Genomic DNA, 57,671 nt, shown 5'->3' on the forward strand with positions numbered 1-57,671 from the left:
CGGGAATGGGCTCGGCGGCGGGGGCGGGGACGGCCTCGGGCTGGCCCGCCACCTCCAGCTCCACCTGCTCCACCCGGTAGGTGAGGGACAGACTGCGCTCAATGGTGCGGCGCAGCTCCTCCCCCGGCTGGGTGGGGCACTCCACGCTGGCCCGGATGGACCGGGTATGCTTGTCGATCACCGCCCGGGTCACCAGGTAGCCCGACACCAGGCCGGCCAGCTCCTCCCCCGGCTTCCAGGCGGAAAACAATTTTAGAAATGGGATCTTTTGTGCTTCTGGCATATGACACGCTCCTGCTTACAGTTGGTCCACGAGGGCAAACAGCTCATCCACCAGTTGGTCCTGGGGCACCTTTTTCACGATCTCCCCCTTGCGAAACAGCAGGCCATCCCCGTTGCCTCCGGCAATGCCCACATCGGCGGCGGCGGCCTCGCCGGGGCCGTTGACCACGCACCCCATCACCGCCACGGTGATGGGCTTTTCCACGGCTTTCAGCCGCTCCTCCACCTCATTGGCCAAGGCGATGAGGTCGATGCGGGTGCGGCCGCAGGTGGGGCAGGAGATCAGGTCGGCCCCCTCCCGTCGCAGGCCGGCGGCCTTCAGGATGTCCCGGGCCGCCAGCACCTCCTCCACCGGATCGGCGGACAGGGACACCCGCATGGTGTCCCCGATACCCAGGGCCAGCAGGCCCCCGATGCCGATGGCCGACTTCAGGGTGCCCATGCGGATGGTGCCCGTCTCGGTGACGCCCAGATGTAAGGGGTAGTCGCTCTGTTCGCTCATCAGCCTGTAGGCCGCCATGGTCACCGGCACGCTGGAGGACTTGAGGGACACGCAGATGTCGTGGAAGTCGTACTGCTCCAGCAGGGCGATATGTCCGAAGGCGGACTCCACCAGGGCCTCCGGGGTGACCCCGCCGTACTTGGCCAGCAGGGGCTTTTCCAGAGAGCCTCCGTTGACCCCGATGCGGATGGGGATTTTTTTCGCCTTACAGGCCTCCGCCACCGCCTTCACCCGGTCGGCTCCGCCGATGTTGCCCGGATTGATGCGCACCGCGTCGCACCCGGCCTCCACGCAGGCCAGGGCCAGCTTGTAGTCAAAGTGGATATCCACCACCAGAGGAATGTGGATCTGCGCCTTGATGGCCCCCACCGCCTTGGCGGCGGCCATATCGGGCACCGCCACCCGGATGATCTGACAGCCGGCGGTCTCCAGCCGCCGGATCTGCGCCACGGTGGCGGTCACATCGTCGGTGGGGGTATTGGTCATGGACTGTATGGTAACAGGGGCGCCCCCGCCGACGGGGACGCCTCCTACAAAAATCTGTCTGGTCACGAAATTGCCTCCTACAGGATGAACCTGTTTACATCATTGATGGCCACCAGAATCATCAGGGCAATCAGGCAGATAAAGCCCGCCGCGTTGACGTAGCCCAGATATTTCTGGTCGATATACTTTTTGCTGAACAGGTGGTAGACCCCGTTGACGAGGAGCAGGAAGATCTGCCCGCCGTCCAGGGCGGGGATGGGCAGCAGGTTCATCACCGCCAGGTTGATGGCGATGAGGGCGGTGAAGTCCAGCAGGTTGATCACCGCGCCGAACAGGCCCGCCGCCTCGGCTCCCGCCTGGCCCACCTCGCCGGCCACGGCGGTGATACCGATGACCCCGGACATGTCCTTGAGGCCCACCGCGCCGGTAAAGATATCTCCCAGGCCCATCCACACCATGCGCACGTAGTCAATGGCCTGATACCAGCTGTTCTGCAGACGGGTAAATACCGTGTCCTCCAGGAACTCTCCCACGTAGATGCCCCGCTTTTCCACCTGCTGGCCGTTCTCATCGGTGAGCGGGCGGTAAGGCAGGGAGATTACGCCCAGGTCCACCTTCTCCCCGTCCCGGACCACCGTAACGTCCACGTCCCCTCCCGCCCGCTGCAGGTAGATCATGGCGTCGCTCTGGAAGTAGATGCGGTGGCCGTCGATGGTGTAGAACCGGTCGCCGGGGTGCAGGCCGGTGTCCAGCACCTCCTCCGCCCCCTCCATCACACCGGTGAACACCGGGGCGGCGGGACTGCCCGCCAGGAAGAAGATCACCAGAATGATGACCAGGCCCGCCACAAAGTTCATAAAGGCCCCGGCCACCAGGATGATGAACTTTTTCCAAAAGGGCTTGTTGTGGAAGGAGCGGGGGTCGTCGGAGGACTCCTCCTCCCCCTCCATGGCGCAGAAGCCGCCGATGGGAAACAGCCGGAGGGAGTAGGTGGTCTCCCCCTTCTGCCGGGACAGGAGGGCGGGTCCCATGCCGATGGCAAACTCGTTCACCCGCACCCCCAGGCTCTTGGCGGCCACAAAGTGGCCAAACTCATGGATGGCAATGAGCAGGCCGAAAAACAGGATGATGAGTACAATGGAAAAGATGGTCATAGGCACCTCAATGCGTCAAAGGGTTTCCGCCGCCCGGCGGGCGGCCTGATCAGCGGCCAGCACGTCCTCCAGTTCCGGCCTTTGAGCCACCGGCACCGTGGCCAGGGCGTGCTCCACCCGTTGGGCGATCTCTCCGAAGGAGATCTTTCCCGCCAGGAACAGGGCCACCGCCGCCTCATTGGCCCCGTTGAGGGCCGCGGTGGCGGTGCCGCCGGTACGGGCGGCCGCCAGCGCCAGGGACAGGCAGGGGAAGGCGTCGTAGTCCGGGGCGTGGAAGGTAAGGGGCGGACAGGTCAGCAGGTCCAGGGGCTTTGCCACCGCCGCCGTCCGGGCGGGCCAGGTGAGGGCGTACTGGATGGGCAGGCGCATGTCCGGCACCCCCAGCTGGGCCAGGATGGCGTTGTCACAGTATTCCACCAGAGAGTGTACAATACTCTCCCGGTGAACCACAATGGAAATCTTCTCCGGGGGCAGGCGGTAGAGCCGCATAGCCTCGATAAACTCCAGGCCCTTGTTCATCAGGCTGGCCGAGTCCACGGTGATCTTGGCCCCCATGGACCAGTTGGGGTGCTTCAGAGCCTGCTCCACCGTGGCGGAGGCAATCTTTTCCTTCTCCCAGCCCCAGAAGGGGCCGCCGGAGGCAGTGAGGATCAGGCGCTTCACCTCGCGCCGGTCCCGGCTGCCCTGGAGACACTGGAAAATGGCGGAGTGCTCGGAATCCACCGGCACGATCTCCGCGCCGTGGGCGTCGGCGGCCTCCATCACCAGCTCCCCGGCGCAAACCAGGGTCTCCTTGTTGGCCAAAGCGATCCGCTTGCCCTGACGGATGGCGGCCAGGGTGGGCCGCAGGCCCACCATACCCACCACGGCGGTGAGCACGGTGTCCGCCCTCTCCAGGGTGGCCGCCTCAATGAGGCCCTCCATCCCCGAACTCACCCGGATGGGGGTGTCGGCCAGCCGGGTCCGCAGGTCGGCCGCGGCGGCGGGGTCCATCATCACCGCCAGCTCCGGCCGGAACTGGCGGCACTGCTCCTCCAGCCGCTTCACGTCCCGGTTGGCGGTGAGGGCGGCCACAGTCATGCCACAGGCGGCAATCACCTCCAGTGACTGCCGCCCGATGGACCCTGTGGAACCCAACAGAGAAATACATTTGCTCATAGTCAGCCTCCCACAGCGGGCAGGATGTGAAGCAGCAGCTCCACCAGGGGGGCGCAGAAGATCACGCTGTCAAAGCGGTCCAGCACCCCGCCGTGGCCGGGAAAGATGTTGCCGAAATCCTTGATCCCGTACTCCCGCTTGATATAGGAAAAGGACAGGTCCCCCAGCTGGGACACCACGCTGCCCAGGGCCCCGTACAGGGCCAGCAGGAGGTAATGCACCTTCAGGTCAAACCCGAACTGGAGAACGGCGCCATAGAGCACCGTACACACCACCGCCCCAAAAAAGCCGCCTACCGCCCCCTCCACCGTCTTTTTGGGGGAGAGCTCGGGGGCCAGCTTGTGCTTGCCGAAGGCCATGCCGGCAAACAGGGCGAAGGCGTCGCTGACAAAGGCGATGACCAGGGGCAGGATCACCAGCGCCCGCCACTGGTCCATCAGCCGGATGCGCAGGAAGGAGGAGAGGAAAAAGGGGATGACCACGGTGAGGAAAAAGGCCCCTCCCATCTTCTCCAGGCCGATGCGCTTGTGGCTGGCAATGGCCTCGCAGAACAGCAGCACCACGTAGATAAACAGCCCGCACAGGATGGGCAGGGATGCGCCGCTGTAGTACACCCAGAAGGGGAGCAGGCCCGCCATAATGATGGAATAGCCGGAAATGCGGGGATGCTTGAGAAAGCTGGTGGACCACAGGGCCTCATGCACCGCGATCATGGACAGGCCGGAGATGATCACCGGCAGGATCATGGGGTACATCGGAGATACCCAGTAGATCGCCAGAAGCAGCAGCGGAATGAAGATCACCGCCACCATAACTCGCTTGACCACTCACACACCTCCAAAGCGGCGGGAACGGCCCTGATAGGCCGCCAGCGCCTTGTGCAGTTCTTCCTTGGAAAAATCGGGCCACAGCACGTCGGTGTAGTAGAACTCGGCGTAGGCCGACTGCCACAGCAGGAAGTTGGAAATCCGTATTTCCCCACTGGGCCGGATCACCAGGTCCGGGTCGGGCACCCCGGCGGAGTAGAGGTATTGGGAAAAGCCCTCCTCCGTCAGCTGCTCCGGCGTGGTATTCCCCGCCGCGCAGTCGGCGGCAAAGGCCCGGGCCGCCCGCACGATCTCGTCCCGGCCCCCGTAGTTGAGGCACACGTTGACCTGCATGCCGTCGTACCGCTGGGAGATGGCGTCGGTGCGGCCGCACATCTCCCGCAGCTCGGCGGGCAGCGGGGACAGATCCCCGAAAAAGTGGAGCCTGATCTGATCCCGCTCCATCTTCTCAATGGACTCCAGCAGGTATTTCTTCAGCAGGCCCATGATGGCGGAGACCTCCTCCAGAGGCCGTTTCCAGTTCTCCGTGGAGAAGGCGTACACCGTCAAATAGTCCAGCCCGATGTTCTTGCAGTAGGTGGCGATGGTACGGAAGGTTTCCGCGCCGGCGGCGTGGCCCGCCGTCCGGGGCAGTCCCCGCCGCTTGGCCCACCGGCCGTTGCCGTCCATGATGATGGCCACATGGCGGGGCAGATGGTCAAAATCCACCTGGGCCGCCGTGTCCTCCTTTGGTTTTAAAAAAGCCATAGCTTGTATCCTATCCGATCCTTGTTCCAATTAAGATGCCGGTGCGGGACACCAGGAGGCGCCCCGCACCGTAACAGGTGGTTGCCTTGCGGCTTACACCGCCATCAGTTCGCTTTCCTTCTTGGCGGTGAGCTCGTCGATCTGCTTGCAGCGCTTCTCGGTGATGTCCTGAAGCTCCTTTTCGTAGTCCTTCCGGTCGTCCTCGGTAATCTCCGACTTCTTCTCCATGGCCTTGAACTTCTCCATGGCGTCCCGGCGGATGTTGCGGATGGCCACCTTGCCGTTCTCCCCGTATTTGCGCACCTGCTTGGTGAGCTCCTTACGGCGCTCTTCGGTGAGCTGGGGGAAGGACAGGCGGATCACCCGGCCGTCGTTCTGGGGGTTGATGCCCAGATCAGAGGTCTGGATGGCCTTCTCAATGGCCTTGAGCAGGGTGCCGTCCCAGGGCTGGATCATCAGGGAGCGGGGGTCGGGAGAGGAGATGGCGGCCACCTGATTCAGGGGGGTGGGGGCGCCGTAGTAGTCCACCGTAATCTTATCCAGCACCGCGGCGTTGGCACGTCCGGCCCGGACGCTGGCGAAATCGCTCATGACCACATCAATGGTTTTCTGCATCTTTGCATCGAATTCCTTGTTGACTTCTTTCATTTCACGGTTCCTCCTTGACGATGGTTCCTATTTTTTCGCCCATAACCACCCGCAGGATGTTCTCCGGGTCCTTGAGGGCGAACAGGATCACAGGAATTTTGTTGTCCATGGACAGGGACGTGGCGGTGGAGTCCATCACCTCCAGATGCCGGGCCAGGATATCGTCGTAGGTGATGGTATCGAACTTCACCGCATTGGGGTCCTTCCTGGGATCGGCGGAGTACACCCCGTCGATATTCTTGGCCAGCAGAATGGCGTCGGCGTCGATCTCAGCCGCCCGGAGGACCGCCGCGGTATCGGTGGAAAAGAAGGGATTGCCGGTGCCGCAGCCGAAGATCACCACCCGGCCCTTCTCCATGTGCCGGATGGCCTTGGAGCGGATATAGGGCTCCGCCACGGAGCGCATCTCAATGGCGGTCTGCACCCGCACGTCCACGCCCTTCTGCTCCAGCACGTCGGCCACAGCCAGGGCGTTGATGGTGGTGGCCAGCATCCCCATATGGTCGGCCCGGGTGCGCTCCATCCGGTCGCCGCCGTCCTTCAGGCCCCGCCAGAAATTGCCGCCGCCCACCACGATGCCTACCTGCACGCCCTGCTCCACGCATTTCTTGATCACGTCGCAGACGCTTCCGATTACGTCAAAGTCCAGCCCGCGGCTGGCCGCGCCTGCCAGCGCCTCGCCGCTGAGCTTCAGCAGCACCCGTTTGTACTGCGCCTGACTCATAATTCCAACCCCTTCATATGGTATTTCAGTCCACCTCATTTTAATATAGTTTTCCACATTTGCCTAGTAGTTAGGCCAAAGTTTTTACAAATTATTCGGATTCTTCCCCACACGCAAAAAAGGAGCGGGAAAACCCGCTCCTTTTTTGCACTGGGTTACTTCATCTGCTCATACATCCGCAGGGTAGTCATCATACACTGCTCCCTGGTGTAGGGCTGCTGGGGGGAGAAGGTGTTGCCGCCGATACCGTCCATGATACCAGCCCCCTTCACCTGGCCCACCGCGTCGAAGGCCCAGCTGGAGATAGCGTCGTTATCGGCAAAGGTGGGGGCGGAGGCGGTCAGCGGTTTGCCGATCACCTCTGCCAGCCGGGCCAGCATGGTGGCCGCCTGCTCCCGGGTCAGCTGGCCGTCTGGGTTGAACTTGCCGTTGCCAATGCCGTTGACCACGCCCAGAGCAGCCATTTTCTGCACGTTCACGTCGTAAGTGTCGGAGAAGGTGGCCCGCTCGGTAATCTCGGCCCCCTTGACCGTCTCGTACAGCTCCACCGCCAGGGCGCAGAACTCCGCCCGGGTAGCAGTCTTGGTGTACTGGGTCTGGAGATTATCGGGCACCAGCCCGGCGTCCACCGCTTGGCTCACCTGCTTCACCGCCCAGGAGGAGGGCCCGGCGCCCACGCCAAAGACCGGCTTGAAGGTGTGATTTTCCCGGACGTTCTGGAAGGTATAGCTGTCCACCGGGCCCAGGCATGTATCGTCCACGTAGACGTTGAGCAGGTGATAGCCCGGATTGGCTACAAACTTCAGGGTGGCGCTGCCCCCCTCCTTCACCTCCATGGTCTTGACCTTCTGGCCGTCCGGCCCAATGGTGGAGCCATAGACAGTTCCGCTGTTCAGGTTTTTGACCAGATAGCCGCCATTGCTGAGGAATTTGACCGACAGATCCACGGTCTGGCTCTTCTCCACATCCTGGCTCTGCCCGATATCACCCGCCAGATAGGTCGCGGTGACCCTGAGCTTGCCTGTTACGGTGCCGGGCGTTTTTGTGCTGCCTCCCAGCCCGACCTTGATGGTGTCGCTCTCCCCGGGTTCAAGGCGCCACCCTTCTCTGCACCAGAAGATATCTGTGGCGGTTTCCCCGTCCGTTCCGTCCCCGTCCTCGATCTGGCAATCCAGCCGGAAGGGGAATTTGCCCGTGTTGGTAATCGTAATCGTCTTCTCCACATCCCAGCGATTCGCCTCGCTGTTCTGGGTGCCAAAGTCCAGGCTGCCGGTGCTGAGGCTGAAGCCCTCGCTGCCCGAGTCCGCGAAGCCCTCCACATTGTAGCGCACGGTAAAGGCATCGGTCAGGGTGAAGTAATCCCCCGCCGGCCCTATGCCAATTCCACCGCTTCCGATCCAAATGCCGGTGTAGGGATCCAGAATGATCATCAGGTTGACCGAGGCGGTGCCGGAGCACACCTGGTTGGTACGCAGATGCGCCGAGACCCGAATAGAGTCACCGGGACGCACGATGTCGGTGGAGGCGGAAGCGGAGATCACGCCCTCTACCGACTCCGGGATGACGTCCGTGTCCCAGACCAGGATGGGCACACTGCTGTTATTGGTGAGGGTGACATACTGCGACGGCACCTCTGACTTCAGGTAGCTGGTGCCAAAATCAACCGACGTGGCGCTCAGGGAAATGCCGTATCTGGACTGAGCCTCGCTGCGGCTGATGTTGCCCAGGTTCTGGCTGCTACCCGTGTTGTGCGTGGGGGTAGGCGTGGGGGTAGGCGTCGCAGTCGGAGTAGGCGTAGGCGTCACAGCCGGAGTGGGCGTAGGCGTCACAGTCGGAGTGGGCGTAGGCGTCACGGTCGGAGTGGGCGTAGGCGTCACAGTCGGGGTTGGCGTAGGTGTCACAGTCGGAGTGGGCGTAGGTGTCACGGTCGGAGTGGGCGTAGGTGTCACAGTCGGAGTGGGCGTGACCTCCTGAGAAGGCGTTTCGGTCGTAGTCTGGAGTTCGTCCCCTCCGCCAGTCACATCCCCGGTTTCCTCCGCCAGGGCAATCACCGGCAGCAGGACCACGGCCAGGACAAGGGCCAGGAGCATCGTAAGCAGTTTTTGTTTCATCTCGTCTCAACCTCACTTTATCAGTTCTCACAGGGTAGCTGTCTAAAAGAGGGTTTTTTCCCCCGCCGCTGTCAGGGCCTCGTTGATCTCGGCCAAGGTCTTTCCGTGGACCAGGCCGTGGCTGATGACGGCGTCCCGCCGGAGCCGGGGATACAGCTGGGCATAGGCGGTCCGCAGCAGCAGCTGCTGGGTCTCCTCCAGGGTGGTCCCCATGGCGATGCACAGGCAGAGCAGCCGGTCCCGGGAGGGTACCCGCCGGCCGGAGAACACCTGATGGAGATACACCTCGCTCATACCCGCCTGCCGGGCCAGGGCCGCCTTGGAGATATGCCGCCTGCGGTAGATCTCCGCCAGCAGCTGGGGAAGCTGGCCGTCAAAAAAGTAGGGCCGGTTCTTCTTCAGGTAGGTATTCAGATCCGGCTCCTCCATCAGTCCCTGCTGCAGATCTCCCGTGCTTTTTTCCACCACAGCCGCCGCCCCCTCTCCTGGGTCAATACAGGGTTTTTTCATTTTCCACAAAGAGCTTGTCGTTGATCTCGTTCAGACTGAGCCCGTGGAGAATGCCGTGGGTCACAATGGCGTCCCGCCGGAGCTTGGGGTACAGGGGGGCGCAGGCGGCCCGCTTGAGCATCCGCTGGGTCTCCTCCAGGTTGAGACCCATGCCCACGCACAGGCAGAGCAGCCGGTCCCGGGAGGGCTTGCGCCGTCCGGAAAATACCTGATGAAGATATACCTCGCTCATACCCGCCTTCCGGGCCAGGGCCGCCTTGGACTGGTTCCCCCGCTCGAAATAGGCGGCCAGCTGGCCGGTAATGTCGTCCTGCACAAAGCTGGCCTGGTTTTCTTTCAGATAGGTATCCAGATCCGGCCGCTCCATCAGCTCCTGGCGCAGATCGTCGGTGGATTTCTCCTGCATGAAAAACTTCCTTTCTTTTCCTGTGTCCTTCCTGCCCTTTACTTTTTTAGTGATTTTGTATATAATAAATCTACATCATTTGCCATCTTATTGCAATATGCCCGCTGCATAGGGTTTTCGGTTTTTTCTGGGAGGGAGATCGACATTTATACCTGGTTTGAACGCGCGCTGCGCCAGGAATTTGACCAGGTGCGGCTGATCAAGGAGAGTTCCCGGGGGAGCGTGCGGGTGGTCCGCCACAAAACCACCGGCCGGGACTTCATCCTCCGGCAGTTCACCGGCAACCCGGAGGTCTATCAAAAGCTGCTGGACTACACCTGCCCCAACCTGCCCACCGTATATGAGGTGGCCTGTCAGGGAGACCAAAATCTGGTTCTGGAAGAGCTGATCCAGGGGGACACCCTGGGTTTTTTGCTGCAGGACGCCCTGTTCACCCCGGAGGAGACCCGGAAAATCGTCATCCAGGTGTGCCGGGCCCTGTGGGTGCTCCACTCCATCGGGGCGGTCCACCGGGATGTGAAGCCGGAAAACATCATCCTCCGGGGGTCTGAGGCGGTGCTCATCGACTTTGACGCCGCCCGGCTCCACAAGCCGGAGCACGAGATGGACACCCAGATTCTGGGCACCACCGGCTTCGCCGCCCCGGAGCAGTACGGCCTGTCCCAGTCCGACCTGCGCACCGACATCTACTCGGTGGGTATCCTCATCAACGTGATGCTCACCGGAGAGCACCCCTCCAAAAAGCTGGCGGAGGGGAAAATGGGCCACATCGTGGACCGGTGTACCCATGTCAACCCCCAGCGGCGGTACAAAAACGTGCTGCGGCTGATGGAGGCCCTGTAGCATGACCGGCAAGACCAGACCCTGCCCCCACTGCGGCGTCTCCCTGCCGGATGACGCCGCTTTTTGTCCCTTCTGCGCCGAACATATCCGGCCCCGGCAGACGGTGAAGGTCCCCTCCCACCTGTGGCGGAAGGGGCTGGGATACGCCGCTGTTCTGGTGGCGCTGGTGCTGCTGGCGGCTGCCATATACAGCTATGTGACCCCCAATGTGTATGACGCCTGGGGCGAACTGACCTATCCTTTGGACGGAAACGACTACCATCTGGCGGTCACCTTCCGCAACGACGGCGCCCCGGAGGCGGAGTATACCGTGCAGACGGAGGCGGAGGGCCGCTATGACCGGGCGGCCAAGCTGTTCATCACCCATGTGGACTCCGGGATGGACGCGGGACAAATGTTCAATCAGCAGATCGACTCTGCCTACGTCCAGGTGACCCAGCCGGAGGACTCCCCCTCCCCTGTCACCTGGCTCCAGCCGGAGTTTCAGAATGATCCCGCCACCGAGGGGCTGCTCCTCTCCGTACTCAACTTCACCGGCCAAAGCCGGGGTCCGGCGGAGATTGCGTGGACCATTCACATGAAAAACGGGGATACCATTATCCTGCGGCAGAGGATGAATCTCGCGCCGGTGGACTCCCTCCACTACTACCCGGAGGACTGGCCCATGGACACCATTGAGGAGCTCCAGGCCCTGGTGGAGCAGATCCAGGCGGAGGTCCCTCTGCCCACGGTGGTGCATCTCCATCTGCCCCCGGTGGCCTATGAGGGGGGCCTCACCATCGACGGGCGCACCATCAACCTTTACGGCTCCCTGGGTGAGCACAATATGCGCACCACCTTCCTGGGCCCGGTGGTGTACAAGCCTGAAAAGGACCCCCAGGGGTTCATTCAGTACATCGACTTCCAGGGAAGCGGCACCGGCACGGGCCTCACGGTGGAGGCCGACTGTCACGTGGAGGACTGCGGCTTCTCCGGCTGGGATACCGGCCTTCTCATCGGCGGAGAGGACTGGGCAGACCCGGTGGGCTGCCTCTTTGAGCATAACAAGGTGGGTTTCCGCTTTGACAGCGGCGGCAGCTATGTCAATGCCAGCCGCTTTGAGGGCAACGCCTTCCTGGACAACGGCACCGCCGTGGAGCTGCTCCGGGTGCCGGGCGACAAGACCCTCTATTTCGACGGCTGCCGGTTTGCAGGCAACGACGCGGATCTCTCCAACCCCGCCGGCCACCCCGTCAACATCTCCTATGCAACCTTTGAATGAAAGGGACGAGCTCTATGGAACACAACTGTCCTCATTGCGGCGCGCCTCTGCCCGAGGACGCCTCCTTCTGTCCCCGCTGCACCCAGAGCATCCGGGACCGCCAGCCGGTAAAAATCCCCTCCCACCTGTGGCGGAAGGGGCTGAAATGGGCGCTGGTACTGGTGCTTATCCTGGCTGTGGCCGGAGGCCTTTACGCCCGGTTCGGGCGGGAAACTCCCTCTGCCGGCCTCCCCGCCGGAGACACCACGGCGGTGATCCTGGAGGAGGATGAGAGCGGTATGGTTACCGTCACCCCCGACCTGCTGCGGGAGTATTTCCCCCTGCTGGCCGGCCTCAACTTCTCCACCACCTCCACCACCAGCGACGACATCGACGACTATCTTATGGAAAATTTCCAGCTGGCCAACTTAGTGGCCTCCCGGGGGGCCGCCGGTACCGACGAGGAGCGGGGCAGTTTCTACGCCCGCAGCTCCGGCACCCGGATCTGCCTCCTCCTCTTTGACCGCAACACCCACCTGATGGGTTACTTCATCGGGGAGCCCGTCCAGATCGAGGAGAGGAAATGGCAGATCGACGTGGTATCCTGCGACTACGACTTCACGGAACTCTATGAGGAACAGCTGGCCGCCTTCGAGGGCAACTGGGAGGCGGACTTTTCCACCTACATCCCGCCGGAGGAGATCGAAAGTTCCGGAGCAGTATGGTTTCTGAGCGGCTACAACACCGGAAAGGGCCCGGTGCTCCGGGAGGACGACGCCCAGATTTACCACCTGTGGGCTCTGCTCCACTCCCCGGAGCCGGAGCGCCAGTGCCGGGAAATCGAACGGCTGGAGGAATTTCTGCCTAATGAAGGCCGGTGGCGGTGCTATCTGCTGCTGGACAAGGACTATAACCTGCTGGGCTACACCATGCTGGACTATCAGGGCAATGGAGGATAACAGATGGAGCACAAGTGCCCGTGGTGCGGCGAGGATCTGCCGGAGAACGCCTCCTTCTGTCCCCACTGCGCCCAGTTTACACGTCCCCGCAAGGAAGCGGCAGCGCCCATCCCCCTGCGGAAAAAGGCCCTGCTGGGCCTGCTGCTTCTGGCGGTGCTCACCGCCGTGGGCGCAGGACTGTGGCTGAGCCTTTCCCCCAAAAGCTATGACGGCTATGGGGAGGTGCGCTACAGGGACTACCAGCTTCTGCTGAGCCAGTTCTCCGACCGATACGTCCCCTCCCCCACGGTCTCGGTTCAGGGGGAGCCGGAGGGCCAGTACCGGATGCCCGCCCGGCTGTTTATCAACAACAGCGACGGACAGGACGCCTCCCAGGCTTTTCTGGAAGAAGTGGAGACGGTATCGGCGGCCTTTGTGGGCCAGGAGGACAGCCCCTCCCCCATGACGTGCTCCCAGCCCGCCTACAATCCCGGCGTACCGGAGTGTCCCCTCATTTCCCTCATTGACTACACCGGTAAGAGCGGTACGGCGGAGCTGGTGTGGACGTTCCAAATGAAAAACGGGGATACCATCTATCTCCGGCAAACCTATGAAATCATCCCCATCCCGGTGTACGACTACTACCCGGAGGAGTACCCCATGGACACCGCGGAGGAGCTTCAGGCCCTCATAGACAGCATCGGCGCCCAGTTTGGAAACGACGAGGCCATCATCAATCTGCATTTGCCTCCCGTCACCTATGAGGAGGGCGTCACCCTCCAGGATCAGAGCCTGAACCTCTACGGCTCTACCGACGCCGACGGAAACCGCACCACCTTCACCGGCCCGGTTCGGGTGCTGACCCACTACGGCTCCATCACCTATTTTTACGACATGGATTTTATGGGCGACGGCAGCGGCACCGGGCTCTCCGGTTCCGCCTCCTTCCGGGCCACCAACTGCACCTTCACCGGCTGGGACACCGGGGTATTTGCCTACGGCACCAGCTGGGCCAACGTCATCGGCTGCACCTTCCGGTACAACAACATCGGCTTCCGCTTCGACAGCGACGGAGCGTACGCCAACCACTCCATGTTCAACGACAATGTCTTTATGGGCAATGACGTGGGGGTGCAGCTGGACAACGTGCCCACCGATGTGAAGCTCAATTTCCAGGGTTCCGTGTTCCAGGGCAACCGGATGAGCATTGACAACCGCTGCAGCCAGCCCACGGACCTGTCCCAGGCCACCCTAGACTAAAAGGAGATAGAGAAACATGCAGCACAAATGCCCCCACTGCGCCAAAGACGTCCATCCCCGGAAGGACACGGGAACTCCTACCCCCCTGCGGAAAAAGGCGCTGCTGGGCCTGCTGGCCCTGGCGGTGGTGCTGGCCGCAGGGCTTGGGATCTGGTACGCCAACCGCCCCTATGTGCCCCAGGAGTTTGACGGGGTGGGCGAGGTGTACTACGAGAGCGGGGACAAGACCTATCAGCTGCTGGTGGCCTGGCCCAACGACCGGTGCGCCCCCGCCCCCGATATCTACCAGCAGGGCGCACCGGACGAGCAGTACCGCTGGCCCTCCCGCTGGTATGTCAACGACGCCGCCACCGGCGCCGACGCCTGGCCGGAATTTGAGCCCCTGGTGGAACAGGTCACGGTGGAGGTGGTGCAGGACGAGAACGCCGCCGATCCCCTGGCGGCCGGGGAGCCCAGCCACCGGGAGGACTACTCCCCCGACGCCGCTATGGTGTCCTCCCTGGACTTCACAGGCAACTCCGGGGAGCCCCAGGTGGTATGGACCATTCAGATGATGAACGGCGATATGATCCGGGTGCGTCAGAACATCCACATCAGCCTTATCCTCACCCACGAGTACCACTGGCAGGACTACCCCATGGATACTTTAGAGGAACTGCAAAGCCTGATGGACGACATCGCCGCCCAGGTCAATCCCGCCGACGAGGTGATTCTCTACCTGCCTCCGGTGACCTATGAGGGGGACCTGGAGCTGTGCCGGTCCTTCGAGTTCCATGGCAATACCGACGGGGCGGAGCGCACCGTCCTGAAGGGCAGCCTCACCATGCTGGAGACGGGCGGATACTACTGGATCAACTACTTCTATGATATAGACTTCGTGGGGGACGGAACCAACACCGGCATCACCGCCCTAACCAAGGTGTGGGCCATCGGCTGCTCCTTCACCGGCTACAAAAATGGTCTGCTGACCCAGGGGAACGCCTGGGTAAACGTCACCGAGTGTACCTTCACCGGCAATGAGGTGGGCCTGTTCTACAACAGCACCGGTCAGTCCGCCTCCGACGACCGCTTCTTCGACAACACCTTCACCGACAACGGCACCGCCGTGCTGCTGATGAGCGTGCCCACCGACCTGACCTTATACTTTGACGGCACCACCTTCTCCGGCAACGGCGTCAACGTGGACAACCGCTGCGGCCACAGCGTGGACCTGTCCAGGGCAGTGGGTGCGGAATAGAAAAAACCGGCAGCTGACTTCGGTCAGCTGCCGGTTTTTTCTATACTCCGTCTGTTTTTTCCTGCTCCTCAGCATAGCTGTATCCGCCCTTGTTCTCCTTCTTGCTCCGGTAGAGGGCGGTATCCGCCTGGCGCAGGCTCTCGTCGTAGGAAAAGTCCCGGCTGGAAACATGGGTGATACCAATGCTGCAGCTGATCGGCAGCTGCTCATACTGCCGCAGCGCCTCCGCCAGGATCTTCAGCCGCTCCTCCAGTGTGGCCCGGCAGACATACCCTTTGAGGAACACCATAAACTCATCGCCGCCCAGCCGGCCTACCAGATCCCCGCTGCGGAAGGTCTTTTGCAGCAGATTGGTCAGGTACTTCAGTACCTTGTCGCCCTCCATGTGGCCGAAGCGGTCATTGATGGACTTGAAGTTGTCGATATCCAGCAGCATCAGCACCCCTGAGTGTCCATCGTCGGGCACTGTGATATACTGCTCCACCTCGTTGCGGAAGGCGTTGCGGTTGTATACCTGGGTGAGGGGATCCCGCCGGGCGGCGTCCCGCTGGGCCAGCTCCCGCCGGATCTGGGTGTCCTTGTCCTTCAGATACAGCAGCGCATAGGCGTTTTCGGTAAATTCCTCCCGAAACGTATGGGCCACCAGCTCCACCCAGCGCCACTGGCCGTGCAGCAGCCGCTGGTAGCGGAAGCGGTAGGTCTGTCCCCCCTCGTCGGCAAGCAGGCTCTTCCAGCTGCTGCCCGTGGTGCTGGACAGGTTCTGATCCTCCAGGCGCACCTGACCGCTCACCTGCCCCATCATGAACTGGAGCACACTTCCGCTGTCCAAATGCCGGCATTGCTCGGCGTAGCTGGCCCACAGGCCGCCCGCGGCGTTGAGCTGCTCGCTCTCCAGGTCCAGCTCCGCATAGGCGATGGCCTCCGACAGGCTGGCCCGGTAGAAGTCCCGGATACGGATATTCTCCAGTTCCATCAGCCGCTCATGGTCGGCGGCGCTGAGCCGCACCAGAACAGTATCCCGGTCCTGAACGCCGGAGCCCATATGGCGGATATCCATTTTAAACCAGGTGTAGGTGCCCTGCTTGGACTGCAGCAGCAGTTCCTCTCCGTCCAGGTCGGCCGACTGCTGCACGTTTTGCAGCAATTCGCGGAATCGTTTGGCAAAATGGGGATGGACCATCTTCCGGTCCAGCCAGCATTGGGGGAAATGCTCCTCGTGGATGCTCTCCCCCGCCAGCAGGGTTCGCCCGGTATGGAAGTAGATGGTTCCCTTCCGCTCGTTGAACTCAAAGACCTCGCCGGCGTCTGTATCCTGCACCACCTTGGTCTGCTCCATCCCGGAGATGATCCGGTGATAGCCCTCCAGGCAGATCATACCGTCGGAATCCTTGGTGCGGATACCGATGCAGCGCACCATGACCCCGCCCTGGGTGGGATGGGTCCAGGAATACTCCAGCTGAACCACTTGGCCGGTCTGGACCATCCGCTCCACGGCGGAGGAAACATAGTTGTAGTAGCCGCCGTTGATGCGGTCGTACCAGTAGCGGTAGCACTCCTCGGGCGGCAGCTCCTTCTCCATCCCCAGCACCTGGCGCATAGTCTTGTCGGCAAAGAGTTCCCGCCGGCCGCTGTTGGGGTCAAGCCGGAGGAACCACAGGCCCAGTCGTGTCTCCTTCAGCACGTCCTGGTAGTGGAGCTCCAGCAGTTCGCCCAGCCGGTTCTCCGCCTCGTTGCGGCGGAAACGGTTGGCCACGAACATGGTGAGCATCCGCATCATGGCGTCATCCTCGATGCAATGGCGGGGGTTATCCACCCCCAAAAAGCCGTACAGACGGCCCTGGCGGCGAATGGGGGTGGCGATCATACGGCGGATGCCCTGCCGGGCCAGGCTCTCCCACTCCTCCGGGTCGCTCTCCCGGTAGTCGTCCAGGTTAAGCACCACCACCGACTGGTCCTGCTCAAACAGATTGAACCACCGCCGCAGCAGCACGCTGGGCACATTCTGCAGATTGGCCCGCTGGGCAGTCACCCCGCTCTGGCACCACTCGTAGGTGTTGTTCCACAGCTCCCTGCTGTGGGGGACGGGCTCGAAGAGATAGGCCCGGTCCGCCTGATAGAAGTCACCCAGCAGCGCCAGCATGTGCCGGGTGGCCTGCTCCATGTCGGGCTCCTCCACCAGCGTCTTGGCACAGGCCAACACGTTTTCCGCAAAGTCCAGCTTCTCCCGGACGCTCTTGCTGAGCACTTCCCGCTCGCTGACATCAATGGCCAGCTCCAGCCGGCAGGTCTTGCCCCGCCAGTCAATGAGCTTATCCTTCAGAATGTAATGGCGATGGAGCAGCTGATTATCCCACTCCCAAATATAGAAGGAGTCCTTGGTCAGCCGGTCGTTGGTGCAGAACTCGCAGGGGCTGTTCCGCCCCTGCAGCACCTTGTAGCACTTCTGGCCCTTGTAATCATACACGCCCGTCAGCCCGCAGCCCACCGGGTTGAGATAATACAGCTCATGGTTGGCCAGATCGCTGACATAGATGATCTCATCCATGGATTCCAGAATGGTCTCCAGGCTCTCCGTAGTGGGGCTCATGTCGCCGGGCATGGGGTGCTTCCCCCATTTCAGCTGGCACATCTGCTCCCTGTGGGCCATCTGGGCCTGCCGCTCCGGGGTATTGGTGCGGATATACAGCTCGTCAAACTCCTCCGGCGTACAGGGCCGGTGGAAGAAAAAGCCCTGCAGCAGATCGGGATGTAGCTCCTCCAGCACCGCCAGCTCCTCCTCGGTCTCCACGCCCTCACAGCAGATCTGCATCTGGGAGTCCCGGGCCAGCTCCACCATATTGCTGAGCAGCCGGTAGTTATAGGCGCTGTGCTGGATGCCGCTGACAAAGCAGCGGTCAATTTTAATCTCGTCAATCTCCAGGCTCTTGAGATAGCTCAGGCTGGAATAGCCGGTGCCAAAGTCGTCCACGGAGATCTGGATGCCCGCCCGTTTCCACTGGTAGAAGATGCGGTTGAAGTGGGGATAGTCCTGCAGCTGCATGTTCTCCGTCACTTCCAGCGTCAGGGCGTCCCCCGGCAGGCCCGCCCGGTTGAGGGCGTCCAGGATCTGCTGGGTGATACCCTGCTGAGCCAGCTGCACATAGGAGAGATTGACGCCGATATGGAAGTTGGGCACGGTTTTCCGCCACTGCAGGCACTGGGCCATGGCGGTCTCCAGCACCCACATGCCCACCTGGCAGATCATGCCGGTCTGCTCCAGCAGGGGGACAAAGTCCGCCGGGCTGATGGAGCCCCGTGTGGGCGAGTCATACCGCAGGAGGGCCTCCGCCCCGTAAATGTCATAGCTGCAGGAGCGGACCTGGGGCTGGTAGCGCAGGGAGAATCCCTGGAACCCGTTCTGAATGCTCTGCTTGAATTCCTCCTGCAGCTCGATGGTGGACAGCTTCTCCTCATAGTCCCGCCAGGAAAAGAAGGCCAGGTTGTTCTTCCCCATCCGCTTGGCCCGGTCCAGGGCCTCCTCCGCATACTGGTAAATGGTGCCCGCATCCTCGCCGCCGTAACGGTGGTAGGCCACGGCGCCCCCCGATATGGTGCAGTCATTCCGGGCCAGGCAGTCCTTCACCTGATCATAGACCTGCTGCACCTCACTCTCGTCCTCCGCCGGCAGATTTACCGCGAAGCAGTCTCCGTTCAGCCGGTAGATCCGCAGGCCGGGCGCCACCTGACGCTCCAGCGTGTCCATAACCGCATGGAGGATGCTGTTGCCCCGGTTGCGGCCATGGCGGAGGTTGATATGCTTGAGATTGTCCACCCCCAGCAGCAGCAGATAGCCCGGCTTGCCAGAGGTGCGGACGGCATCAATCTCCTCGGACAGCTCCGAGCCGTTGAAGGCCCCGGTCAGCGGGTCCACCTTCTGTTCCAGCACCATATCCGACACCCGGCCGATCATGCATATCGGCTGACCCTTGCTGTCCATCTGGCAGCGGCCCCGGCAGTTGACCCATACCAGCTTCCCCTCCCGGTCCACCAGACGGTACTCCATATCGTGCTCCGGCTTGGAGCGCTTGCACAGCTCCTCCAGGTCCGCCACCAGCGCGGGCCGGTCCCGTTCATACACGATCTGGACCCAATCCTCTACCGTACACCAGTCTTCCCCCCGCTTATGCAACGGGTATTTCTCCCAGATCTGACCCGGAAAGTAGAGCCGACCCTGACGGAATTCCAGCAGAAACAGGTAGTCGTCCGTGCTATCGCTCAAAAAGCGCAGCACTTCCAACTGTGCTTCCACCATTCTTTCCTCATTTTGTCCCCGATCCATGGTACCGTCCTCCTTCCGCCAGCCAAAGCGCTTGGCCGCCTTGCCGGATCAATCAAAAAGCCGCCGGCCATACCGACGTGCGCGGTATAGGTATGTCCGGCGGCTGCATATATCTTATTCTTCGCTGGGCGTCTCGCTTGCCATCTCTTCGGCCTTCTCCCCAGCCTCCTCCTGTCCCGGCGTCTGCTGGGTCAGCTCGCTCCAGATCCGGTTGACCTCCTCCATGCAGCTGAAGTACAGACTGGTCAACAGATTGGTGGGAATGCCCAGCTGCTCGGCCAGCGAATCAATCTGCTCCCAGTCCGCCCGCTCATAGGAAAGGGCCAGATCATACAGCATGCCGCAACGTCCGGTGTGGTGGAGCAGAGCCTCCTTCACCTCGTCCCGCATGGGGATCTGTCCCAGAATCTCCTCCAGAGGCGCGTCAATCAGGTAGTTCAGGGTGGAGAACATACCCATCAGATAGGCCTCCGGCTTGGTGATGGGCAGGTCCTTGGCATAGTTCATCAGGCTGCTGCAGAAGTTGGCCCGCATAAAGGACAGGCGCAGGAATTCCTCGGCGCCCTCGTCCATCGGGTTCTCAGCGTTGCTGGCGCTGAGCAGATAGACCCACTGCTTGAGTTCGTTCAGGCCCACCGTCATGATGGCCTGCCGGACCGTGGTTACCTTGCTGCGCAGAGAGAAGTAGCGGGAGTTGGCGATCTTCAGCAGGCCATAGGCCAGCGTGGCGTCCACCGAGATGATCTGCTCGATCTCCTCCACGTCCGGCTCGTCCCGAAGCACCGCCACCATCAGCCGGAAGAAGTTGCTCTGCATGTAACCGCTGTTGTGAGTCTTGGCGGTCATCTTCTCCGCCACGAAGGTACCCTCCATAGCGTCCACCTTCAGCTTGATGGCCCGCTGATAGAGCTCCTCCCGGTCGATGTTCACCGCGATGCACTTTTTATTCATGCTGTGGGCGATCTCGATGATATTCTTCAGGGTCATCTCCGGGGTATCCCGGAAGTTGAGCTTGATGTAGTCGATGCTGTCCATGATGGCCAGATAGCGGGGGGCAAACTGGAACTCATTGACGGCGATCTGATAGCCCTCCTTGGCATACTGGTTGATCATATGCATGGCCAGGGGGTGGATAATCACGCTGTCGTCGATCTGGATCACCAGCTCTCCCTTGTCAAAGAGCCGGGGGGTCTTTTTCATCAGCAGCGTGGTGGTGAAGGTCATAAAATTCAGAGAACCCCGCAGCAACTTGTCGGTATTCAGCGTCAGAAAGTTGTAGATGGTATCCGCCGCGGCGAACTCATTGCCTCTGCTCTGGGGGTCGCCGCCGCTGAACGCGTAATTTTCCCCGTAATACTGAATCTCATAGCCCAGGATATGATTCTCCGTGTCCTTAATAGGTTGACGGACGATATACTTGCTGCTGCTCATTTGCCATTCTCCCTTTCCCTCGCAATGCCCCGCTTTTCCAGAAGGGTATCCAGTATGCCGATCAGATGGCCGATCTCAGGCTTGCTCAGCTGTTCGTCGGCTCCCACTTCTTTACCTTTGCGCCGCATTTCTTCTGTAATCAGCGAGGAGAAAATCACAACCGGTATTTTCCGGAATCTCTCACTGCTCTTAATCAGCTTGGTCAGGCGGTGTCCGTCCATCTGCGGCATCTCCAGATCCGTGATGATCAGCGCCACATGGTCCTCCAGGTTGGGCTCCCCCTCCAGCCGCTCCAGTGCCTCCCACAGCTCTGCTCCATTGGGAAACATGGATACATTATCATAGCCGGCCCGCACCAGTGCGTTGCGGATCATCTGGGTCAGCAGAATGGAGTCCTCCGCCACCCAGATGGGGTTCTCGTTCCGGTCCCGTGTGCCCAGGGCCTCTACCTCGCTCATCTGGATGCCGGTTTCCGGGGCGATCTCCGCCACGATGCGTTCAAAATCCAGGATGCTTACCAGATCGTCCCCACACTGGGCGATGCCGGTGGTCACCCCGTCGGCGCCGCCGGAAATGGTGTTATCCGGCTTCTGGATGTCCCGCCAGGAGATCCGGCTGATCCCCACCACCTTCTGTACCCGGAAGGCCACATACATCTGGTTGAAATTGGTGACAATGAACAGGTCCGATGGCTTTTTCTCGCATTCCTGATTGCTCAGGTACTTGGGCAGGTCTACCACAGTGATCACGATGTCACGGGGCTTGAAAATCCCCTCCACCGCCGGGTGGACATGAGGCATCGGCTTAACCTCGGCGGACATCATGATCTCCCGCACCTTAGCCACATTGATCCCAAAGAGATTGTCATCAATGGTAAATTCCATGATTTCAATCTCATTGGTACCGGTTTCCAGCAAAATACCGTCTTTTCCCATTCCTTATCCCCGCTTTCTCCAGAAAATCTCTTAGAAAATCAGCTCCGGCTTGCCGTAGCTGCGCACGCAGGCCTGGCCGGATGCGGCGTCAAAGAGCAGAGTCCGCGCCGTGGAGCCGCCTACATCCTCCCGCAGCAGCCGGATGCCCTCCTTCCGAAGGACCAGATGCGTACTCTCAATATTCCGCTGCCCGATATTGCCCAGGCTCCCTCCGCCAGGCACATCGAACATCTTGGCGCCGCCGGCAATCTTGGCCACAACCCGACTGCGCAGCGCGCCCTTCTCTTCCATTTTTTTCAGAGTCTCGCGGATGCCGGTATCGGCGTATTTCATCGGGGCGCGCCGGCCGGTCTCCATGTTCAGGGGCAGCATCACATGGACCAGCGCAGCCAGCCGGATGAGTGGGTCGTACAGACAAATTCCGACACAGGACCCCAGGGCGTAGGTGATGAGCATGCCCTCGTCCCGGGCCATCTTCATGTCCGCGATCCCTACAATCAGCTTGCTATTCATCCAAAACACCCAGCTTCTTCAACAGGAAATTCAGCGACCGGATATCTGGCGAGAGCAGCAGCCGGCATGGCACTACCTTCTCATGACAGATGAAATTGGCGCCAATCGTCATAATATAATCGGACTGCCCCCCGAATTCCGCCATCGGCACCGCCAAAATCGCCCCCTGCATATCTACGGCGAAGGCGGGCACGGTCAGCTTAGTGGTGATATCCGCCAGACTGGACAGGGCGTTGATAAAGGTGGAAATCATGATGTTTCCCACTTCCACCAGCGCCGAGTGGTCCAGCTCATTGAGTTCCTCATAATTGGAAACCGTTCGCTCCATCATCCGCTCCAGAATCAGATTCACAAATTCCAGCTGCTGGACGGAGAGCATAATGCCGTTCAGCTCCCCCGACATGTGCACCAGCACGCCGGCGGTAATCACCTCCGGCCCGCCGATCCAGTCGATGGCCTCGTTGTAGCCCATAATGCGCACTTCCGGCATGTCGATGCGCACCTCGCAGCCCAGCATATCGGACAGTGCAGTGGCGGCGTTTCCGGTACCGATGCTCCCAATCTCACGGATGGTATCCAGCTCCATTCCATTCAGATCCTGATAGTTCTTCATGGTATCGCTCCCTTGTTATCCGTTGGCCAGGGCATTGATCGTGGTCTCCACATCGTCTGCGGTGGTCATCATCCGCAGCACATAGCTGTAGGACCGCTGCGCCTCAATGACGCCGCTGAGTTCATTGGCCAAATCGGCATTGGAGCTCTCCAAAAAGCCCTGGAGCACCTTGGAATCGCTGGCCCATACCAGACCATTCTTTTCCCCCATGGCAAAGCGGCCGCTGCCTACCCGCTCCAGGCCGTCCTTGTACTGGATGGTAAACACGCCGATGTTCAGCTCCTGGTTGGGATCGGTCATAGGGATGGGATATCCGTCGGGGCCCAGCACCTGCCGGCCCTCGCCGTCGCAGAGATAGTACACGGTGTTGACCACCGGCTCCTCCCCCTCGGCTCCCTCCTCCACCTCCTGATAGGCGTTCATGGTGAAGGAACCGTCCCGGGTGAAGGTCACCTCACCGGTGGCGGGCTCATAGACGGCGAAAAAGCCGTCTCCCACGATGGCGTAATCCAGGTTCCGGCCGGTCTCCTCCATGGCGCCATCCCCCATGTCGGTGCCGGTGAGGGCCATCACCGTGCCGCTGCCCCGGGGCAGCTGACTGCCGTCAATGCCGTCCAGCATGCCGTACATCAGGGCCTGGAACGCGGGAACCTGTGCCTTATAACCATATGTATTGACGTTGGAAATATTATTGGCGTAGACATTCAACCGCTGCATCTGCTGCTGGGCGCCAACAGTGGCGCTGTAAAAAGCCTGTAGCATGGTGAATCGCCCCCCTTTCTATCTTACAGTCTGCCCACTTCAGTGGTGGTCTTGGTCAGCAGGGCATCATAGAGCTTGAGGATCTGGGCCCCGCCCTGCAGCGCCTGCTGGGCGGTCATCATCCGGCTCATCTCCTGGAGCATATCCACGTTGGACTCCTCCACATACTGCCACATCACCTGGGCGTTCTCCACCGGCTGGGCCTGCTGCCCGTTGGCGTCAAACAGGCCGCTTTCCGCCTTGGCCAGCTGGTTGTTGTCGGCAAAGGCATACACCCCCAGCTGTCCCAGATAGTAGCCGTCCGCGGTATAGAGCCGGCCCTCGCCATCGGCTGTAATCTCGTCGGTGGACAGGGTAATGGGGGCGCCGTCGCTCCCCAGCACCAGCCCGTGGCCGGACAGGTACAGCCGGCCCTGGTCGTCCAGGGAGAAGCTGCCGCCCCGGGTATATTCCACACCGTCGCTGGTTTGGATGGCAAAGTAGCCGTCCCCCACGATGGCAAAGTCCAGGGTGAGTCCGGTCTCCTTGAAGCTGCCCTGGTCATAGTTCACATACAGCTGGTCGGGAGCCAGGATATAGCTCTCCTCCCCGATGACGGTGGCGCCGCTCTTGTCCTTGTTGCCCACCCGGCTGATGAGTACCTCCTGGAAGGTGCGGTCGGTGTAGGTCTCCGCCTTGTAGCCGGCGGTGGCCAGGTTGGTCATGTTGTTGGCGATCACGTCCAGCCGTCTGCCCTGGGACAGCACGCCGGAGGTCAGGTTGTAAAAGCCCTTGGTCATGGTAATTCCCTCTTTCCAAGCTTTCTCTTACGATTCAATGTATTGTTTCATGCAGGAGCGCAGACGCTGCAGAGCCCGGCTGTGAATCTGGGATACCCGGGCAGCGCTGACGCCCAGCACCTGGGCAATCTCTTTCATGTTCAGTTCCCGCTCATAGTAGAGCGACAGGACCATCTGCTCGTTCTTCCGCAGAGAGGCGATTCCCGCCTCCAGCACAGTATGAAGCTCCTGGTCCTGAAAGGCCTCCTCGGTAGGGTTGGCCTGCTCCTCACTGAGCAGCAGCTTTTCCTGGGCGCCGTTATAATTGTCCAGCACCGCCTCAAAGGACACCAGGCTGGACACCGCCGTTTCCGACAGCAGCGCATCGTACTGCTCCCGGCTCAATCCCAGGTACTCCGCCACCTCCCGGCTCTCCGGCGCCCGCCCCAACTGGACGGACAGCTCATCCATGGCCCGGGTCAGCCGGGTGGCCTTCTGCCGCACCTGCCGGGGCAGCCAGTCCTGCCGCCGGGCCAGATCCACGATCATGCCCCGCAGGCGCTTGGAGACGTAGGTCTCAAATTTCACATTCTTGGACAGGTCGAACTTGTCGATGGCGCTGGAGAGCACCAGCACCCCCTCGTGGACGATGTCGTCCAGTTGGGCGAAATTGCTGTACAGCCCGCTGGCCTGGGCGGCGATCCGCCGCACCAGTCCGGTGAAGCGGAGCACCAGGGCCCATTTCAGCTCCTGGTCCCCCGTCTGCTTGTAGAGCTCCAGCAGGGCCTGGTCATCCAGCCCCTCCAACTCCTCCTGGGTCAGTGAAGCGTGGGGCGGAGCCTGGAGGTTCTGCACGGTATGCTGTTCTTCCATCGCTCCCGCCCCCTTCCGTAGTTATGCCGGCTTGGCCGGTGACTGCATGGTGATGTTGCCGATGGCCTGAATCTGAACGTTGCTGGTGATCTCGTTGAAGGACAACACGTAAATGTCGGGGTAGAACTGGGCGATCATGCGGCTGAGGTAAACCCGGATGATCTGACTGGTGAGGACGATGGGGGTCTGGGACAGCTCCTGGAACTTCTTACGCAGCTCGCCCAGCTGAGCCATAATCTGCTGCATGATATCGGGGCTGAGGGCCAGATACACGCCCTGATCGTTCTTGGTCAGCGCCGCCAGGATCTTCTTCTCCACCTCCGCGTCCAAGGTCACCACCCGCAGCTGGCCATTGTCGCAGAAGCGGCGGGTAATGGTGCGGCTCAGGCGGCCGCGGATCTGCTCGGTAACGGTATCCACGTTTTGGTTGGGTCCGGCGTCCACAATGGCCTCCATAATCAGGCCCAGGTCCCGGATGGGAATACCCTCCTTCAGCAGGGCCCGGAGAATCTTTTCCAGCACACCATAGCTCACCACATTGGGAATGGCGTCCGCCACCAGCTCCGGCTCGGTCTGCTTCAGGTGTTCCACCAGCTGCATGGTCTCGGTCCGGCCCAGCAGCTCGTAGGCGTGCTTCTTGATGGTCTCGGACAGATGGGTGAGCATAACGGTGAGGGGGCTGATGACTGTATAGCCGTAGATCTCCGCCATCTCCTTGTTCTCCGGCAGAATCCACCGGGAGGGGATGCCATAGGCCGGTTCGATGGTCTCGATGCCGTCGATCTCGCCGCCGGGATTGGGGGGCTCCAGAGCCAGGTAATAATCCACCAGAATCTCGCCCCTGGCAACCTCTTCCCCTCGGATGCGGATGATATATTGGTTAGTTCCCAAAGAGGCGCCGTCGTGCAGGCGGATGGAGGGGATGACAAAGCCCATATCCTGGGCGTACTGCCGCCGGAAGATGACGATACGGCTGATGAGCTTGCCGCCGCTGCTCTCGTCCACCAGGGGAATCAGGCTGTAGCCGAATTCCATCTCAATGGGCTCTACCGTCAGCAGGGTGTAGACATTGCTGATATCCTTGAAATAGTCGGTCTCACTGGCCGCCGCCAACTCCGGCGGCAGCTGCTCGCCGGGGGCTTCCTCCTCCTGGGGAAGGGCCTTGGCGGCCTCCATCCGACGGATGCCCATGAAGCCGCCCACACTCAGTCCAACTCCCACCAGCAACAGAGGCAGGGTGGGGGTGCCGGGGAAGAGGGCCAGCAGGATCAGGATGATGCCGGTGGACAGAATGGCCCGGGGCTGAGCCTTGAACTGGCCGATGACATCGGTGTTCAGGCTGCCGTCGGACACCGACCGGGTGACGATCATGCCGGTGGCGGTGGAGATCATCAGGGCGGGGATCTGGGACACCAGGCCGTCGCCGATGGTGGCGATGGAGTAGATGTTCAGCACGGTGGCAAAGTCGCCGCCACCCTGAACGATACCGATAATCAGGCCGGCCACAAAGTTGATCAGGGTAATGATCAGGGACATGATGGCGTCGCCCTTGACGATCTTGGTAGCACCGTCCATGGCGCCGTAGAAGTCCGCTTCCTTCTGGATCTTGTACCGGCGGGTGCGGGCCTCCTTCTCATCGATGAGACCGGAACTCAGATCGGCGTCAATGGCCATCTGCTTGCCCGGCATGGCGTCCAGGGTGAAGCGGGCGGCCACCTCGGACACACGCTCAGCGCCCTTGGTAATAACAATGAACTGCACCAGTACGATGATCAGGAAGATCAATACGCCGATTACAATATTACCCTGGGTAATCATATGGCCAAAGGCGGTGATTACCGCGCCGGCCTGTCCGCCGTCCCGCAGGATCAGGCGGGTGGAGGATACGTTCAATCCCAGCCGGAACAAGGTGGTAATGAGCAACAAGGAGGGGAAGATGGAAAACTCCAGCGCCTCGGAGATGCTCATGGTGATCATCAGGATCATGATGGACAGAGAGATGTTCACCACAATCAGCACATCCAGCACCGGGGCGGACAGCGGGATCACCAGAAAAAGGACGATGACCACCACCATCAGCGATATGGCATTGTTCAAGATTCGTCTCATAGTCCTTCTTCTGCCTGCCTTCTCTTAGGTCTGCTTTTGATTCAGCCGGTAGAGGTAGACCAATACTTCGGCTACCGCATTGTAGAGCTCCGGCGGGATTTCCTGCCCGATTTCGGTGGTGGCATAGAGGGCGCGGGCCAGCGGCACATTTTCCACCACTGCCACCTGGGCCTCCTCCGCCACCTTCACAATGCGCAGGGCCACCGCGTCCTGCCCCTTGGCCAGCACCAACGGGGCGGTGTCCTGATCCGGCTTGTACCGAAGGGCCACGGCAAAGTGGGTGGGGTTACGGATGACCACGTCCGCACCGGGCACCTTCTGCATCATGCGGGACTGGGCCATCTGCCGCTGCAGCTGTTTGATCTTCCCCTTGACCTGGGGATCGCCTTCCATTTGCTTGAATTCCTCTTTGATTTCCTGCTTGCTCATCTTGATCTGCCGCTCATAGTCCCACCACTGGTAGAAAAAGTCGGCGGCCGCCAGCACCACATAGGCCAGCGCGATCTGCATGGCCATCTGAAAGGCCAGGTCCAGCAGATAGGCGCAGCCGCTGGTCAGATCGGTAAACATGAGCTTGGGGAACACGTCCACCACTCCTGCCAGGAAGCGGTAGATCAGAAAGAGGAGAATGAGAATCTTCAAAAGTCCCTTCAGCGCCTCAACCACGCTGCGCAGGGAGAACAGCCGCTTGATCCCCTCCAGGGGATTGATCCGGCTGAACTTGGGCCGCAGGGATTCGCCGCTGACCAGCATCTTGGTTTGGAGGAAGGTGGCCACCACGCCGGCCGCCGCCGAGGCGCACAGCAACGGCGCCACGCACCAGGCCACCGTCTTGAGCATCTGCATTGTCAGCTGATTGCCGCCGGACAGCTCCTGGCTTTCCGGCGGGCCCGCCATGGTGATGCACATACGGAACATGGCGCTCAGTTCCTTCACCATATTGGGAATGGTCAGAACCAGCATAGCCATGCTGACAATCAGCACCGCCACTGAAACCGCGTCGTTACTGAGAAAGACGTTACCTTTCTTTCGTTCGTCCCGTCGCTTTTTTGGGGTTGCTTTTTCTGTTTTCTGTCCGTCCGCCACGTCCGCTCACCTCCCGCCGCGGGTTCCATTGATCAGCCGGAGGCGCTGATAATTTCCAGTATCCGGCCCAGTGCCGTCAGCATATCCCCCTCTACCTCCAGCAAAAACTCGTTGATGGGGGTAAGAAAGACAAACAACAGCAGCAGGCCGATGATCACTTTCAGTTCGATATTGATGACAAAGGCGTTGATCTGGGGAATAGCCTTCATCAGGATGCCCATGCCCAGCTCTCCCAGCAGCTCAGCCGCCAATATGGGGAAGGCCAGTTTGAGAGAGAGAACCATGCAGGAGAAAAATACCTCCGCCACGCCGGACGCCACCGCCTGCCCCAGGGTCGCCGTCCCATAGGGGACCACTTCCCCCGAGGACAGGAAGATCCGCAGCAGGGTGTAGTGTCCGTTTTCCGCAAAGAAGGTGAGCACCATCAGCACGTTGAGCAGAGAGGCCGTTACCGTCATATTGATCTGACTGCTGGCGTCGTACACCTGAGCCATATTCAGACCCATCTGCGCGTCCAGCACCTCGCCGCCCACCTGAACCACGGTAAAAAACACCCGCATCACGAAGGCCAGGGTAATTCCCACCCCGAACTCCAGCAGCAGCCGCACCACCAACTCAATGAGCGTGGCGGGGGGTGTCACCGCGGTGTCCGCCATACTCCAGACAAACACCGACAGCACCATGATGAAGCCTGCTTTGACCATATTGGGGTAGTTGTTCCGGCCGAAAAGGGGGTTGGCCGCAATGAAGCCGGTCACCCGCATCAGGACCAGTTCAAACAGATACAGGGTAGCCCAGTCCATGCCTCAGGCCCCTCACATCAGCGTGAACAGGTAGCGGGCAAAGTCCTGGAGGTTCTCCAGCATCCACCCGCCCCCAACCAACAGCACCAGTACCACCACAATGAGCTTCAGGATAAAGGAAAGCGACTGCTCATGGATCTGGGTAACGGCCTGGAAGATAGCCACCAAAATGCCCACCAGCATGCTCAGCACCAGCAGCGGCCCAGCAATTTTCAAGGCCACGCCCACGCCTTGCCGTAAAATGTCCACCGGTTCCATGGTCTATCCTCCTACCGCTAATTAAATCCCTGTATCAATCTGGAAAAGAGCAACTGCCAACCATCCAGCGTGATAAACAGCAGCAGCTTGAACGGCATGGAGATCATAGACGGGGGCAGCATGATCATACCCATGCTCATCAGCGCGGAGGCCACCACCACGTCGATGAGCAGGAAGGGAATGTACAGATAAAAGCCAATGACAAAGGCTTTTTTCAGCTCTGTGGTGACGAAGGAGGGGACGATAATCCGCAGCGGCAGGCTCATAGCCCCATCCGGGTCGGTGGGAGTTTCCTGCCCTGCCAGCTGGCAGAACATATTCAGGGCGCTCTGTTCCGTATTGTCCAGCATAAACTCCTTCAGAGGGGCCTTGGCCCGCTCCAGAAATTCATCCTGGGTGATTTCCTCGGCCACATAGGGTTCATAGGCCGTAGTCTGAATCTGACTGATCACCGGGGACATGGTAAACAGCGTGAGAAAAAGCGCCATGCCCACCAGCACCATATTGGGGGGATTCTGCTGCAGCCCCATGGCGGAGCGCAGGAAGGAAAAGGAGATGATGTACCGGGTAAACGAGGTCATCATCACCACCATGGAGGGCAGCAGAGTCAGCAGGGTGGTTACAAAGAGGATCTGTAGGGTCTGCACATTCTCCCCGTTTACATTGATAAGCGCGTCCAAGGTTGCCTGTGCCTCCCTTACTGTTTCCTCTGTTTGATCACGTTGCGCAGCGCCTCCCGGAAGCTCATGGAGGACGGCCCGCCGGAGGCTTTCTCCTCTGCCATCCAGCTTGCCGCTTCTTCCTCCGTCAGGGTCTCCAGGCGGGTGATCCCGCCGGAGGTGACCCCCAGCAGATAGACCTTATCCCCCACCTTGACCAGCAACAGCCGCTGATCTCTGCCTACTGAGAGCTGCTCCAGCACCGTCATGCGGCTCTGCCGGGGCAGCAGCCTCCCCCCCGCCAGCCTGCCTACCACATACCGGGTAAACCAGTAGGCCAGCGCCAGCATCAGGACAGTAACCGCCAGGGCCCAGAGCAGAGATGTGATTTCCGGCGGCATGGGATTCCTCAGGGATTGCCCACGATGGAGGTTACCGCCTTCAGCAGACGGTCGCTCTTAAAGGGCTTGACGATAAAGTCCTTGATGCCGGCTTGCACCGCCTCCATAACCATGGCCTCCTGGCCCATGGCGGAGCACATCACCACATTGGCATTGCTGTCCTTGGCACGGATGGCTTTCAGGGCCTCCAGGCCGTCCATGTTGGGCATGGTAATATCCATCAGCACCAGATCGGGAGAGATCTCGGCGTACTTCTCCACCGCGTCGGCGCCGTCCACCGCCTCATAGAGCTCAGTATACCCGCTCTTGGTCAGGGTGTCCCGAATGACCTTTCTCATGAACGCAGCGTCGTCCACAATCAGAATCTTAGCCATGCTATTTCCATCCTTTACATTATTATTTGAATATGTCAAGGGCGTTTCCGCCCGGTCAACTCATCTGAAACAGCTCTCCATGCTTGAGCACCTCGGTAATGCGTACGCCGAAGTTGTCGTCAATCACCACCACGTCGCCCCTGGCCACACACAAGCCATTGACAAACAGGTCCACCTGATCGCCCGCCAATTTGTCCAGCACCACCAGAGAGCCCTTGGTGAAGGAAAGGATGTCCTCTACCTTCCGCCGGGTGCGACCAATCTCCACCGAGACCTCCAGCGGTACCGACATAATCATCTCCAGGTTGTCCGCCTGTTCCTTGCCCAATCGGTCCTCCACATCCAGCGCGGGAAGCTGGGCCTGTCGGGCAGTGATCAGCCTGGGCTCCTGCTGCATCATTGGCTGCTGCATCATTGGCTGCTGCATCATCGGCTGCTGCATCATCGGCTGCTGCATCATCGGCTGCTGCATCATCGGCTGCTGCATCGTCGGCTGCTGCATCATTGGCTGCTGCGCCGCAGCAGGCTCCGAAGTAGGTGCGGTAGCTCCGCCTCCACCCATCATCCGCTCAATCTCCTCCTGGCTTAGAGGCGCTCCGCCACCGGAGGCCGCCGGAGCCGCCGCAGCGGGCTGCGGCGCGGGAGCGGGAGCCGGTTCGGGCGCAGCAGCAGCTGCCCCCGCGGGGGAACCAAAGTTCATTTCAAAGCCGGCCAGCAGGTCTCTGGCCAGATCCACCGACATGACGTTGACAAATTCACTCTGCAGGATATTTTCAATACCCAGCATAAAGCGGACCACAACCAGATTGCCGTCAGAGGGCGGGAAGTGCTCCTTTTTAAAGGCGTCCAGGTCATCCAGAGCGAAAGACTGGGGGGTGGAGATATTGACGGGATAGCCCAGGAAATCAGACAAGGCGGTGGATGCCGCGCCCATCATCTGATTCATGACCTCGCACACAGCGCTGACTGTCAGCTCGTTAAGCTCAAACTCCTCGTCGGGGGTCTCGCTGCCCATCAGGATGTCCACGATCACCTTTACGTCGTTGCGCTTGAGCAGCATAATGTTGCTGCCCTCCAGGCCGGAGACATACTTGATCTCAATGCCGATAGCCGGTTCCAGATCCCCCAGGCTGAAGTCCTCAACCGTAACCACGCCCACCGTGGGGGTGGTAATATCCACCCTATGGTCCAGCATATTGGATACGGCGGTGGCGGAGGACCCCAGGCTGATGTTCATGAGTTCACCGATGGCATCCAGCTCCATGGAATTAAAGATGTTCTGACTCATGTTCCTTATTTCTCCTCTCTACTCTGGATGCGGAAGGTCTCCCCAATTTTGACGGCCATATTGCCGCCCTGGGTGCCCAGCTTGCCGCTGAACCAAGGCTGACCGCCGATATACAGATGAATCGGCGTCTCTGTGGGGTGTCCCAGGTCAACCACATCTCCCACATTCAGATAGTAGATATCCCGCAAGGCCAGCTCCGTGCGTCCCAGCTCCGCGGTGATCTCCAGATCGGAATCCCGCAAGATATCCATGATCTCATCGGAATTGTTGTCCCCCGAGCCGCGCCCCGCCTGATTCAGAGCCGCGATCCTCGCAAAGACATTGGTCAGCATCATGCCGGGCAGACAGATGCTCATCAGCCCGAAGGCATTGGGGAATTTGACACTGATGCCGATAATCACCACCGTCTCGTCCAATCCGATGAGCTGCACCAGCGTGGGGTTGGACTCAATACGGCGGTAGACAAAATTCAAATCAATATAATTTTCCCAGCTGCCTCCCAGAATACGGATGAGGTCCTTTACAATGTCCTCGTACAGCTTGAGCTCCATGGGAGTAAAGGTATATCCGGCGGGGATGGATTCGCCGGAGTCCCCCTCGCCGCCCATCAGGCGGTCCATCATGTTGAGCATCAGGCCTGTGCTGAAATGAATCAAAGAGGGAGTGTCCTCACTCTGGGGATTCCCCTCGATCTCCACATTCATCAGCGTCAGCACATCGCCGTCGGACAGCGCGTTGGAAAATTCGTAGTACCGCTGCTCCTCCACCGACTCCACCGCAATCTCGCAGGTGGTATGCAGCAGACCGTTGATTCTGGAGTTGATGATGCGGGTATAGTTTTCAAATACGCCGCTAATCATCTTCAGCCGGTCTTTGGTAAATTTTCTAGGACTGTAAAAGTCGTATTTCCGATATTTCTTCTCAGAACTCTGCTCGCTTGGGGCGTGTTCCATCTCGCCGCTGCGAGCCGCATTGAGCAATGCGTCAATTTGGCTCTGGGACAATACTTCCGCCATGGCTATCCCTCCTGGCCAGCATCAGTCTGTGCTTGCGTGGTTTCCTGGACCTCCTGGCCAGAGGACCATGTGGTGGTTGTGGTTTCTCCGCTGTCGCCGCCGGCGCGCATGGTGTAATACTGCGTGATATCGTCGCCCATCTCATTCTCCACATCCAAACCGGTCACCAGCAGCTCTACCCGGCGGTTGCCCGCCCGTTCCGCCGCCGTGGCGTTGCTGGATATGGGCCGCCACTGGCCATAGCCCACACTGACCAGACGGGCGGGGTCCACGATGTTTTTCTCCTGCAGATAGATGGTCACCACCGTCGCCCGGTTGCTGGCCAGGAAACGGTCTGTCTCCACACTGTTGGGCTGGTCCGCTCTGGCCTGAGCGGTGTGCCCCAGCACCCGAATCTCATCCACAGAATCGCTTACACCCGCGATAAATTCAGATACCTGATCCAGAACCACCTTGCCGTCGTCCCGGAGAATATAGCTGTCTCCATCAAAAAACACCGTATCATCGAAGGAAATGAACACATATCCGCTGCCCTTGGTCACGCTGACCTTGCTGGTGAGGTTCTCCTGAGCCACGAATTCCATCATGGATTCGTAAAATTCCTCCATGTCGGAGTCAATTTTCTCCTGGGTTACCACACTGCCGTCCGGCGGCACTTCCGTGGTCGTGCCGTGGATATCAGCAGTGGGATTCAACGCCTGCACCAGCGCAATCCATTTGGATTGATCCATCTGAGACATGGAATACAGCATGACGAAAAAGCACAGCAGCAGCGTCACCATATCTCCATATGTGTCCATCCAGTTGGCGCCGCCACTGCCACTCCGTTTTTTAGCCATTGCTGAACCGCCTCCCGTACAAACCCTTCTACCTTCTTATTTCCGTTTTTTCCGGCCGCGCTTAGGAGTTTCCTTCCCTCCGCCGAGGTTGCTAATACCGCCATCTTCCCGTTCCTTCTGATTCATAAAGGTCATCAGCCGCTCCCGAAGGAACTTGGGATTCTCGCCGGACTGGATGGCCATGATGCCCTCCACAATGATCTGCCGGCAGAGGATCTCCTCCTCGTCCCGGGCCGTCAGGTTGGCGGCGATGGGGTTGAAGATCACATGGGCCAGAACGGAGCCGTAAAAGGTGGTAACCAGAGCCACAGACATGCTGGGACCCAGAGAATTCATATCCGCGCCGTCCAGGCTCTTCAGCATGTTGATCAGACCGATCAGGGTACCGATCATACCGAAGGCCGGGGCTGCGTTAGAACCCCGCTCATACATGGCCACCACTTCCTGGTGGCGGGCAGAGGTCTGCTCAATGTCGTTCTCCAGGATACTACGCACGCGGTCCGGATCGTTGGCGTCCACAATCAGCATGATGGCCTGCTTGAAAAAGGGGTCATCCTGCTCATTGGCCTTCTCTTCCAGCGCCAGCAGGCCGTTCTTTCTCGCAATCTGCGCCAGCTCGGTTAACTGATCCACGTAGATCGTGGGGTTAAAGGCTTTCGCCCGGAGCATGATCTCGATATGCTTGGGAAAGGACTTGGCCAGCTTGGGATAGCAGGCGACCATCACCGCCAGGGTACCGCCGATGGTGATAAGAATACTGGGTATATCGAAAAAATTTACTAAGTTCTCTGGAACTAATTCAGGTATAAGGCCGTCCATATTGACGGAGATGCCAAAGAACACAAAGAAAACGGCCAGCAGCAGTCCGATCAAATACACTATGTTCATTTACGTCGATCCCTTCTCTTATATCCCGTCTCCAGCGGGCGGCGCCGGTCAGCGCCGGTCGATTACGGAGACCTCCCGGTGAATATCCTGCACCTTCGCGTTGTACTCCGCGATCTTCTGGATGATCTCCTCCACGGTGTCCCGCACCAGATAGTAGTCGTGGTTCATCATCACAACCTTGCACTCGGGGATCAGCTCGATACACTCGATCTGTTGATGATTGACCAGGAACTGCTCGTTGTTCATTTTTTTCAAAACGATCATGGGCGTCTCCTTTCACTGTCCCCCGCCGCCCGGCTAACCCGGGCGGCGGAGGCTAGTTACGTACAGCCGTTTAACGCTTCATGTTGACCAGTTCTTCCAGCATGGTATCAGTCACCGTAACAATACGGGTGTTGGCCTGATAGCCCCGCTGATAGATGATCATGTTGGAAAACTCGGTGGCCAGGTCGGTGCCCGACTGCTCCAGGAAGGAGGTCAGCAGAGACACGCCGCTCTTGCCGGAGAGCATGCTGTCGGGGTCAACGGTAGTAGTAGCAGTACCGTCCGGATTTGTTAAAAACATCTTACCATTGTTCAAGGAGCCCGTCACCGCGCTGTTGGGGGTGCTGATGGTGATATCCCCGGCCGCGTCGCCGGCGGTGTAGTAGGGGCCGTCGGTGTGGAGCACGCCGTTGGGGTTATCCACGCTGCCCAGGGCGATGTAGCCCACCACCACCGGGTCGCCGGTATCCTTGTTGGTACAGGTGATCTTGCCGTTGGCGTCAATGCTCAGGTTCTCATAGTCAATATAACCGTCTACCTCAGGGCCAACCACGGCACCACCGCCTGCCGGCACCGTTCCGGGGTCCACGTTCTGGCCGGTGGCATTGTCAACACCCACATACACCGCATCGCCATAATCCGTATTGGGGTCGTCAACACCGGCAAGCTGGCCGGTAGCCTTCATGGGCAGGCGAATGGGCACCAGGGCGGTGCTGACATTGAGGTCGGCTCCGTCAGGTAAAACACCGGGAGTTCCGGTCGTAGTCCCCTTGGGATCTTCCGTCGTGGTCAAAAATCCGTAGACCACATTGCCCTGGCCGTCGGTGAGGTAACCGTCCCGGAACTCAAAGTTGCCCACCCGGGTGAGGGTCAGGCTCTTGAGGGCGTTTACATCATCGACATCCAGAGTCTTGGGTCCCACCAGGAAGAAACCGTCGCCCTTGATGGTGCAGTCGGTGGGCATACCAGTGGGCTCCAGGCTGCCGGTGGTCATATCCAGATCGATGGTGCCGATGCTGCAGCCATAGCCGATCTGCCGGGGGTTGGTGCCGCCCATGGCGGTGGTACCGGCAGAGCCGGCGCTCAGGGTGTTGTAAATGCTCTCCTTGAAGGTCACGCGCTGGGCCTTGTATCCGTAAGTATTGACGTTTGCGATGTTGTTACCTACTACGTTCAGAGCTTCCATATGAGTTTTCAGGCCGGAAATGGCCGCGCTCATTGCTCCTGTCAAAGCCATAAGAATCTTGCTCCTTTTAAAGTTTGCTGCTGCGCCGCCGGGGAAACGTCATTCGGACGCCCCCCAGAGCCTCCTTGCGGTCCTGCCCTCTGTGTCTCACAGGAACACGGCGCCGTCGATATTGGTAAAAATACTGTCCTTCATCTCTTCTTCAGACAATGCGGTGATGACTCTGCCGTTGGGAACGTTGACGATAAAGGCCAGGCTCTGGTCCAGCGCCAGAATATTGGTGGCACCTTTGGCCTCCGCCCGCTCCACGGAGTCGGTCAGCCGCTCCAGCAGGGTGGGTGTCACTTCAATACCCCGCTCCTCCGCACGGCTGAGCGCGTGCTTGGAGAAAGCCACCTGCCTTGTCTGAGCCCGTTCCAGCTCCTGCTGGAATACCGCACCGAAATCACCAGCCGGACGCTGCGCCTGTACCGGCGCCTGCTGGCCATTCAGCGTGGTTTGGGTCAGCGAATGAATCGGTCCGACCATGGATTCACCTCCTTGCAGCCTCACCAGCCGGATCAGACCTCAGGAGTGGTCTCCCCTTCGCCGCCCTCGCCGGTTCCGCCGCCTTCACCGCCGTCGCCGCCCTCACCGGGCTCTTCCGGAACCTCAGGCAGCTCGCCTACCGCCATGATGCTGCTCAGGGGGTACATCTCGCCGTTGACGAAGATCACCTGGGTACCCTGATAGGTACCGGTGCCGGTTACTTCGCCCACGATCTCTTCCAGCTCGCCGTCTTCGTTGTAGGCGCCCACCGTAACGGTCTTGCCCACCAGAGAGGCGGCATAGGTCATGGTAGTGGAAACAGTCAGGGTGTCCAGACTGGTTTTCACGCTGCTCATCATGCTTACCACAGACATCTGCACCAGCTGGTTGAGCATATCGGTGGTGTCGGTGGCGTTGTCAATGGTCTGGTTCTGCAGCTGAGCGACCATCAGCTGAAGGAAGTCGGTAAAGTCAAGGCCAAGGTCTTCATCAGGGTTACTGATGGTATAGCCCTGCTTCTCCAGTTCCTCCACCGTCGAGCCGCTGCTGCTCTTCTGGGCGGCGTACGCGCTGCCCGCGCTCAGGGACTCCAGACCCAGCTGCATAAAATCGCTGCTCATGCTATCGCTTCACTTCCTTTTTCCGGAACGCTTACACAGCCTCCGGCCCGCTCTGCAGCAGACCCAGTCTCAGCTGATGGAGGAAACTGTCCGCCTCCTGCTTGGGCACCTGACGCTGCTGCTGTTGCTGCTGCTGTTGCTGCTGGCCGCCGTTCTGATCCGGCTGCTGCCAGGGCTGCTGACCCTGATGGGGCTGGGGCACTTCCACCCGAACCTCGCCGCGGGTGCTGTCCTGCAGCATCAGGCCCAGAGTGTTGGCGTGCTCGCTGAGCAGCTTGGCCGCATGCTCATTCTCCGCCCGCAGCACCAGATGGAGCGCTCCCTCCGGCGTACGGGTAAACTCCGCCGTCACGGTGCCCAGATTGGCCGGGCTGAGGGTGATCTCCACGTGCTGGCTGCCGTTGTCCAGAGCCTGGGTCAAAGCCTTGCTCAGCTTGGCATCCACATCGGCTGCCGGCGCGGTGGTGTCAATCTCCACCTTTTCGCCCACCTTGACAGGCATGTGCTCCACTTCCTGGAACACAGGGGTCTCCCCGCTGCCATTGACCTCCACAGCCTTGGTGTCACTCTCCTGCTGAGGAGCGGCGGTAAAGCTCTGGCTGCCCTCCATGGCATCGGAGTTCTCCTGGCTCTCCGGCGCGGCCGTCACCACCTGGGCCTGCTGGACCGGAGCCATATCTGTCTCCTGCACAGGCTGCTGGACCGTCTGGACCGTCTGCTCCTGGGGCTGCTGCTGTACCGCCGCCTGCTGAACCAGAGGCATGGTCTCAACCGCCACAGTTTCCTGCTCTGCCGTCACCACCGGGACAGCCGCCGTCTGCATGTTCTCCAGCGGCAGCACGGTGACCGCGGACTCCTCCGCCGTCACAGGCATCTGTACCTGAGCGGGCATTCCCTCCGCCAGCAGAGCCGCGCCCAGCGCCATCAGGTCCGCGTTCAGCACGGGCTCCTGCGGCTGGGTATCCTCTGTCTGGACGGGGTTCTTCCCATTCTCCACCGGACGCTGCTGGGTTGTACCCTGGGTCTGGTCTCTGTCCGGCTCCTGATCCAGCTGGTCCCGCCGCTCATTCAGCAGATCCTGGAAAGAGGGTCCGCTCTCCTGTCCGGCAGGCTTCGTGGTGGGCGTATTAAGGTTAGGCAGAGCCCAGGCGCCCTGGTTAATGGCCTGCAACAGCATATCCATCATATTCATCTTCTTTCACCTCCTTTCAATGGCAGTTATGTTCTCAATAAGCCGCTCTCCATGTGCCTTTTGGCAGAAACCAGCTCATCAATGAACTGCTCCTCGCTCTTCTGCATATCCTTCTGGTAGTCCTGGAGCTTCTTCTCCTTCAGCCGCTCCAGAATTCTGGTATCCACATGGGCCTGCATCACCTGACGGCGCTTGACCTCCGCCGCCTGCTGCAGCTCCTCCAGCCGCTTGGTCTCCCGGGCAATATCCCGCTCCAGCACCCGAAGACCGGTCTCATAGCCCATGGCGTCGGCTATGGAGATGCCTTCCGCCGCCCGCTCCCGGAATTCCTGGTTGACCTGGGCGTACTGCAGCTCCACAGCCTCTTTGCGCGCCTCCTGCTGCCGGACCCGTTCCAAAGCCTTGGCATATTCGCCCTGCAGTCCGTCCAGCACTTGCTGGCGGTAATCCAGCACACTATCCAGGCCGAAGCGAAATTTTTTCACGTCGGGCACCTCACTTCACAGGTTTATAGCAGCTTCCGCATAGCCTCCAGATCTTCTTCGTAGGTAAAGCCCTCTTTAACGCCCTGCATGAGAAACTGGTTGATGCCGTCGATCTTGCCCAAAGCGTAGTCCAGCTTAGGGTTGGTCCCCGCCTTGTACGCACCGATAGACACCAGATCGGAGTTCTTTTCATAGGTACCCATCACGTCCCGGATCCGGGCGGACAACCGCTGGTGCTCCGGGGATACGATATCGGTCATCAGACGGGAAATGCTGGCGCCCACATCGATGGCCGGGAAGTGGTTACTGTTGGCCAGCCGCCGGGAGAGGACGATATGCCCGTCCAAAATACCGCGGACAGTGTCGGCGATGGGCTCGTTGGTGTCGTCGCCCTCCACCAGCACGGTATACACCCCGGTGATGGAGCCCTTTTGGAAGTTACCGCTGCGCTCCAGCAGCTTGGGCAGCTCGGCGTAGATGGAGGGGGTATAGCCCCGGGCCACCGGCGGCTCTCCCACCGCCAGGCCGATCTCACGCTGGGCCATGGCGAAACGGGTCAGAGAGTCCATCATCAGCAGCACGTCCAGCCCCTGATCCCGGAAATACTCCGCGATACCGGTGGCCACCGAGGGACACCGCTTGCGCAGCATGGCGGGCTGGTCGGAGGTGGCCACCACCAGCACCGAGCGGCTCATGCCCTCGGGGCCCAGGTCCTTCTCCATGAACTCCACAACCTCGCGGCCACGTTCCCCCACCAGGGCGATGACGTTGATATCCGCTTTGACGTGCTTGGCGATCATGCCCATCAGGGTACTCTTGCCTACGCCGGAACCGGCGAAAATGCCGATACGCTGGCCCTTGCCGATGGTAAGCATACCGTCAATGGCCTTCACCCCGAACTCCAGCCGCTCCCGGATGGGAGGGCGGGCCATGGGGTTGATGTACTGCTCCCCGTCCACACAGAAGGGGACGCCCCCCTGAAAGGGGCCCTTTCCGTCAATGGGCTGCCCCAGCGCATTGATGACCCGGCCCTTGAGGAAGGGTCCCATGGTCAGGGTCAGCCGTTTGCCGGTGTTGCGCACGAAGTTGCCGGCGGAAATGCCGCTCATTCCCGAGTAGGGCATAAGCAGGATCCGGTCGTTCTTGAAGCCTACCACTTCCGCCATCACCTGGCCGCCGGATTCTCCATTGTAGATGCGGCAGATATCTCCTACCGCCGCCCGGCCGCCGGAGGCCTCGATGGACATGCCCACAATATTTTCGATCTTTCCGGTATAGCTGACGGTCTGGGCCGTCTGCACCTGCCGGAGCAGTTTCTCAAACAACAGTGGGGCCTCCTCTCAGCCGCCGTGCAGGATATCCTTGATATTGTCCAGCTGGGTGGACACGCTGGCGTCGATGATCTCATCTGGCATCTCGATGATGCAGGTGCCCGATTCGTCGTCCGCCATGGGGATCACCTTGATGTGGTCGGACAGGCCCGCCAGAGTGGCGGTAAGCTCCGGGGTGATCTGGGCCAGCTCCCTGGCGGTGCAGCCCCCCACGTAGATGTGGACCCACTCCCGCCGCTTCAGCCGGTCGGTGGCCATCTGGATCATCTTCAGGATCACTTCCCGGCTGCTCTTCAGGCTGACGTGGATGATCTTCTCCGCCACCGCCACGCTCAGGTCGCACAGCTCCGACTGGGTCTGCTCCATCAGGTCCTCCCGGGCCTGGCTGGCCTCCTCCAGAAACTGCTTGATCTGCAGCTCCTGCTGGTGCAGCTGTTCCTCCATAGCGGCTCTGCCCTCGATCTGGGCCTTGGACATACCGTCGGCATATCCCTGGCGGAAGCCCTCCTCCTTGGCCTGGGCCAAGGCTTCCTCGGCCTCCTGGGCCGCCTGCCGGCGGCTCTCCTCCAGCAGTTCCTGGGCCTCTTTCCGGGCCTGGTTGCGGATCTCCTCCGCCTGAACCTGGGCAAAGGAAAGCAGGCTGGCAGCTGCCCCCAGTTCTTCCTCCTGGGCCTGTTCCTCTTCGGTCGCCGCCGCGGGTTCCTCCTCCTCGGGGAGGCCCTCCTCTACCGGAGGGTCCTCCTCAATTTCGATGTCCTCCGCCGCCGGAAACGTGTAGGCACGGACCGGCCCCAGGAAATGCTTGAAAATGTTAGGCAATGATATCGTCCTTTCCGCCCTTGAGGATGATCAGCTCGTTCTTCTCCTCCAGGTCCCGGATGACGCCCACAATACGCTGCTGAGCGGCCTCCACGTCCTTGATACGGACGTTGACTGTAACCTCCAGATCGTCCCGGATGCTCTGCGCCATACGGCTGGACACATTGGAGAAGATCTTGTTGGCCACATCGCTGTTGGCGCCCTTGAGGGCCAGCACCAGATCCTTGGGATCGCAGTCCCGCACGAAGCGCTGCACCGAGCGGTCGTCCATGGTGACAATGTCCTCGAAGACAAACATACGCTTGCGGATCTCGTCGGCCAGGTCGGCGTTGTGGGTGGACAGGCGATCGAAGATGCTCTTCTCGCTGGCCCGGTCCAGATTGTTCATCACGTCGGCCACGTAGTCCACGCCGCCCACCTTTACGTTGTTGGTGGTCATGAGGCTGGAGAACCGCTTCTCCAGCTCGGCCTCGATGATTTTCACCGCAGCGGGAGAGGCGCTCTCCATCGTGGCGATGCTCTCCACCACCTTCACCTGCCGCTCCGGGTCCAGCTCGTCGATCACCGCCGCCGATTTCTGGGGATCCACGTAGGACAGCACCAAGGCAATGGTCTGAGGGCGCTCATGCTGCAATGCGGCATACAGCGACTTCTCATCCGCCTTGTTCAGGAAGGCAAATTCCCGGTTCTTCAGGGATTTGGTCACTTTATCCAGCAGCTGGCTGGCAGTCTGGGAACCGAAGGCCCGCTCCAGCACCGCCCGGGCGTACTCCAGTCCGCCCTCGGTTACCGCCTTGTTGGTCAGGCACATCTGGTAGTACTCGTTGAGCACATCCTCGGTGGTGCCGGAATCCAGGTAACCCAGCTTGGCTACCTCCAGAGTGATCTGCTCCACATCCTCCGGGTCCATATACTGATAAAGCTGGGAGGCTTTCTCCGCCCCCAGGGAGACAATCACCGCCGCCGCTTTCTGCTGGCGGGTCAGCTCCCGCTTAGGCTGCTGGCGCTGGGTCTGTTTCTCTACCGCCGGCGTTGCGGGGGCAGATGTTGTTTCACTCATGTCGCCTCACCCTCCCGCAGCCAGTTTTTCACCATCTGAGCGGCAATCTCCGGGTTCTCCTCAGCAAATTTCCGGATATCCTGCCGCAGTTCCATACTCTTCTCGGTCTGCATCTCCATAATGTTGGACTGCTGCGGCGCGGCCTGGGTCATAATCAGCGCGTTTGCCGCCGCCTCGGCTGCCGCCTCGGCCTCCGCCGCCTTGCGCTTCTTCACCTTCCGGCGATGGAGCAGCAGCAGAATCAGCAGCAGCAGGAGCAGGAACACGCCCACTCCGGCGATGGCCGCATAGATCATCCAGTTGGACAGTCCCTCTACAACCGGCTCGGTGGGCGTCTCGCTCCCGGGCCGATAGAAGGGGGAGATCATAATGGAGATCTTATCCCGCTGGTCCGCGTCGGTAATGCCGGCCGCCCGGCCCACATGGGCATACAGGTCGTTGACGGAAGTATCCCCCGCCACGCTCTGGTTGATACTCACCGACACCATCACGTCGGCGATGCGGGCGGTGATCTGCTCCACCTGCTGCTTGGTGGTATCCACCAGATGGTCCTGCTGACCGGAGGTGGTGATGGCGGTCTCATTGCCGTTGGGCTGGGCCTGGTTTTCCACATAGGTATTCAGATCGGCGTTGGTCTCGGTGCCCACCGCACCGCCGGCGATTTCCTCATCCCCACGGACGATGCTGTTCTGCCAAATCTCAGTACCGATGATACCGTCGTCGTTTCCTTCCGCCCAGTCCTCCAGATTGTAGTCAGTGGAGTCAGTGTAGGTGCGGTCCAGATTCACCACAGTATTGACGCTCACCTGCACGTTATCCGCACCGTACAGAGGGGTCAGCACCTGCATCACCCGCGCGCGGATACGGTTGTTGTACTCCTCCTCCAGCTTCAGCTTCAAGGTGGAGGTGTCCTGGATCTCGCTGAAATCGTCGTCAATCAGATAAGGCGTGCCATAGGCGTCGCTGATGGTCACGTTTTCCACATTCAGTCCCTGCAGACCGTGGCTCACCAGGCTGCGGATGGCTTTCACCTGGTTATCGGTGAGGGTCTTGCCATCCTTCATGGTCACCTGCACGGCGGCGGTGGCGTCCACCGTATTGCCGCTGTCCAGCACATAGGTGTGGTCCTCGCCGGGGGTGAGCAGCACCTCAGCAGACTCCACTCCGTCCATGTTGCAGATAACCGAGGACATATAGTCCTGCAGGTCGTACAGCATCAGCTGGTTGCGCTCAGCTTCAGTGGTTAGGCTGCTTACATTGTTCAGATAAGTACCGTAGTCATAGCCGGCAGAGGGGTATCCCGCCACCAGCACCTGAGCCATCAAAGCCGCCTTGCGGTTTTCCGGCACCAGGATGGCGTCGCCCTCCACCTTATAGTCTGTGACCCCATTTTCGGAAAAATAGGTCAGGATGGCTGTCTGGTCACTCTGGCTCAGGCCGCTGAACAGCGTGGTGTAGGGCTGGTTGCTTGCCGTGATCGCCAGCACCACCACCGCCACGATGGCCGCAGCCAAAACCGCGCCCAGCAGAATTTTCAGCTTTTTGCCGGTCTTTTTCCACCGTTCCTTGGCTTTGTCCGTGATTGCTTTTAGCTTTTCCTTCATGCTCTATCTATCCCCCGGCTCCCGGACCGCGCCCTTTACAGGCTGATCCGCATCAATTCGGAATAGGCGTCCAGCGCTTTGTTCCGCATCTGAATGAGCAGCGACAGAGAGAGCTCGGCCTGGGTGGCGGCAATGGACGCCACCGCCGGATTGTCCAGCTGCCCCGTGGCCAAGGCGTAGTATGCCTCGTTCTTGGCCGCGTCGGTCTCTTTTACGTTATCCACCATGGACTGGAAGATGTCCTGAAACATGGTGGGCTGATTCCGGGTCTGCCCGGCATCGCTCACCGCTGTGGACTCCGTGGCAAGGAGCGGACGAATGGGCTCAATCCTCTGAATGTTCATCATGATTCTTCTTCCCCTTTATCATAGCGTCCGCCTCCCCGCGAACGCTGCGGCACAAAGTTTATTTGCCGATCTCCAGCCCCTTGGCGGCAACCTGCTTCAGTACGTTGAAGGCCGTTACATTGGCCGAATAGGCCTGGGACGCCGCCATGGCGTCCGCCATCTCCTTCACCAGGTCCACGTTGGGCATCTCCACATATCCGTCGGCGTTGGCATCCGGGTTGGTGGGATCATACATCAGCTTAAAGTCGGAGGGGTCCTCCGCAATCTCCGTGACCCGCACGCCGCCGGGGGCAGAGGACTCCTCACCCCGGATACGGGCCATCACCTGCTGGAAGGGGCTCCGCTCCCCGCCCTCTGCCTCAAACACCACAATCTTGCGCCGGTAAGGGCCGCCGCCCTCGGTGCGGGTGGTGTTCTGATTGGTGATGTTTTCCGATATGACGTCCAGCCGCAGCTGCTGGGCGGTCATGCCGGAGCCTACAATATTCATGGAGCTCAAAAAGGCCATGTCTCACACGCCTCCTTAACCGTTGATCGCCGAACGAAGCAAAGAGAAGTCACTGCTGATGGCATTCATCACATACTGCATCTGATAGCCCTCACGCACCAGCTCTACCATTTGCTCTGTAATGTTCACGCCATTGTCGTCCATCCGCGTGCTCTCCTCCGCCTGATGATGGGTTACCTCGGTGCCCGCAATGGCTTGCCGCATGGAGGCGGTGGGCTTGCTGTCGTCAGCCGCGGACTGGATGGCCTGCCGCAATGACTCCTCGAAAGTCACATATTTGGTTTTATACCCCGGTGTCTCCACGTTGGCGATGTTGTCCAGAATGCAGGTTTGCTTATCCCAAAGAAAACCCATGGACCGCTGGAGCATCAGCATCGTGTTGCTTGTCAAAGAATCCATTCTCTCTCGCTCCTTTCTCTCTCCGTTCTCCCTGAAGCGCGCCCGGCCTGTTCCTATGCCCGCTGCACACAGTCAGCCGCAGGCCCAGCGACTTCGACATTATTCACATTTAATTCATTTTAGCTCTAAACCCTTATTTTTGCAAGCCTTTGGCGGGAATATTATTTAAAAATTTTCAGGCTTTTGACAAAAACTTTTAAGGAGATATCCAAATTTTCCCTAATTACACAGACTTCCACAAAAATACGCCCCCGCCGGGGACCTGTTTTATTGAAACTGTTTATCGCTCTGTTTTCCATCTTCTGGACAACCAGGAAGTCAATCCCAGAGATACTATATCACGTGCTTTTCTCTGGTATGCCCGCCAATTTTCACAAACTGCGGCAAACAAAAATCCGCGCCGGGAGACCAATTGCGGTCTCCCGGCGCGGGTACATGGACTTACTTACAGGGTAAGCGCTCTTGCCAGCGCCACCGCCATTTCCGCCCGGGTCATGATCCGGCCGGGCTCCAGCAGTCCGCCGGAGCCCTGGACCACGCCGGTCTGCACCATGACGGACATGGCGCCTCGGGCGTAATCAGCCACATAGGCCCCGTCGGTGTAGGCGTTGAGGATGCTGGGATCCTCAGTGCCGATCACCCAGCCCATGGTCTGCATGGCCCGGTAGAGCATGGTCACCGCTTCCGCTCGGGTGATGGGGGCGTCGGGACGGAAGGTACCGTCGGAGAAGCCGTTGACAATACCCAGCGCATAGGCCGACCGGACCGACTCAGTGTAATACTGGCCGTCGGGCACGTCGGGGAAGCTCTTCTGGGAGCCGTGGGGGAAACCCAGAGCCCGATCCAGCATGGTGATGAAGCTGCCCCGGGTGAGGGGGGAGGCGGGGGCAAAGCTGCTGTTGCCCACGCCGCCCACAACGCCGTTTTCATAGAGGAGATCCACCGCGGGCACCGCCCAGCTGTAGCCGGTGGACATATCCTTGAAATAACGGGAGGAGGCGCTGGGGGTAACGGTAATCTCTACCTGTCCCCGATAGGACCGTCCCTGGGAGTCCACCCCGGTATAGGCCACCACCGCCGTGCCCTGGAAGCCGATGCGGGGGACAAAGGTTACCTGGGACAGGCTGGGAGAGCTCTCGGGGTAGTATTTGGTGCCGGAACGCACCTCGGTATTGGCGCTCTGGAGGCCGCCGTACTGGGTATACAAGCGCCCGGCATTGGAGGACAGGGTGCTGGTGTCAAACTGCACGGAGCTCAGACTGCCCTTGTTCCGGCCGTTGCAGGCGGCGGTAAAGTCGGAGGCACGGAAGGTCACCGGCGCATAGGAGCTGGTATAGCGGATGGTATCGGCGGTGTCGTTGGTGTCGGAGGACACAGTAATCTCCACCGTACCGGTAAAGCTGGTGCCGCCCACCGTATAGCCGGAGTAGGAGACGGTAGCCGTACCGGTGAAGCCGGCGGCAGGCACAAAGCTCACCTCATCCAGGTAGGGAGAGGAGGTGCGGTAATAGCTGGTGTTCGCGCTCACCTTGTTGGTATATTCGCCGTTCTCATACTTATAGTACAGCGTTCCCTGGGAAGAGGAGGGCAGGGTGAAGCGGACATAGCTCAGATCCCGGTTCTGGGCGGCCTGGGCCGCGTTGTTGAAATCGGAGGGCCGGAAGGTCACCGGCTCCCCCAGTCCGGTGTCGTAATAAATGGTGGTGGCGGCGCTGTCCACCCGGATGGTGACGGTGCCGGTAAACCGATCGCCGTTGCTCCCCCAGGCGGTATAGGGGATGGAGCAGTTGTCGGTAAAGCCGCTGGCGGGCACGAAGGTAATCTCGTCCAGATAGGGGGAAGAGGAGCGGTAGTAGTTCTTATTGGCGCTCACCTTCTCCGAGGAGGAGTTGACATAGTTATAATAGAGGGTCCCCTGAGAGGAAGATGGCAGCGTGAAGCGGACATAGTTCAGGCTGCTGCCGGTGAGGGACAGGGACGCCTCGTTGAAATCCTCCACCTGGAAATCCACCGCCTGCCGGCTCTTGGTGGTATAGCCGATCTCGCTGCCCTGGGTTCCCACCCGGATGGTGACGGTGCCGGTAAACCGGTCGCCGCTGGTGGCCCAGCCGGTGTAGTTGATGGTCACCGTGCCGTTATAGCCGCTGGCGGGGGTGAAGCTGACCTGATCCAGATAAGGCGAGGAGGAGTAGGCATAATTCTGGGTGGCGCTCACCTTGCTGCCGTTATAGTACAGTGTGCCCCGGGCAGAGGGCGGCAGCGTAAAGCGGACATAATTCAGGGTGCTGTTGGTGGCGTCCTGGCAGACGGCGTTAAAGTCCGACGCCCGGAAACCCACCGCCACGTTTTCATCGGTGGTATAGCGGATGGTCTCGGTCTCATTGCCCACCTGAATGGTGACGGTACCGGTAAACTTCTCCCCATTGGTACCCCAGCCGGTGTAGTCAATGGTGCAGGTACCGGTATAACCATAGGTGGGCACAAAGCTGATCTGGTCCACATAGGGGTAGGAGGAGCGGTAGTAGTTCCGGCTGGAAACCACCTTTTCCGAGGTGGTGGAGCCGGTATAGTTGTAATACAGGGTACCCTGAGCGGAGGAGGGCAGCGTGAAGCGGACATAGTTCAAGGTGCTGCCCGTCTTATTTTGGGAGATATCGTTAAAGTCGCCCGCCTGGAAGTCCACCGCCTGGCCGTACTCCGTGCGGTAGGAGATGCTGTCGGTACCGGTCTTGACCCGGACGGTGACGGTGCCGGAGAAGGTGGCTCCGCTGGTGCTCCAGCCGGTGAAGGGGATGGATACCGTGCCAGTAAAGTCGCTGGCCGCCACAAAGTCCACCCGGTCCAGGTAGGGAGAGGAAGAGCGGTAATAGTTCTTGCCGGCGCTTACCTTCTCGGAGGAGGAATTGCTGTAATTGTAGTAGAGGATTCCCTCAGAGGAGGCAGGCAGGGTGAAGCGAACATAGTCCAGGCTGTAGCCGGTGACCTCCCGGGAGAGGTCGTTGAAGTCGTTGACGTCAAAACTCACAGCCTTCCCCGGCGCCACAGTATAACTCAGCTCATCGCTCTTGCTGTCCTCGTTTACCTGGATCACCAGCCGGCCCTGGAAGGACTGCCGGTTGGTATCCCAGGCGGTATAGGTGATCACCACTCTCCCCTTATAACCAGAGGCGGGCACAAAAAACACCTGGCCCAGATTGGGCGTTCCGCTGTATTTGTAGTTGGTGGAGGCCCGCACCTCGGTGCCCGGATTCAGCGGGGAGAGATAGTTATAGTACAGGGTGCCCGCGCTGCTGTCAGGCAGAGTAAAGGCCACATAGCTCAGGTCCCGGCCGGTGCGGGCCCGGCACACCACCGCAAAGTCGTTGGGGTCCATCTGCACCGCCATACCGTTGGCCGTGGTGTAGGTCACGTCCTCCTGGCCGGCCACCGACACCTCGATGGTACCCTGGAAGAAGCTGGTGCCGGAGGCGTAGCCGGTATAGGAGATGACAGCAGTGCCGCTGAAGTCGGATTTGGGTACAAAGGTAATGTCGCTTATTCCCATCTGGCCCGTACCCGGGGAGGCGTAATAGGAGGAGCCGGTGGCCACTCCCGCGCCGGTGTCTCCCTCGGAGGTATATTTATAGTAGAGCGTACCCTGATTGGTGGGCACCGACAGGCCGCTGATATAGGACAGGCTGGAGCCCAGCACAGTGGAGCAGCGGCTCTGCAGCTGGGAGACCAGGCCGGAGAAAGACAGGGGCTCCCCCGCCGCCGCCGAGGCGGTGATCACCGCCGCCGTGTTCCGCTTGACGGTAACCTCGCACTTGGCCTCATAGCTGGTGCCGTTCACCTTGGCGGTAATGGTGGCCTTGCCCTCTTTCAGGGCATAGAGATAGCCCGCGTTGACCCGCACGATGTTGGAATCGCTGCTGGTCCAGGTCACGCCCTTGTCCTTGATGGAGGGGCCGTAAATGGTATAGTTCAGGGTGTGGTTATCCCGCTCGTTCATGGTCAGAGTGCTGCTCTCCAGAACGATACCCTGGACATAGATTGTGCTGGCCGCCTCCTGGGTGCCGTCCTTGATCCTGGCGTACACCTTGGTCTCGCCGGCGGCCACGCCGGTGACAGTGGCTGTAGACGTTCCGCTTGGGCTGACTGTGGCTATCCCCGTATTGTCGCTGCGCCAGGTCACCTCCTGGTCGGCTTCGGCGGGGGTGACGGTGGCGGTCAGAGCTTTGCTCCCGCCAGGGGCCAGTTCCATAGTGCCGGGGGTAACAGTGACACCAGAGGGAGCATTGGTGGAAATCGTGATGGTGCAGACGTCGCTGTCCGGTTGTCCATATCCTGCGGGCGGCGTGACGGTCACCCTGATCTGCACACTTCGCTCCTCCGTGGTCTCCGGAACGTTCAGCGCCTCCACGTCGGCAGAGAGAGAGTAGACACCCATAGGAGTGATCTTCACCTCATCATACCGCCCATCCACTTCCTCCCATGTCACTTTGGTACCCGCAGGCAGGGTTTTGCTGCCGTCTGACATGGTGATGGTGGCATTCAGGGTCTGATGCTCGCCCATTTTTAAGTCAGCAGTGGGCGGACTGACGCTCACTGATAGAAAGGTGGGGTTTGCCGCCAGAGTGGCGGGCAGCAGGGCAAAAAGCATCGCCAGCGTTACCAGCAACGACAGGCCACGTCTGGCCAGGGAATATTTCATCCGAATCTCCTCCTTCGGAATATAGGATAGGGCAAGGGGCGGGCAGTATACGGCCCGCCCCTTGCGTCTCTGATGTTACGGTGTCGAGGTCTGCTGCACAAAGCCGATACCATTCGGGATGTGCCCCGAGGGGACACCCTCCTGGAGGGTAAAGGTCAGCAGCTCCCGGGTACTGTTGCTGTTGGCGTCGCAGATATAGCTGGTATCAAACAGCACAATGGTGGTCCCCAGCGGAATTTCCTTAAACTCCAATGTCAGGGTACTGGCGGGGGCCTTGATGTCGTTGGGATAAGAGAATTTACTCTTGCTCTGGCTGGTACCCATGATATCCTTCAGCCGAACCGCATCATCGGTAGTGGTATACTGGGTCTGCCAGACCTCCTTGGGCTTCTGGTCCACACCGCCTTCGGTGACCAGCTGATAAACGGGCTCACTGAACACAAAGGTCACCGTGCCACTGTACGTATTCCCGCCGGGGTCCAACGTGGCGGAAGTGTTCACCTGGTTCAGCTCCGGCGGCGTACGGTCAGGGATATACACGCCGGGGACGCCGGCAAAGGACATCTCCGAGCCCAGAGGGCTGACGGCGGTGGCCAGACAGTAGTACAGGGTGTCGCCGGTCATTTTGTCAGTAAAGTCCTTGGACTGGAAATAGTCGTTGGCCTGTTCCAGGGTCATCTTGCCCTGGTCGGCAATAGTGGCGCCCATCCGGTTGGTGCCGTCCACCAGCTCGGATACGGTCTTGCGAATGGATGTGTTTGCAAATTCATCAAAGACGGAATAGCCATCCGTTCCGTAGGGGGTACACAGCGCCCAGAGCACCGAACGCTCCGCATCCTTATATTCGCCATCTGTCGGATCGGTCAGTTCGTTCCATGTTTCCAGCTTGCTCTGGTCCACAAGGGTGGCATCAAACCCGCCAGCCTTCCGCAGGCTCTCCGGAACCTCGTTGTTGGCGATCAGGGCATAGTTCAGCTCTGCGGAAGAATCGGTCTCAAAGTTGACCGACGGGCTGTTCTGGGTCAGGGTGATCGCTGGCTTGGATACATCTGTAGTGGTAAACCGGTAGACAAGCACTCTGGAGTAGGTCTGGGAAGTACCCTGCAGGACAAAATAAACCGTGTATTGGGTCAGTTTATCCAGCCCCTCCACCAACACCGGCTCCACGCTGGCGCCGCAGACCGCCGAGCCGTATTTGATCTTTTCGTTCCGGTATACGGTGCTGGCGTTCACAATATTCAGGTAATCAGGGGTTGCCACATCAGGCGGCTCATTCTCGTCCTCAGCACCGCTCTCAGGCAGAGTCTGCCAGTTTGCCTCCACACCGTAGTTCGTGGTACCGTCTGTACCCACAGTGGAAACCGTGTTGATCGGCGCCACCACATAGTATACGGTACCCGGACGGTCCAGCATCAGGGACATCTCCACCGCCGAGTCCCCCGCCTCAAATTTCGGATACTCCCCAATAAACTCAGGGGCCTGCTGGTCGGTAAACTGCTTGCGCAGGGAGAAGTCGGCAGGCAGGCCAATGTTGGTCACGCCCTGGGTCAGGGACTCCTCCCAGTTCTCCTCTGTCAGGTCGGCGGACAGGAAGCCCAGATCGTTGTTGCTGCCCGCTATCACGTGGACCTTCAGATTGACCCGCTGGCTCCAGGTATCCCGGTCGGGCAGGCCCGCCACCTTGGTAAAGGAGATGGCGTACTCATACACGGCATCGTCCTGCAGGGTGTTCAGCATGTCAAAATCCGGGTTGTTGCTGCCGCTTTCCAGGAAATTCCGGGTCAGACTGACGCCCCGGTAGCCGGTCACGTTGTCAGGCACCGTAATGGACGCGCTGCCCAGCTTGTGCCATTCGTTCTGGGACTCCGGCTCTCCGGCGGGCACCGTATTGCGGTAGTAGAGTTCAAACTCCACGCTGGTGTCCGACCAGATGAGCATATCCCAGTCAATGGAATCGTCCACCTTCTGGGTGGAGACGGGGGTCAGCCGCCAGCTCACGTCCACGGGTACGTCTTTCTGAACAGGGGTCTCCTCCACGCCAGGGGTCGGAGGTTCAAAGGTGGTGATGGTATTCTCATTCAGCGCGGACAGGTTCACCTGGGCGAACACTGTGGTAAACCGGTCCAGCTGCTGACGGCCCATCACGTTGAAGGCGCTGGAGGTGTCGGCGATGGTATCGGCCTGGATCTCAAAGTAATAGGTTGCGCCGCTCTTGAAATTGATGCCGGTGCCGTTGGGGAAGGTGACCACCGTTTTTCCCTCCTCCAGGGTCACCGTAGCATAGCGGTAATCGATGGTCCAGTTATCGCCGGTCTTGTCGGCGTCGGTGGCCCCCTCAATCTTCACCGGCTGGGTGTTGGCGGGCACCTGGTAGAGGTAAATGGCCTTGCTCAGGGCCAGCCCCATGTCGTTGCGGGCGTCGGTCTCCCCCGCGGTGCCCAGGTTGGCGGTCACGTTCTGATAGAGGCTCACCAGCGTCTCATGGCTGTCGGCGGTCTGCACCGCCTCGCTGAACACCAGACGCACATCGCTCTCCGGCAGGGGCACGTTGACGTCGGTGCCGTTATACTTGGTAAACTCCTGGGTAACGGTGGGCGCGGTGTTGTCCAGGGTGTGGATGGTGATCTTGCCCACGGAGGCCGAGAAGTTGCCCGCCTTGTCCTTGGCCACATAGTACAGGTCGTAGGCCTTTTCCTCCTCCAGCCCGCTGACGGTGAAAGTCACATCCTTGTCCTTGGTCATGGTCACCGTGCCGCTCTTGAGGGCGTTCATGCCCGCCGACACCTGGAGCTTGGCCTCGTCGCTGGTCAGGTCCACCGCTCCGCTCTGGCCGGCCAGGGGCTTGGGATAGGTTACACCCTCCTCCACGATGACCCAGTACAGGGTGCCGTCCTCATTCAGGTTGGCGTACAGGCCCACGGAGGTCTTATCCACCTTGTTGATGGTGGGCTCGGTGTTGAACACCGGCGGGGTACCGTCCACCGTGGTAAAGGACAGCTTCTTCACCGCCGAGCTCTGGCCGCCGTCCACATCGGTGAGCCACAGGTATAGGTCGTAGCTCTCCAGCTCCTCCAGAGGCACGGAGTTGACATCAAAGGTGTTGGACACGTTCTTGGTCACGTCCAGCACGCCGAAGCCCAGGTTGCCGCTGACAGCGTTGGCCTTGAAGTCGCTCTCGGTGGGGGCTGTGGCTCCCTTGGGCAGCACCGCCCAGTACATCCGGCAGGTCTTAGTAGCCATGGTGGTCACCTGGCCGGAGATGTTGGTGATCTTGGACATGTAGGGATAGCCCGTGGCGAAATCAGGCTTGGTGTTGTCCGGCGTGGTGAAGGAGATCACCTTCAGGGGGCTGCGCTGCTCCCGGCCGTCCACAAACACCGCGGACAGGTAGTAGGAGCCGTTAGTGGTCAGGCCGGTGATGTTGGCCGCGTTCACCTGGCCGGCGCCGTCCAGGGACAGGCTGCCGCTCTTGACAATCTTGGGGCTGTAGGAGGAGGGGTTGATCAGATCCTCCGCGGCCACAGAGCCGTCGGTAATGGCGGTGATGGCCCAGTAGACGATGCCTTTCTTATTGGCAGAGAACTGGGCGGTGACGCTGGTGGGGGCCAGGTCGGAGATCCGGGGATAGCCGGCGCTCTGCCGGGGATCGGCGGAGGACTCCGCCGCCGCGTTGCTGTCCATCAGCTCCCCGCCGATGTTGGCGGTCTCGCCGGGCCGGATCACGATCTGGTCGGGCAGCATGGACACGGTGCTCCCCGAGCTGTTCACCACCAGATTGCTGATGTCGCCGTTGCCGGTGACAGTGGTGGCGGTGTCCAGGTTGACCTCATGGGCCAGAGCACCGGTCTCAATGCGCAGGACAGAATCCGTGGCCTTCTCGTCCACGTTGATCACCGCCGCCTGGCCGCTGGCCAGACTGACGGTGGAGCCGGGCGTCACGTTGGTCACTTCCTTGATATTGCCCGCCAGGGTCAGGCTCAGCCCGTCCTCTCCGTCCAGCCGGACCTGGGACACGCCGTAGCCGTCCTTGGCGTTGTCCGCCAAAAAGGCGTTAGTGCGCACATCGGCCTGCTGGATCAGGCCGTCGCCTTCCACCCGCACCGACACCGTCTGCCCGGTGAAGTTATCCAGAATCAGCTTGGGAGCCGTCACATTGCGCAGGATAACACTGTCGTCGCCGTCCTCACTGACGCCGCCGCCGCTGACAATAATCTCTCCCAGAACCTTTACATTCTCCAGCACCACGTCGCCCAGGTCCACACCGGCGGAAACATACAGGTTACCGCCGATCACCGTGTCCCGCAGCGTCACGCCGGAGGAAGAGATGGTCACATTTCCCCAGGTATTGCCGATGCGGTACTCGCCCGGCTCCAAAATGGGGGTGCCCACAGCCCGGACCAGCAGAATAGAGGCCTCCCCCCGGGTAATGGGGTTCTGAGGCCGGAAGCTGCCGTCGGAATAGCCGTCAATCAGGCCGTAGTCCGCCGCCGTGGCGATCAGGCCCCGGCTCCAGTCGTTCATGTCCCGGCTGTCGTTAAAGTCCACATTCTCGCCTACCTGCGCCTGCATCATCAGGATGCGGGCCAGAATCACCGTGGCCTGTTCCCGGGTAATACTGTCGCTGGGAGAAAACGTGGTAGACGACGTACCCTGTATGTAGCCGGTATGATAGGCAATGTTTACGTCCTCGGCATACCATGCCTTCTCCGGCACATCCGTGAAGGGCATGGTTCCCATCTGGGTAAAGCCGTAGGCCCGGTTGATCATGGTGACAAATTCCGCCCGGCTGATGGGGTTGTCCGGGTTCAGATTGCCGTCAATATCTCCCCGCATGACGCCCCACTCCACCACCTGATTCAGATAGGGCTCCACATACGAGGCCGCCGACACAATGGCCGACTGGGCCAGCGTCACCAGCATCACAACCGCCAGCAGCAGCGATACCGCCCGCCGCCGCAGGCCGCCGCGTTCCCTCCGTTGACTCATGGGTATTTCATCCTTTCTTGTCTCGCGCGCATTGTCTTCCAATCAGTTTTTCTGCAGCTGGATGCTGAACACAGCCTCCCGCACCATGCTCTCCTCTTCCCGCACCAGGTCCACAAAGGCCCCGGCGTAGAAGTCGCCCTCGGTGTGGCCCGGCCGGGTGTGGAGGATCCGCATGGTGAGCACCAGCGGCTGGCTGGTCACCGTAATCACCACCTCCACAATCTCCCCCACCTCCAGCTTCCTGGGGCAGAAAAAGGCCAGTCCGCCGCAGCTCAGGTCGTTGGTCACAATGGGCACCCGGCCCTTCCAGCTCCCCGACACCGCGTAAAGGTAGGTCACAAACCGCACCGGGATGCGCAGGTTCTGCCGCACAGATTCCTCCAGCTGGCGGACGGGCTCCACAAAGACCACGTCCCCCTCCCGCCGGACGATCCGCCCCTCCAGAGCGGGAGAATTTTCCGCGTCGCCCACCAGGCTGATGTTGTTGTGGCCCATTACCTCATCCGCGGTACCCTCGGTCACCCGCAGGCGCCACAGCTCCCCGTCGGTGACCCGCTCCAGAATACCCCGGGCAATGGCGTCACCCCGGCTGTCCAGCATCAGATATTTCCGGTTCTTGTTGTCTTTTTGGTCCTTATTGCTTGCCATGCTCCTCGCCTCCCTTTACCGCTCCCCCCAGTCTGGCCTGGCGGTTCCGGCGGGCCTTCTCCGGGTCATTGGGATCGAACTCCAAAAAATACAGATAAATTTCCACCACGGCCTGATAGAGCTCCTCCGGGATCTCCCGGCCCAGTTCCATCTGGGAGAGCACTGTGGCCAGCGAATTGTCCTCATACACCGGCACGCCGTTGTCGGTGGCCACCTCCACAATTTTTTCCGCCAGATGGCCCATACCGGAGGCCACCACCACCGGCGCGCCGTTCCCCGCGCTGTACCGGAGGGCCGCGGCGCGCTGGGTGGGCGCTCCGCCGGTTTCCTTAGATTTTGACATTCACGCCCCGCTTCCCTTCAAACAGATTGGGAAAAACCTCCGTCAGCGTCAGAGGCCTCTCCAGTTTGGACACCCGCACATCCTTGCTGGCCAACCCGTGGCTGGTCAGGATGTCCCGCATATCCTCCGCGATCAGGCCGCTGTTGGCCTGCACCGTATCCGGTCCATAAATCTGCATCTCCACCTGGTCCTGACGGGAGGACAGCGCGATCTCCAGAAAGCCCAGAGACTCCAGGTCCAGCTTGAAGAGAAACTGCACCTTGTGGTCCTGCTCCTGTCCGGAGCCTCCCTGCTCCTCCGCGTCGGGGTCCACCCACATCTCGGAGTACATCATCTTTCCCTGCCACTCCACGGGGAACAGCATGTGGTTTAAGGGCATATAGACGCTCTCCTGTATCAGCAGGGCCCGGACCAGCTCCGCAAAGGACTCCTGGACCTCGTGGCCGTAAAGTCCCCGCAGCGCCTGAGAGGCGGCGTGGGCCAGCCCCTCGGCAAACCGGCTGCCAGCCGCCCGGGTAAAGTCGTTTTCCCGCAGCAGTTTCAAAATAGCATTGTCGTCCAGCTGGTTGAGGCCCTTGAGCAGTTCGCTGTACCCCTCCATCTGCCGGAAAGACTGGAGCAGCTGCCCCTCTGAGCCGTTCTCGTACCGGGCCACATCCAGCACCAGCCGGTTGAGCATCTCCCGCAAAGGTCCCATGTCGTGGGTCCGCTCCACGTAACTGCCCAGATAGGGGATGATCTCCCCCTGAAGCAGCTTCAGATTGTCCGCCCGGCTGCCGGAAGCCAGCCCGTTTTCCAGCTGGGCCAGCAGCTGGTTCATATTGTCCTGCCAGCTGCGGGGCAGCCGCTCGGTGATCTGCTGGAGCAGGCTGGTCATGTTCCGCCCGATATGTGCCGTGGAGGAGAAGTCGCTGTACCGCTTGGCAAACTCCAGAATGGACTGGCGCACATGATCCCCGGACAGGGAGCCGTAGGTCTGCCGCAGCAGGGAGAACAGCGGCCCGGAAAAGCGGTTGCCCCCCTGGACCTGCTCCATGAACAGCTGCCGGAATCCCTCCGCGTCCACCTGCAGCATCTCCAGCAGCTGGGCCATCTCCTGGGCAATGCCCTGCTGCAGGCCGGGGGTGGAGATCACCCCCCGCATCAGCAGCATGGTTTTGCTCATCAGTTCAGGCAGCTCGGGCATCTCCCGCAGCCGCTGTAAAAAGGTCTGTAAATTGGAGTCGTAGCGCAGTACATCCGATTGCAGGGCGTCGTTGGCCCCCTGCTGGTCCGTCCTGGCGTCCGGCCGTCCCACCCGGGTGGGGTCGGGGACATTCTGGATCTGCGTCTGGCTGGGACGCATCTCCGTGGGCAGGGCCCGGTTGTTATTCGCACTGTCGTAGCCTGGGACGCGGTTGGCCGCGCCCAAAAGGTCCGCCATATGATCCACCTCTTGCAGCCCTGCGGACCAGCGGAATTTTCCAATTCCACCCTGATATTTTTGCAGAGCACTTATTTTCTCTGAAATTTGGTCGATAAAAAAATAAGAAGTCCAATGCGAGGAAAGGAGCCTATCGTTATGAGTGCCGGTAGCGACAGCATTCTGGATGCCTTTTTATATGAGACCAACACCCTCTTGGAGCAGTTAGACAGCATTGTTCTGGCTGCGGAGCAGCAGG

General features: G+C 60.3%; 54 protein-coding genes (1 of these 54 running past the window's edge). 6 read left to right on the forward strand and 48 right to left on the reverse strand.

The window, feature by feature from the left end; all coding sequences use genetic code 11:
- The 11 genes from B5F88_RS06515 to B5F88_RS06565 all read right to left on the reverse strand — a co-directional run.
- A partial coding sequence (locus tag B5F88_RS06515) for a hypothetical protein (protein WP_140402071.1) occupies positions 1-283 on the reverse strand: 283 nt, incomplete at its 3' end.
- A 15-nt stretch (positions 284-298) separates the two neighbouring features.
- Positions 299-1,336, reverse strand: a complete 1,038-nt coding sequence (gene ispG / locus B5F88_RS06520) for a flavodoxin-dependent (E)-4-hydroxy-3-methylbut-2-enyl-diphosphate synthase (RefSeq protein ID WP_087343205.1) — start codon at positions 1,334-1,336, stop codon at positions 299-301.
- A gap of 11 nt (positions 1,337-1,347) precedes the next feature.
- Entirely contained in the window at positions 1,348-2,424 is a 1,077-nt protein-coding gene (locus tag B5F88_RS06525; protein ID WP_087343208.1) for a M50 family metallopeptidase, read from the reverse strand.
- A gap of 15 nt (positions 2,425-2,439) precedes the next feature.
- On the reverse strand, positions 2,440-3,582 hold the full coding sequence (locus tag B5F88_RS06530) for a 1-deoxy-D-xylulose-5-phosphate reductoisomerase (protein WP_204246208.1): 1,143 nt from the start codon (positions 3,580-3,582) through the stop codon (positions 2,440-2,442).
- Between the two features lie 2 nt (positions 3,583-3,584).
- A complete protein-coding gene (locus tag B5F88_RS06535) occupies positions 3,585-4,409 on the reverse strand; it encodes a phosphatidate cytidylyltransferase (protein WP_242959659.1) in 825 nt (274 codons plus the stop codon).
- Positions 4,410-5,156 carry an isoprenyl transferase gene (locus B5F88_RS06540; protein ID WP_087343214.1) on the reverse strand — a complete coding sequence of 249 codons (747 nt, stop codon included), beginning with the start codon at positions 5,154-5,156 and terminating at the stop codon, positions 4,410-4,412.
- A gap of 93 nt (positions 5,157-5,249) precedes the next feature.
- The gene (gene frr / locus B5F88_RS06545; RefSeq protein WP_087343216.1) at positions 5,250-5,804 is read right to left on the reverse strand and encodes a ribosome recycling factor; all 555 of its coding nucleotides are present in this window, start codon (positions 5,802-5,804) and stop codon (positions 5,250-5,252) included.
- Between the two features lies 1 nt (position 5,805).
- A complete protein-coding gene (pyrH, locus tag B5F88_RS06550) occupies positions 5,806-6,528 on the reverse strand; it encodes a UMP kinase (RefSeq protein WP_087343219.1) in 723 nt (240 codons plus the stop codon).
- 155 nt (positions 6,529-6,683) lie between these two features.
- Positions 6,684-8,639, reverse strand: a complete 1,956-nt coding sequence (locus B5F88_RS06555) for an S-layer homology domain-containing protein (protein ID WP_087343222.1) — start codon at positions 8,637-8,639, stop codon at positions 6,684-6,686.
- A 42-nt stretch (positions 8,640-8,681) separates the two neighbouring features.
- Positions 8,682-9,107, reverse strand: a complete 426-nt coding sequence (locus B5F88_RS06560; RefSeq protein ID WP_087343224.1) for a helix-turn-helix transcriptional regulator — start codon at positions 9,105-9,107, stop codon at positions 8,682-8,684.
- A 22-nt stretch (positions 9,108-9,129) separates the two neighbouring features.
- Complete coding sequence (locus tag B5F88_RS06565) at positions 9,130-9,555, reverse strand: helix-turn-helix transcriptional regulator (RefSeq protein WP_087343227.1); 426 nt, start codon at positions 9,553-9,555, stop codon at positions 9,130-9,132.
- 189 nt (positions 9,556-9,744) lie between these two features.
- On the opposite strand from B5F88_RS06565, the gene B5F88_RS06570 reads away from it, so the two are divergent.
- The 5 genes from B5F88_RS06570 to B5F88_RS06590 are packed head-to-tail and all read left to right on the forward strand — an operon-like array spanning position 9,745 to position 15,073.
- Positions 9,745-10,398 (forward strand): protein kinase, encoded by a 654-nt coding sequence (locus B5F88_RS06570; protein ID WP_242959660.1) that lies wholly within the window; start codon positions 9,745-9,747, stop codon positions 10,396-10,398.
- A gap of 1 nt (position 10,399) precedes the next feature.
- Entirely contained in the window at positions 10,400-11,659 is a 1,260-nt protein-coding gene (locus B5F88_RS06575) for a zinc-ribbon domain-containing protein (protein ID WP_087343229.1), read from the forward strand.
- A 14-nt stretch (positions 11,660-11,673) separates the two neighbouring features.
- The gene (locus B5F88_RS06580) at positions 11,674-12,597 is read left to right on the forward strand and encodes a zinc ribbon domain-containing protein (protein ID WP_162612127.1); all 924 of its coding nucleotides are present in this window, start codon (positions 11,674-11,676) and stop codon (positions 12,595-12,597) included.
- Between the two features lie 3 nt (positions 12,598-12,600).
- Complete coding sequence (locus B5F88_RS06585) at positions 12,601-13,836, forward strand: zinc ribbon domain-containing protein (protein ID WP_087343236.1); 1,236 nt, start codon at positions 12,601-12,603, stop codon at positions 13,834-13,836.
- Between the two features lie 16 nt (positions 13,837-13,852).
- Positions 13,853-15,073 (forward strand): hypothetical protein, encoded by a 1,221-nt coding sequence (locus B5F88_RS06590; protein ID WP_087343239.1) that lies wholly within the window; start codon positions 13,853-13,855, stop codon positions 15,071-15,073.
- 40 nt (positions 15,074-15,113) lie between these two features.
- Here B5F88_RS06590 and B5F88_RS06595 read toward each other — a convergent pair whose 3' ends face one another.
- The 37 genes from B5F88_RS06595 to B5F88_RS06775 all read right to left on the reverse strand — a co-directional run bounded on the left by B5F88_RS06595 (position 15,114) and on the right by B5F88_RS06775 (position 57,433).
- Entirely contained in the window at positions 15,114-19,391 is a 4,278-nt protein-coding gene (locus B5F88_RS06595; RefSeq protein WP_087343242.1) for an EAL domain-containing protein, read from the reverse strand.
- Positions 19,392-19,505: 114 nt separating this feature from the next.
- Positions 19,506-20,822 carry an HDOD domain-containing protein gene (locus tag B5F88_RS06600; protein WP_087343245.1) on the reverse strand — a complete coding sequence of 439 codons (1,317 nt, stop codon included), beginning with the start codon at positions 20,820-20,822 and terminating at the stop codon, positions 19,506-19,508.
- Entirely contained in the window at positions 20,819-21,757 is a 939-nt protein-coding gene (locus tag B5F88_RS06605) for a chemotaxis protein (RefSeq protein ID WP_087343246.1), read from the reverse strand. The genes B5F88_RS06600 and B5F88_RS06605 overlap by 4 nt, the downstream gene beginning before the upstream one ends.
- A 30-nt stretch (positions 21,758-21,787) precedes the next feature.
- Positions 21,788-22,270 (reverse strand): chemotaxis protein CheD, encoded by a 483-nt coding sequence (locus B5F88_RS06610; RefSeq protein ID WP_087343249.1) that lies wholly within the window; start codon positions 22,268-22,270, stop codon positions 21,788-21,790.
- The gene (locus B5F88_RS06615) at positions 22,263-22,883 is read right to left on the reverse strand and encodes a chemotaxis protein CheC (protein ID WP_087343252.1); all 621 of its coding nucleotides are present in this window, start codon (positions 22,881-22,883) and stop codon (positions 22,263-22,265) included. The genes B5F88_RS06610 and B5F88_RS06615 overlap by 8 nt, the downstream gene beginning before the upstream one ends.
- A gap of 15 nt (positions 22,884-22,898) precedes the next feature.
- On the reverse strand, positions 22,899-23,645 hold the full coding sequence (locus B5F88_RS06620) for a flagellar hook basal-body protein (protein ID WP_087343255.1): 747 nt from the start codon (positions 23,643-23,645) through the stop codon (positions 22,899-22,901).
- Positions 23,646-23,668: 23 nt separating this feature from the next.
- A complete protein-coding gene (locus B5F88_RS06625; RefSeq protein ID WP_087343257.1) occupies positions 23,669-24,424 on the reverse strand; it encodes a flagellar hook-basal body protein in 756 nt (251 codons plus the stop codon).
- Between the two features lie 27 nt (positions 24,425-24,451).
- Positions 24,452-25,276 carry a FliA/WhiG family RNA polymerase sigma factor gene (locus tag B5F88_RS06630; protein ID WP_087343260.1) on the reverse strand — a complete coding sequence of 275 codons (825 nt, stop codon included), beginning with the start codon at positions 25,274-25,276 and terminating at the stop codon, positions 24,452-24,454.
- 21 nt (positions 25,277-25,297) lie between these two features.
- Positions 25,298-27,385 (reverse strand): flagellar biosynthesis protein FlhA, encoded by a 2,088-nt coding sequence (gene flhA / locus B5F88_RS06635; protein ID WP_087343263.1) that lies wholly within the window; start codon positions 27,383-27,385, stop codon positions 25,298-25,300.
- A gap of 24 nt (positions 27,386-27,409) precedes the next feature.
- A complete protein-coding gene (gene flhB / locus B5F88_RS06640; protein WP_087343266.1) occupies positions 27,410-28,471 on the reverse strand; it encodes a flagellar biosynthesis protein FlhB in 1,062 nt (353 codons plus the stop codon).
- 32 nt (positions 28,472-28,503) lie between these two features.
- Entirely contained in the window at positions 28,504-29,274 is a 771-nt protein-coding gene (locus B5F88_RS06645; RefSeq protein ID WP_087343269.1) for a flagellar biosynthetic protein FliR, read from the reverse strand.
- A gap of 12 nt (positions 29,275-29,286) precedes the next feature.
- The gene (locus B5F88_RS06650; protein ID WP_087343272.1) at positions 29,287-29,532 is read right to left on the reverse strand and encodes a flagellar biosynthetic protein FliQ; all 246 of its coding nucleotides are present in this window, start codon (positions 29,530-29,532) and stop codon (positions 29,287-29,289) included.
- 17 nt (positions 29,533-29,549) lie between these two features.
- Positions 29,550-30,212: a flagellar type III secretion system pore protein FliP gene (gene fliP, locus B5F88_RS06655; protein WP_087343275.1), complete on the reverse strand. Its 663-nt coding sequence runs from the start codon at positions 30,210-30,212 to the stop codon at positions 29,550-29,552.
- A gap of 17 nt (positions 30,213-30,229) precedes the next feature.
- Positions 30,230-30,592 (reverse strand): flagellar biosynthetic protein FliO, encoded by a 363-nt coding sequence (gene fliO, locus B5F88_RS06660; RefSeq protein ID WP_242959662.1) that lies wholly within the window; start codon positions 30,590-30,592, stop codon positions 30,230-30,232.
- Between the two features lie 8 nt (positions 30,593-30,600).
- Positions 30,601-30,966 carry a response regulator gene (locus B5F88_RS06665; protein WP_087343278.1) on the reverse strand — a complete coding sequence of 122 codons (366 nt, stop codon included), beginning with the start codon at positions 30,964-30,966 and terminating at the stop codon, positions 30,601-30,603.
- 55 nt (positions 30,967-31,021) lie between these two features.
- The gene (fliN, locus tag B5F88_RS06670; protein WP_087343281.1) at positions 31,022-32,254 is read right to left on the reverse strand and encodes a flagellar motor switch protein FliN; all 1,233 of its coding nucleotides are present in this window, start codon (positions 32,252-32,254) and stop codon (positions 31,022-31,024) included.
- Positions 32,255-32,259: 5 nt separating this feature from the next.
- Positions 32,260-33,270 carry a FliM/FliN family flagellar motor switch protein gene (locus B5F88_RS06675; protein WP_087343284.1) on the reverse strand — a complete coding sequence of 337 codons (1,011 nt, stop codon included), beginning with the start codon at positions 33,268-33,270 and terminating at the stop codon, positions 32,260-32,262.
- Between the two features lie 2 nt (positions 33,271-33,272).
- A complete protein-coding gene (locus B5F88_RS06680; RefSeq protein WP_087343287.1) occupies positions 33,273-34,109 on the reverse strand; it encodes a flagellar motor protein MotB in 837 nt (278 codons plus the stop codon).
- 36 nt (positions 34,110-34,145) lie between these two features.
- Positions 34,146-34,997 (reverse strand): MotA/TolQ/ExbB proton channel family protein, encoded by an 852-nt coding sequence (locus tag B5F88_RS06685; protein ID WP_087343290.1) that lies wholly within the window; start codon positions 34,995-34,997, stop codon positions 34,146-34,148.
- Positions 34,998-35,045: 48 nt separating this feature from the next.
- Positions 35,046-35,261, reverse strand: coding sequence for a flagellar FlbD family protein (locus B5F88_RS06690; RefSeq protein WP_087343293.1), 216 nt, complete (start codon positions 35,259-35,261; stop codon positions 35,046-35,048).
- Between the two features lie 70 nt (positions 35,262-35,331).
- Positions 35,332-36,498, reverse strand: coding sequence for a flagellar hook-basal body complex protein (locus B5F88_RS06695; protein ID WP_087343296.1), 1,167 nt, complete (start codon positions 36,496-36,498; stop codon positions 35,332-35,334).
- A gap of 96 nt (positions 36,499-36,594) precedes the next feature.
- Positions 36,595-36,975: a TIGR02530 family flagellar biosynthesis protein gene (locus B5F88_RS06700; protein WP_087343299.1), complete on the reverse strand. Its 381-nt coding sequence runs from the start codon at positions 36,973-36,975 to the stop codon at positions 36,595-36,597.
- Between the two features lie 32 nt (positions 36,976-37,007).
- Complete coding sequence (locus B5F88_RS06705) at positions 37,008-37,595, reverse strand: flagellar hook capping FlgD N-terminal domain-containing protein (RefSeq protein ID WP_087343301.1); 588 nt, start codon at positions 37,593-37,595, stop codon at positions 37,008-37,010.
- A gap of 31 nt (positions 37,596-37,626) precedes the next feature.
- Positions 37,627-38,787 (reverse strand): flagellar hook-length control protein FliK, encoded by a 1,161-nt coding sequence (locus B5F88_RS06710; protein ID WP_087343304.1) that lies wholly within the window; start codon positions 38,785-38,787, stop codon positions 37,627-37,629.
- A 26-nt stretch (positions 38,788-38,813) separates the two neighbouring features.
- On the reverse strand, positions 38,814-39,272 hold the full coding sequence (fliJ, locus tag B5F88_RS06715) for a flagellar export protein FliJ (protein WP_087343349.1): 459 nt from the start codon (positions 39,270-39,272) through the stop codon (positions 38,814-38,816).
- Between the two features lie 23 nt (positions 39,273-39,295).
- On the reverse strand, positions 39,296-40,597 hold the full coding sequence (locus B5F88_RS06720) for a FliI/YscN family ATPase (protein ID WP_087343307.1): 1,302 nt from the start codon (positions 40,595-40,597) through the stop codon (positions 39,296-39,298).
- Between the two features lie 15 nt (positions 40,598-40,612).
- Positions 40,613-41,422 (reverse strand): FliH/SctL family protein, encoded by an 810-nt coding sequence (locus tag B5F88_RS06725; RefSeq protein ID WP_087343310.1) that lies wholly within the window; start codon positions 41,420-41,422, stop codon positions 40,613-40,615.
- On the reverse strand, positions 41,415-42,482 hold the full coding sequence (gene fliG / locus B5F88_RS06730) for a flagellar motor switch protein FliG (RefSeq protein ID WP_087343313.1): 1,068 nt from the start codon (positions 42,480-42,482) through the stop codon (positions 41,415-41,417). The genes B5F88_RS06725 and fliG overlap by 8 nt, the downstream gene beginning before the upstream one ends.
- Positions 42,479-44,086 (reverse strand): flagellar basal-body MS-ring/collar protein FliF, encoded by a 1,608-nt coding sequence (fliF, locus tag B5F88_RS06735; protein WP_087343316.1) that lies wholly within the window; start codon positions 44,084-44,086, stop codon positions 42,479-42,481. The genes fliG and fliF overlap by 4 nt, the downstream gene beginning before the upstream one ends.
- 35 nt (positions 44,087-44,121) lie before the next feature.
- Positions 44,122-44,433: a flagellar hook-basal body complex protein FliE gene (locus B5F88_RS06740; RefSeq protein ID WP_242959663.1), complete on the reverse strand. Its 312-nt coding sequence runs from the start codon at positions 44,431-44,433 to the stop codon at positions 44,122-44,124.
- A 58-nt stretch (positions 44,434-44,491) separates the two neighbouring features.
- On the reverse strand, positions 44,492-44,941 hold the full coding sequence (gene flgC / locus B5F88_RS06745) for a flagellar basal body rod protein FlgC (RefSeq protein WP_087343319.1): 450 nt from the start codon (positions 44,939-44,941) through the stop codon (positions 44,492-44,494).
- A gap of 15 nt (positions 44,942-44,956) precedes the next feature.
- A complete protein-coding gene (gene flgB, locus B5F88_RS06750; RefSeq protein ID WP_087343322.1) occupies positions 44,957-45,340 on the reverse strand; it encodes a flagellar basal body rod protein FlgB in 384 nt (127 codons plus the stop codon).
- A gap of 445 nt (positions 45,341-45,785) precedes the next feature.
- On the reverse strand, positions 45,786-50,033 hold the full coding sequence (locus tag B5F88_RS06755; protein WP_087343324.1) for an S-layer homology domain-containing protein: 4,248 nt from the start codon (positions 50,031-50,033) through the stop codon (positions 45,786-45,788).
- A gap of 75 nt (positions 50,034-50,108) precedes the next feature.
- Positions 50,109-55,019: an S-layer homology domain-containing protein gene (locus tag B5F88_RS06760; RefSeq protein ID WP_087343327.1), complete on the reverse strand. Its 4,911-nt coding sequence runs from the start codon at positions 55,017-55,019 to the stop codon at positions 50,109-50,111.
- A 42-nt stretch (positions 55,020-55,061) separates the two neighbouring features.
- Positions 55,062-55,667, reverse strand: coding sequence for a PilZ domain-containing protein (locus tag B5F88_RS06765; RefSeq protein WP_087343330.1), 606 nt, complete (start codon positions 55,665-55,667; stop codon positions 55,062-55,064).
- Positions 55,654-56,010: an EscU/YscU/HrcU family type III secretion system export apparatus switch protein gene (locus tag B5F88_RS06770; protein WP_087343334.1), complete on the reverse strand. Its 357-nt coding sequence runs from the start codon at positions 56,008-56,010 to the stop codon at positions 55,654-55,656. Before B5F88_RS06770 ends, B5F88_RS06765 begins: the two co-directional genes overlap by 14 nt.
- The gene (locus tag B5F88_RS06775) at positions 55,997-57,433 is read right to left on the reverse strand and encodes a hypothetical protein (RefSeq protein WP_087343337.1); all 1,437 of its coding nucleotides are present in this window, start codon (positions 57,431-57,433) and stop codon (positions 55,997-55,999) included. Before B5F88_RS06775 ends, B5F88_RS06770 begins: the two co-directional genes overlap by 14 nt.
- A gap of 138 nt (positions 57,434-57,571) precedes the next feature.
- Between B5F88_RS06775 and B5F88_RS06780 the strand changes: the two genes are divergently transcribed.
- On the forward strand, positions 57,572-57,671 hold part of the coding region annotated (locus B5F88_RS06780; RefSeq protein ID WP_204246209.1) for an Hpt domain-containing protein (this coding region is incomplete at its 3' end). Its footprint extends 840 nt past the window's final position; 100 of 940 annotated nt are visible.

The organism is Flavonifractor sp. An306 (genome assembly GCF_002159455.1).
Lineage (GTDB): Bacteria > Bacillota > Clostridia > Oscillospirales > Oscillospiraceae > Flavonifractor.

Bases quoted from the DNA above. Each gene is read 5' to 3' on its own strand.
- B5F88_RS06525 (WP_087343208.1), bottom strand. From the start codon at position 2,424: ATGACCATCTTTTCCATTGTACTCATCATCCTGTTTTTCGGCCTGCTC.
- B5F88_RS06530 (WP_204246208.1), bottom strand. From the start codon at position 3,582: ATGAGCAAATGTATTTCTCTGTTGGGTTCCACAGGGTCCATCGGGCGG.
- B5F88_RS06540 (WP_087343214.1), bottom strand. From the start codon at position 5,156: ATGGCTTTTTTAAAACCAAAGGAGGACACGGCGGCCCAGGTGGATTTT.
- frr (WP_087343216.1), bottom strand. From the start codon at position 5,804: ATGAAAGAAGTCAACAAGGAATTCGATGCAAAGATGCAGAAAACCATT.
- pyrH (WP_087343219.1), bottom strand. From the start codon at position 6,528: ATGAGTCAGGCGCAGTACAAACGGGTGCTGCTGAAGCTCAGCGGCGAG.
- B5F88_RS06555 (WP_087343222.1), bottom strand. From the start codon at position 8,639: ATGAAACAAAAACTGCTTACGATGCTCCTGGCCCTTGTCCTGGCCGTG.
- B5F88_RS06565 (WP_087343227.1), bottom strand. From the start codon at position 9,555: ATGCAGGAGAAATCCACCGACGATCTGCGCCAGGAGCTGATGGAGCGG.
- B5F88_RS06575 (WP_087343229.1), top strand. From the start codon at position 10,400: ATGACCGGCAAGACCAGACCCTGCCCCCACTGCGGCGTCTCCCTGCCG.
- B5F88_RS06580 (WP_162612127.1), top strand. From the start codon at position 11,674: ATGGAACACAACTGTCCTCATTGCGGCGCGCCTCTGCCCGAGGACGCC.
- B5F88_RS06585 (WP_087343236.1), top strand. From the start codon at position 12,601: ATGGAGCACAAGTGCCCGTGGTGCGGCGAGGATCTGCCGGAGAACGCC.
- B5F88_RS06590 (WP_087343239.1), top strand. From the start codon at position 13,853: ATGCAGCACAAATGCCCCCACTGCGCCAAAGACGTCCATCCCCGGAAG.
- B5F88_RS06595 (WP_087343242.1), bottom strand. From the start codon at position 19,391: ATGGATCGGGGACAAAATGAGGAAAGAATGGTGGAAGCACAGTTGGAA.
- B5F88_RS06600 (WP_087343245.1), bottom strand. From the start codon at position 20,822: ATGAGCAGCAGCAAGTATATCGTCCGTCAACCTATTAAGGACACGGAG.
- B5F88_RS06605 (WP_087343246.1), bottom strand. From the start codon at position 21,757: ATGGGAAAAGACGGTATTTTGCTGGAAACCGGTACCAATGAGATTGAA.
- B5F88_RS06610 (WP_087343249.1), bottom strand. From the start codon at position 22,270: ATGAATAGCAAGCTGATTGTAGGGATCGCGGACATGAAGATGGCCCGG.
- B5F88_RS06615 (WP_087343252.1), bottom strand. From the start codon at position 22,883: ATGAAGAACTATCAGGATCTGAATGGAATGGAGCTGGATACCATCCGT.
- B5F88_RS06620 (WP_087343255.1), bottom strand. From the start codon at position 23,645: ATGCTACAGGCTTTTTACAGCGCCACTGTTGGCGCCCAGCAGCAGATG.
- B5F88_RS06625 (WP_087343257.1), bottom strand. From the start codon at position 24,424: ATGACCAAGGGCTTTTACAACCTGACCTCCGGCGTGCTGTCCCAGGGC.
- B5F88_RS06630 (WP_087343260.1), bottom strand. From the start codon at position 25,276: ATGGAAGAACAGCATACCGTGCAGAACCTCCAGGCTCCGCCCCACGCT.
- flhA (WP_087343263.1), bottom strand. From the start codon at position 27,385: ATGAGACGAATCTTGAACAATGCCATATCGCTGATGGTGGTGGTCATC.
- B5F88_RS06645 (WP_087343269.1), bottom strand. From the start codon at position 29,274: ATGGACTGGGCTACCCTGTATCTGTTTGAACTGGTCCTGATGCGGGTG.
- B5F88_RS06650 (WP_087343272.1), bottom strand. From the start codon at position 29,532: ATGGAACCGGTGGACATTTTACGGCAAGGCGTGGGCGTGGCCTTGAAA.
- fliO (WP_242959662.1), bottom strand. From the start codon at position 30,592: ATGCCGCCGGAAATCACATCTCTGCTCTGGGCCCTGGCGGTTACTGTC.
- B5F88_RS06665 (WP_087343278.1), bottom strand. From the start codon at position 30,966: ATGGCTAAGATTCTGATTGTGGACGACGCTGCGTTCATGAGAAAGGTC.
- fliN (WP_087343281.1), bottom strand. From the start codon at position 32,254: ATGAGTCAGAACATCTTTAATTCCATGGAGCTGGATGCCATCGGTGAA.
- B5F88_RS06675 (WP_087343284.1), bottom strand. From the start codon at position 33,270: ATGGCGGAAGTATTGTCCCAGAGCCAAATTGACGCATTGCTCAATGCG.
- B5F88_RS06680 (WP_087343287.1), bottom strand. From the start codon at position 34,109: ATGGCTAAAAAACGGAGTGGCAGTGGCGGCGCCAACTGGATGGACACA.
- B5F88_RS06685 (WP_087343290.1), bottom strand. From the start codon at position 34,997: ATGAACATAGTGTATTTGATCGGACTGCTGCTGGCCGTTTTCTTTGTG.
- B5F88_RS06690 (WP_087343293.1), bottom strand. From the start codon at position 35,261: ATGATCGTTTTGAAAAAAATGAACAACGAGCAGTTCCTGGTCAATCAT.
- B5F88_RS06695 (WP_087343296.1), bottom strand. From the start codon at position 36,498: ATGGCTTTGACAGGAGCAATGAGCGCGGCCATTTCCGGCCTGAAAACT.
- B5F88_RS06700 (WP_087343299.1), bottom strand. From the start codon at position 36,975: ATGGTCGGACCGATTCATTCGCTGACCCAAACCACGCTGAATGGCCAG.
- B5F88_RS06705 (WP_087343301.1), bottom strand. From the start codon at position 37,595: ATGAGCAGCGATTTTATGCAGCTGGGTCTGGAGTCCCTGAGCGCGGGC.
- B5F88_RS06710 (WP_087343304.1), bottom strand. From the start codon at position 38,787: ATGAATATGATGGATATGCTGTTGCAGGCCATTAACCAGGGCGCCTGG.
- fliG (WP_087343313.1), bottom strand. From the start codon at position 42,482: ATGAGTGAAACAACATCTGCCCCCGCAACGCCGGCGGTAGAGAAACAG.
- fliF (WP_087343316.1), bottom strand. From the start codon at position 44,086: ATGAAGGAAAAGCTAAAAGCAATCACGGACAAAGCCAAGGAACGGTGG.
- B5F88_RS06740 (WP_242959663.1), bottom strand. From the start codon at position 44,433: ATGATGAACATTCAGAGGATTGAGCCCATTCGTCCGCTCCTTGCCACG.
- flgC (WP_087343319.1), bottom strand. From the start codon at position 44,941: ATGGCCTTTTTGAGCTCCATGAATATTGTAGGCTCCGGCATGACCGCC.
- flgB (WP_087343322.1), bottom strand. From the start codon at position 45,340: ATGGATTCTTTGACAAGCAACACGATGCTGATGCTCCAGCGGTCCATG.
- B5F88_RS06755 (WP_087343324.1), bottom strand. From the start codon at position 50,033: ATGAAATATTCCCTGGCCAGACGTGGCCTGTCGTTGCTGGTAACGCTG.
- B5F88_RS06760 (WP_087343327.1), bottom strand. From the start codon at position 55,019: ATGAGTCAACGGAGGGAACGCGGCGGCCTGCGGCGGCGGGCGGTATCG.
- B5F88_RS06765 (WP_087343330.1), bottom strand. From the start codon at position 55,667: ATGGCAAGCAATAAGGACCAAAAAGACAACAAGAACCGGAAATATCTG.
- B5F88_RS06770 (WP_087343334.1), bottom strand. From the start codon at position 56,010: ATGTCAAAATCTAAGGAAACCGGCGGAGCGCCCACCCAGCGCGCCGCG.
- B5F88_RS06775 (WP_087343337.1), bottom strand. From the start codon at position 57,433: ATGGCGGACCTTTTGGGCGCGGCCAACCGCGTCCCAGGCTACGACAGT.